41 protein-coding genes and 1 pseudogene (2 of these 42 cut by a window edge) are annotated in these 57,671 nt (G+C 60.5%); 31 read left to right on the plus strand and 11 right to left on the minus strand.

Annotation, left to right across the window (positions count from 1 at the left end):
- The 3 genes in view from I5961_RS13630 to I5961_RS13640 are tightly spaced (at most 44 nt apart) and all read left to right on the plus strand, a layout consistent with a single transcriptional unit that may run on beyond the window.
- Nucleotides 1-453, plus strand: partial view of a chemotaxis protein CheB gene (locus I5961_RS13630; RefSeq protein ID WP_085696229.1) — the 3' portion only. It extends 141 nt beyond the left edge of the window; 453 of the gene's 594 nt are visible here — the last part of the coding sequence; the start codon falls outside the window, past its left edge; the stop codon is at nucleotides 451-453.
- The gene (locus tag I5961_RS13635) at nucleotides 447-1,661 is read left to right on the plus strand and encodes a hybrid sensor histidine kinase/response regulator (protein ID WP_085696228.1); all 1,215 of its coding nucleotides are present in this window, start codon (nucleotides 447-449) and stop codon (nucleotides 1,659-1,661) included. The genes I5961_RS13630 and I5961_RS13635 overlap by 7 nt, the downstream gene beginning before the upstream one ends.
- A gap of 44 nt (nucleotides 1,662-1,705) precedes the next feature.
- Entirely contained in the window at nucleotides 1,706-2,083 is a 378-nt protein-coding gene (locus tag I5961_RS13640; protein WP_085683718.1) for a response regulator, read from the plus strand.
- A gap of 13 nt (nucleotides 2,084-2,096) precedes the next feature.
- Here I5961_RS13640 and I5961_RS13645 read toward each other — a convergent pair whose 3' ends face one another.
- The 3 genes from I5961_RS13645 to I5961_RS13655 all read right to left on the minus strand — a co-directional run bounded on the left by I5961_RS13645 (nucleotide 2,097) and on the right by I5961_RS13655 (nucleotide 6,451).
- Complete coding sequence (locus I5961_RS13645; protein ID WP_227235502.1) at nucleotides 2,097-3,767, minus strand: ATP-binding protein; 1,671 nt, start codon at nucleotides 3,765-3,767, stop codon at nucleotides 2,097-2,099.
- A complete protein-coding gene (locus I5961_RS13650) occupies nucleotides 3,764-5,266 on the minus strand; it encodes an ATPase domain-containing protein (RefSeq protein ID WP_085696226.1) in 1,503 nt (500 codons plus the stop codon). Before I5961_RS13650 ends, I5961_RS13645 begins: the two co-directional genes overlap by 4 nt.
- Nucleotides 5,267-5,395: 129 nt before the next feature.
- Nucleotides 5,396-6,451 (minus strand): tetratricopeptide repeat protein, encoded by a 1,056-nt coding sequence (locus tag I5961_RS13655; protein ID WP_227235503.1) that lies wholly within the window; start codon nucleotides 6,449-6,451, stop codon nucleotides 5,396-5,398.
- Between the two features lie 192 nt (nucleotides 6,452-6,643).
- Between I5961_RS13655 and I5961_RS13660 the strand changes: the two genes are divergently transcribed.
- Genes I5961_RS13660 through I5961_RS13670 form a run of 3 tightly spaced genes read left to right on the plus strand, consistent with a single transcriptional unit; the run spans nucleotide 6,644 to nucleotide 9,954 of the window.
- The gene (locus I5961_RS13660) at nucleotides 6,644-8,779 is read left to right on the plus strand and encodes an FUSC family protein (RefSeq protein ID WP_227235504.1); all 2,136 of its coding nucleotides are present in this window, start codon (nucleotides 6,644-6,646) and stop codon (nucleotides 8,777-8,779) included.
- A complete protein-coding gene (locus tag I5961_RS13665; RefSeq protein ID WP_085696223.1) occupies nucleotides 8,769-8,969 on the plus strand; it encodes a DUF1656 domain-containing protein in 201 nt (66 codons plus the stop codon). Before I5961_RS13660 ends, I5961_RS13665 begins: the two co-directional genes overlap by 11 nt.
- 4 nt (nucleotides 8,970-8,973) lie before the next feature.
- Nucleotides 8,974-9,954 (plus strand): HlyD family secretion protein, encoded by a 981-nt coding sequence (locus I5961_RS13670; RefSeq protein WP_085696222.1) that lies wholly within the window; start codon nucleotides 8,974-8,976, stop codon nucleotides 9,952-9,954.
- A 58-nt stretch (nucleotides 9,955-10,012) separates the two neighbouring features.
- Here I5961_RS13670 and I5961_RS13675 read toward each other — a convergent pair whose 3' ends face one another.
- The 4 genes and pseudogenes from I5961_RS13675 to I5961_RS13690 form a co-directional block, all read right to left on the minus strand.
- Nucleotides 10,013-11,434 (minus strand): efflux transporter outer membrane subunit, encoded by a 1,422-nt coding sequence (locus tag I5961_RS13675; protein ID WP_085696221.1) that lies wholly within the window; start codon nucleotides 11,432-11,434, stop codon nucleotides 10,013-10,015.
- Entirely contained in the window at nucleotides 11,431-14,622 is a 3,192-nt protein-coding gene (locus I5961_RS13680; protein ID WP_085696220.1) for an efflux RND transporter permease subunit, read from the minus strand. Before I5961_RS13680 ends, I5961_RS13675 begins: the two co-directional genes overlap by 4 nt.
- A 15-nt stretch (nucleotides 14,623-14,637) precedes the next feature.
- On the minus strand, nucleotides 14,638-15,891 hold the full coding sequence (gene mexE, locus I5961_RS13685; protein WP_085703014.1) for a multidrug efflux RND transporter periplasmic adaptor subunit MexE: 1,254 nt from the start codon (nucleotides 15,889-15,891) through the stop codon (nucleotides 14,638-14,640).
- 266 nt (nucleotides 15,892-16,157) lie between these two features.
- Nucleotides 16,158-16,328: pseudogene (locus I5961_RS13690) on the minus strand (helix-turn-helix domain-containing protein); the annotation flags it as partial.
- 77 nt (nucleotides 16,329-16,405) lie between these two features.
- Here I5961_RS13690 and I5961_RS13695 point away from each other — a divergent pair.
- The 4 genes from I5961_RS13695 (at nucleotide 16,406) to I5961_RS13710 (ending at nucleotide 21,031) form a co-directional block, all read left to right on the plus strand.
- Nucleotides 16,406-18,388: an FUSC family protein gene (locus tag I5961_RS13695; protein ID WP_227235505.1), complete on the plus strand. Its 1,983-nt coding sequence runs from the start codon at nucleotides 16,406-16,408 to the stop codon at nucleotides 18,386-18,388.
- Nucleotides 18,389-18,430: 42 nt separating this feature from the next.
- Nucleotides 18,431-19,348, plus strand: a complete 918-nt coding sequence (gene gcvA, locus I5961_RS13700) for a transcriptional regulator GcvA (RefSeq protein WP_227235506.1) — start codon at nucleotides 18,431-18,433, stop codon at nucleotides 19,346-19,348.
- 64 nt (nucleotides 19,349-19,412) lie between these two features.
- On the plus strand, nucleotides 19,413-20,240 hold the full coding sequence (locus I5961_RS13705; protein WP_227235507.1) for an EamA family transporter: 828 nt from the start codon (nucleotides 19,413-19,415) through the stop codon (nucleotides 20,238-20,240).
- Between the two features lie 29 nt (nucleotides 20,241-20,269).
- Complete coding sequence (locus I5961_RS13710; RefSeq protein WP_227235508.1) at nucleotides 20,270-21,031, plus strand: SDR family oxidoreductase; 762 nt, start codon at nucleotides 20,270-20,272, stop codon at nucleotides 21,029-21,031.
- Between the two features lie 64 nt (nucleotides 21,032-21,095).
- Here the strand turns inward: I5961_RS13710 and I5961_RS13715 are convergent, their stop codons facing one another.
- Nucleotides 21,096-22,010 (minus strand): LysR family transcriptional regulator, encoded by a 915-nt coding sequence (locus I5961_RS13715; protein WP_074690647.1) that lies wholly within the window; start codon nucleotides 22,008-22,010, stop codon nucleotides 21,096-21,098.
- A gap of 270 nt (nucleotides 22,011-22,280) precedes the next feature.
- Between I5961_RS13715 and I5961_RS13720 the strand changes: the two genes are divergently transcribed.
- The 4 genes from I5961_RS13720 (at nucleotide 22,281) to pgm (ending at nucleotide 28,507) form a co-directional block, all read left to right on the plus strand.
- A complete protein-coding gene (locus tag I5961_RS13720) occupies nucleotides 22,281-23,303 on the plus strand; it encodes a zinc-dependent alcohol dehydrogenase family protein (RefSeq protein WP_227235509.1) in 1,023 nt (340 codons plus the stop codon).
- A gap of 546 nt (nucleotides 23,304-23,849) precedes the next feature.
- The gene (locus tag I5961_RS13725; protein ID WP_227235510.1) at nucleotides 23,850-25,304 is read left to right on the plus strand and encodes a hypothetical protein; all 1,455 of its coding nucleotides are present in this window, start codon (nucleotides 23,850-23,852) and stop codon (nucleotides 25,302-25,304) included.
- A 49-nt stretch (nucleotides 25,305-25,353) separates the two neighbouring features.
- Entirely contained in the window at nucleotides 25,354-26,784 is a 1,431-nt protein-coding gene (locus tag I5961_RS13730) for a PLP-dependent aminotransferase family protein (RefSeq protein ID WP_085703007.1), read from the plus strand.
- A gap of 76 nt (nucleotides 26,785-26,860) precedes the next feature.
- Complete coding sequence (gene pgm / locus I5961_RS13735; RefSeq protein WP_227235511.1) at nucleotides 26,861-28,507, plus strand: phosphoglucomutase (alpha-D-glucose-1,6-bisphosphate-dependent); 1,647 nt, start codon at nucleotides 26,861-26,863, stop codon at nucleotides 28,505-28,507.
- Between the two features lie 61 nt (nucleotides 28,508-28,568).
- Here pgm and I5961_RS13740 read toward each other — a convergent pair whose 3' ends face one another.
- Nucleotides 28,569-29,264 (minus strand): pirin family protein, encoded by a 696-nt coding sequence (locus I5961_RS13740; RefSeq protein WP_085696210.1) that lies wholly within the window; start codon nucleotides 29,262-29,264, stop codon nucleotides 28,569-28,571.
- Between the two features lie 278 nt (nucleotides 29,265-29,542).
- On the opposite strand from I5961_RS13740, the gene I5961_RS13745 reads away from it, so the two are divergent.
- Nucleotides 29,543-32,017 (plus strand): UvrD-helicase domain-containing protein, encoded by a 2,475-nt coding sequence (locus I5961_RS13745; RefSeq protein ID WP_227235512.1) that lies wholly within the window; start codon nucleotides 29,543-29,545, stop codon nucleotides 32,015-32,017.
- Between the two features lie 57 nt (nucleotides 32,018-32,074).
- Here I5961_RS13745 and I5961_RS13750 read toward each other — a convergent pair whose 3' ends face one another.
- On the minus strand, nucleotides 32,075-32,347 hold the full coding sequence (locus tag I5961_RS13750; protein WP_011334086.1) for a DUF1652 domain-containing protein: 273 nt from the start codon (nucleotides 32,345-32,347) through the stop codon (nucleotides 32,075-32,077).
- Nucleotides 32,348-32,610: 263 nt separating this feature from the next.
- Between I5961_RS13750 and I5961_RS13755 the strand changes: the two genes are divergently transcribed.
- The 14 genes from I5961_RS13755 (at nucleotide 32,611) to I5961_RS13820 (ending at nucleotide 54,059) form a co-directional block, all read left to right on the plus strand.
- The gene (locus I5961_RS13755; RefSeq protein ID WP_085696208.1) at nucleotides 32,611-33,426 is read left to right on the plus strand and encodes a helix-turn-helix domain-containing protein; all 816 of its coding nucleotides are present in this window, start codon (nucleotides 32,611-32,613) and stop codon (nucleotides 33,424-33,426) included.
- A gap of 51 nt (nucleotides 33,427-33,477) precedes the next feature.
- Nucleotides 33,478-34,884 carry an NAD(P)/FAD-dependent oxidoreductase gene (locus I5961_RS13760; RefSeq protein ID WP_227235513.1) on the plus strand — a complete coding sequence of 469 codons (1,407 nt, stop codon included), beginning with the start codon at nucleotides 33,478-33,480 and terminating at the stop codon, nucleotides 34,882-34,884.
- A 29-nt stretch (nucleotides 34,885-34,913) separates the two neighbouring features.
- Nucleotides 34,914-35,258 carry a cupin domain-containing protein gene (locus tag I5961_RS13765; protein ID WP_011334089.1) on the plus strand — a complete coding sequence of 115 codons (345 nt, stop codon included), beginning with the start codon at nucleotides 34,914-34,916 and terminating at the stop codon, nucleotides 35,256-35,258.
- A gap of 56 nt (nucleotides 35,259-35,314) precedes the next feature.
- Nucleotides 35,315-36,400, plus strand: a complete 1,086-nt coding sequence (locus I5961_RS13770) for a polyamine ABC transporter substrate-binding protein (RefSeq protein WP_227235514.1) — start codon at nucleotides 35,315-35,317, stop codon at nucleotides 36,398-36,400.
- A gap of 387 nt (nucleotides 36,401-36,787) precedes the next feature.
- Nucleotides 36,788-38,254 carry a serralysin family metalloprotease gene (locus I5961_RS13775; RefSeq protein WP_227235515.1) on the plus strand — a complete coding sequence of 489 codons (1,467 nt, stop codon included), beginning with the start codon at nucleotides 36,788-36,790 and terminating at the stop codon, nucleotides 38,252-38,254.
- 93 nt (nucleotides 38,255-38,347) lie between these two features.
- Nucleotides 38,348-38,770 (plus strand): AprI/Inh family metalloprotease inhibitor, encoded by a 423-nt coding sequence (locus I5961_RS13780; protein WP_170929683.1) that lies wholly within the window; start codon nucleotides 38,348-38,350, stop codon nucleotides 38,768-38,770.
- Nucleotides 38,771-38,943: 173 nt separating this feature from the next.
- The gene (locus I5961_RS13785) at nucleotides 38,944-40,731 is read left to right on the plus strand and encodes a type I secretion system permease/ATPase (protein WP_227235516.1); all 1,788 of its coding nucleotides are present in this window, start codon (nucleotides 38,944-38,946) and stop codon (nucleotides 40,729-40,731) included.
- Complete coding sequence (locus I5961_RS13790) at nucleotides 40,728-42,077, plus strand: HlyD family type I secretion periplasmic adaptor subunit (RefSeq protein ID WP_227235517.1); 1,350 nt, start codon at nucleotides 40,728-40,730, stop codon at nucleotides 42,075-42,077. Before I5961_RS13785 ends, I5961_RS13790 begins: the two co-directional genes overlap by 4 nt.
- Before the next feature lie 2 nt (nucleotides 42,078-42,079).
- Nucleotides 42,080-43,447 carry a TolC family outer membrane protein gene (locus tag I5961_RS13795; RefSeq protein ID WP_085696202.1) on the plus strand — a complete coding sequence of 456 codons (1,368 nt, stop codon included), beginning with the start codon at nucleotides 42,080-42,082 and terminating at the stop codon, nucleotides 43,445-43,447.
- Nucleotides 43,448-43,502: 55 nt separating this feature from the next.
- Nucleotides 43,503-46,454, plus strand: coding sequence for an autotransporter serine protease (locus I5961_RS13800; protein ID WP_227235518.1), 2,952 nt, complete (start codon nucleotides 43,503-43,505; stop codon nucleotides 46,452-46,454).
- Nucleotides 46,455-46,629: 175 nt separating this feature from the next.
- Nucleotides 46,630-49,716 (plus strand): autotransporter serine protease, encoded by a 3,087-nt coding sequence (locus tag I5961_RS13805; protein ID WP_227235519.1) that lies wholly within the window; start codon nucleotides 46,630-46,632, stop codon nucleotides 49,714-49,716.
- 57 nt (nucleotides 49,717-49,773) lie between these two features.
- Entirely contained in the window at nucleotides 49,774-51,462 is a 1,689-nt protein-coding gene (locus tag I5961_RS13810; RefSeq protein WP_227235520.1) for a polyurethanase, read from the plus strand.
- A 196-nt stretch (nucleotides 51,463-51,658) separates the two neighbouring features.
- Nucleotides 51,659-53,512, plus strand: a complete 1,854-nt coding sequence (locus tag I5961_RS13815; RefSeq protein WP_227235521.1) for a polyurethanase — start codon at nucleotides 51,659-51,661, stop codon at nucleotides 53,510-53,512.
- Nucleotides 53,513-53,684: 172 nt separating this feature from the next.
- Complete coding sequence (locus I5961_RS13820; RefSeq protein ID WP_085702996.1) at nucleotides 53,685-54,059, plus strand: hypothetical protein; 375 nt, start codon at nucleotides 53,685-53,687, stop codon at nucleotides 54,057-54,059.
- A 58-nt stretch (nucleotides 54,060-54,117) separates the two neighbouring features.
- On the opposite strand, the gene I5961_RS13825 is transcribed toward I5961_RS13820, so the two are convergent.
- Complete coding sequence (locus I5961_RS13825; protein ID WP_085696196.1) at nucleotides 54,118-54,342, minus strand: YgdI/YgdR family lipoprotein; 225 nt, start codon at nucleotides 54,340-54,342, stop codon at nucleotides 54,118-54,120.
- A gap of 195 nt (nucleotides 54,343-54,537) precedes the next feature.
- On the opposite strand from I5961_RS13825, the gene I5961_RS13830 reads away from it, so the two are divergent.
- Nucleotides 54,538-56,190 (plus strand): VRR-NUC domain-containing protein, encoded by a 1,653-nt coding sequence (locus I5961_RS13830; protein WP_227235522.1) that lies wholly within the window; start codon nucleotides 54,538-54,540, stop codon nucleotides 56,188-56,190.
- Nucleotides 56,187-57,671: the 5' portion of an ATP-dependent DNA helicase gene (locus I5961_RS13835; RefSeq protein ID WP_227235523.1), read on the plus strand. 834 nt of this gene lie beyond the right edge of the window; 1,485 of the gene's 2,319 nt are visible here — the first part of the coding sequence; its start codon is at nucleotides 56,187-56,189; its stop codon lies off the right edge, out of view. The genes I5961_RS13830 and I5961_RS13835 overlap by 4 nt, the downstream gene beginning before the upstream one ends.

Consider the following 57,671-nt stretch of genomic DNA (forward strand, 5'->3'; position numbering starts at 1 on the left):
GAAGAGCGCCGCAGCCAGCTCGCCGATGTGTTCGCCCGACGGCTGACGTTGCCGGTGGCAGAAGCCATCGACAAACAGGACATCACCCCCGGCACCGTGTATTTCGCGACGCCGGGCTATCACTTGTCGATAGAGCAGGATTTCTCCTTGTCGCTGAGTCTTGAAGACCGTCTGCATCACTCGCGGCCTTCGATCGACTTCCTGTTCGAATCCGCCGCCGATGCCTACGGGCCGACGCTGGCTGCAGTGTTGCTGACGGGTGCCAACCACGATGGCGCGCGGGGCCTGGCGCAAGTCAAACGCCAGGGCGGGCTGACCATCGTGCAAGACCCGGACGAGGCGCAGGTCGCGACAATGCCACGCGCGGCGCTGAAGACACATCAACCGGATTACATTCTTCCCATCCACGGCATCGGCCGTCTGCTTGTCGAGCTGGAACGAATCGCATGCTGAGTAATATCCAGGCAAAACTGCTGATCGTCGACGATCTGCCCGAGAACCTGCTGGCCCTCGAAGCGCTGATCAAACGCGAAGACCGCACCGTCTATAAAGCGCTGTCGGCGGACGAAGCGCTGTCGCTGCTGCTGCAACACGAATTCGCCATGGCCATCCTCGACGTGCAGATGCCCGGCATGAACGGCTTCGAGCTGGCCGAACTGATGCGCGGCACCGAGAAAACCAAGAACATCCCGATCATCTTTGTCAGCGCCGCCGGCCGTGAACTCAATTATGCGTTCAAGGGCTATGAAAGCGGGGCGGTGGACTTTCTGCACAAGCCGCTGGATATCCATGCGGTGAAGAGCAAGGTCAACGTCTTCGTCGACCTGTACCGCCAGAGCAAGGCGATGAAGCAACAGGTCGAAGCGCTCGAGCAGAGCCGGCGTGAGCAGGAAGCGCTGTTGCAGCAACTGCAAAGCACTCAGGGCGAACTGGAGCAGGCGGTGCGCATGCGCGACGATTTCATGTCGATCGTCGCCCATGAAGTACGTACGCCGCTCAACGGCCTTATTCTCGAAACCCAACTGCGCAAGATGCACCTGGCCCGGGACAACGCCGCCGCATTCACCCTCGACAAGATGCACGCCATGGTCGACCGCGACGAGCGCCAGATCAAAAGCCTGATCCGACTGATCGAAGACATGCTCGACGTTTCGCGGATTCGCACCGGCAAGTTGTCGATCCGACCGAGTCGCTTTGACCTCGTGCAGTTGGTGGGCACTCTGCTGGAGAATTTCGCCCAGCAGATCGAAGCCGCCGAGACTGAGGTCAGTTTCACCGCGACCGAACCGGTGGAAGGGCAGTGGGACGAATTCCGTATCGAGCAAGTGGTGTCGAACCTGCTGACCAATGCCTTGCGTTATGGCGGTAAAAGTCCGATCCAGGTTCGGGTTTATCGAGAAGACGATGAAGCCCGGATCGAAGTTCAGGATCAGGGCATCGGCATCAGCGAAGAAAATCAGAAGCGCATTTTTCAACAGTTTGAACGTGTCTCCGCCAAGACGGTGGTGGCCGGCCTCGGGCTGGGGTTGTTCATTTCCGAACAGATCGTCGCCGCCCATGGCGGCTCCATCGTCGTCGAAAGCAAGATCAACGAGGGCGCCCTGTTTCGCGTCTGTCTGCCGCTCCAGGAAAACGGCAAAACAAACGCAACCTCTGAGTGACCACACGGTCGTATCAGCAGCTATTGAACGAACAAAGGCTTCCCATGAGCGTAGATGCACAAGATGTAGTACTCGTCGTCGAGGACGAACCGGTGATCCTGATGGTCCTGACAGACTATCTGTCAAGCCAGGGCTATCGCGTATTGCAGGCCGAAAACGGCGAGCAGGCGTTCGAGATTCTGGCGAGCAAGCCGCATCTGGACATGTTGATTACTGATTTTCGCCTGCCTGGCGGGATCTCCGGCGTGCAGATCGCCGAGCCCGCCGTCAAATTGCGCCCTGATCTGAAGGTGATCTTCATCAGCGGCTATCCGCAGGAAATCCGCGAGACCGGCAGCCCGATTACCCGCCGGGCGCCGATCCTGGAAAAACCATTCGATCTGGATGTGTTGCAGGAGAAGATTCAGGAACTGCTGGCCTGAGGCGTCAACCGCCTCAGTTCTTGATCATTTCCCGAACCTTTGCCGTCAGCAGATCGAAGGTGAACGGTTTGGTGATCATCTGCATGCCAGGATCGAGAAACCCGCCGCGCACAGCGGCGTGCTCGGCATAACCTGTGATGAACAGGACCTTCAGGTCTGGCCGGTATTGCCGGCCGATTTCCGCCAGTTGCCGGCCGTTCATGCCCGGCAGGCCGACGTCGCTGATCAGCAGATCGATGCGCTGCTCCGAATCCAGAATCGGCACGGCACCGTCGGCATCGCTGGCCTCGACAAATCCATAACCCAGTTCACTCAATACTGCACTGACCAGCACGCGCACGGCCGGGTCGTCTTCGACGATCAATACGGTTTCGCCTTCCACGGCGTCGGGCGCCTGTTCCATATCCGTTGGTGCGTGAGGCAGTGATTCGCCCTGGAATCGCGGCAGGTAGAGTTTGACCGTGGTGCCTTCATCGATCTTACTGTCGATCGACACATGACCACCGGACTGTTTGCTGAAACCGTAGATCATCGACAGACCCAAACCGGTGCCCTGGCCGATCGGCTTTGTGGTGAAGAACGGATCGAACGCGCGATTGATGACACTTTCCGGCATGCCGCAGCCATTGTCTGTGACGCTCAATACAACGTAATCACCAGGTTCAAGATTGCTGTAGGCCGCGGTGTAGTCTGGATCCAGCACCTGATTACCCGTCTCGACCACCAGATTGCCGCCGTCGGGCATCGCGTCGCGTGCGTTGATCACCAGATTAAGCAGGGCGCTTTCCAGTTGATTGGGGTCGGCCTCGGCCACCCACAATTGTTGGTGCAGGCGCATGTCAAGGTGAATGCTTTCGTTGAGGCTGCGTTGCAGCAACTCACCCATCGATTGCACCAGATCGTTCATATGAACGGCTTTGGAATCCAGCGACTGGCGACGGGAGAACGCCAGCAAGCGGTGAGTCAGGCCAGCGGCGCGGTTGGCCGAGGTCACACCGAGGTCGATCAGGCTGTCAAGATCATCCAGGCGGCCACGGGCCAGCCGCCGGCGCAGCAATTCAAGACTGCCGATGATTCCGGTCAGCATGTTGTTGAAGTCGTGGGCGATACCGCCAGTGAGCTGGCCGACCGCTTCCATCTTCTGCGACTGGCGCAGGGCTTCCTCGTTGTGCCGCAGTTGCGCGGTGCGTTCCTCCACTTGTTGCTCAAGGGTTTCCAGCGTCGATTGCAGGCGACGTTCGCTATTGCTCAGATCGATCAGGCGGTCGCGGGCCTCGTACTGTCGTCGTCGTCCGCGCAGGGCGGTGGAGATCAGGCTGACCAGGGTGGCCGGATGGAAAGGGCGCTCAAGAAAAGTGACGTTGCCCAACAACTTGCTGAGCTGCGACGAAGGGCCTTGTTCGGATCCGCCGTGATGGGTGAGCAGGACGATTGGCAAATCAGACCACGCCGGTTGTTGTTCCAGATACGCCAGCAGGCACTCGAGTTCCGGACCATTAAGGGCCTCGGCAGCGATCAGCAGCAGACCGGCGCCGGGCTCGAGCTCGGTACAAAGGGTGGCCAGGTCGGGCGTGATCAGCCCACCGTATCCGGCCTCGTTGAGAATCATCAGCGCTACTTGGCTGTCGCGTCCCAGCGGCGCAAGGATCAGCGCCCGTTCCGATAGCGGTACGGTGACGGTCACAAGTTGTCATCCTTGAGCAGCGGGTTGCTTGCACCGAGATAGGTGGGCACGCCGCGCAATACACCCTGAAAGGCCTCCAAAGGCTCGCCGATGGTCATGCCTTGAGTGGAAATGCGGTATTCGCGGATGGTCGATTCATGGCTGCCGGTGCGTTTCTTGATGATCGAGATGGCCCGACGGACCTTGCCCGCGGCTTCGAAGTAACGCAGCAGAATTACCGTGTCGGCCAGGTAAGTGATATCGACCGGAGCATGCATGTCGCCGACCAGTCCATGCTGGGCGACGGTCATGAACGTCGCGGCGCCCTTGCGGTTCAGGTACAGCAACAGTTCGTGCATGTGCAGTACCAGCGCGTTTTCTTCGGGCATCGCGGCCTGATAGCCGTTGATGCTGTCGATCACCACGGTCTTGATGTCACCTTCATCGACACAGCGGCGTACGCGGTGGGAAAACTCGCCGGGGGACAGCTCGGCGGCGTCGACCTGTTCGATCAGCAGGTTGCCGGTGGCCTGCAGGGCCTTCAGGTCGATACCGATGTTTTTCATGCGCTCGAACAGCAGGCCCAATTCTTCGTCAAAAATGAACAGGGCAGCCTTTTCACCGCGCGCCACGGCAGCCGCCGCGAAAATCATGCTGATCAAGGATTTGCCTGTCCCTGCCGGGCCCAGAATCAGCGTGCTGGAGCCGGTCTCGATACCGCCGCCCAACAGAGCGTCCATTTCCCTGATGCCGCTGGACAGCTGCAGCCGCGGGTAGTCGCTGCGGTGCTCCGCCGCCACCAGACGCGGGAAAACGTGCACGCCATCGCCCGTGATGGTGAAGTCATGGAAGCCGCCACGGTATTTCTGGCCGCGATACTTGATCACCCGCACGCGACGGCGTTCGGCGCCGTAGTTGGGGGTCAGTTCTTCGAGGCGGATCACACCGTGAGCGACACTGTGAACGGTTTTGTCGAGGGATTCGGTGGTCAAGTCATCCAGCAGCAAAACCGTGGCGTCGTAGCGCACGAAGTAATGCTTGATCGCCAGGATCTGGCGGCGGTAGCGCAGGGAGCTTTGCGCCAGCAGGCGGATTTCCGAGAGGCTGTCGAGTACGACCCGGGTGGGCTTGAAGCGCTCGACTACTTCGAAAATCTGTTTGGTCGCTTCGCCCAGCTCAAGATCCGAGGAGTACAACAGGCTTTGCTGATGTTCGGCGTTGAGCAGGCTTTCCGGAGGCGTCAGCTCGAAAATCTCGATGTTTTCGTCCAGTTCCCAGCCGTGGGACGCCGCACCCTGGCGCAATTCGTGCTCGGTTTCGGACAGCGTGATGTACAGCGAACGTTCACCGGCACGGGCGCCGGCCAGCAGAAAATGCAACGCGACGGTAGTTTTACCGGTTCCAGGCTCGCCCTCCAGCAAGAAAACATGACTGCGAGACAAACCACCGGCCAGGATATCGTCGAGGCCCTCGATGCCGGTGGCGGCTTTGGCACTGATCAACGCGTTCGATGTAGACAAAAAATGCCCTCTCATGACTAGGAGAAACCAGGCAGCGGGCGCCGGACGCCGTTTGGCACTGCCTGATTTACATGACCTTATGCCGAGACGGCGGTTCCAAGTTTCTTGCAGGATGTGTCGAGAAGACCGCTAGAGTCCTTGCTGCAACGAAGGGTCGTCCGGGTTCATCTGCTCAAGCTGGGCCAGCAGAATCTGTACGTTCTGTAACTGGCCGCTCTCTTTCCAGTAACTGATCAGCAGCACCCGCGCCTTGCGATCAGCCGGGTGGCGCTGGACGATTTCCTGCAACTGCTTTTGCGCCGCTTCCAGTTCTTCGGCGCTGTGCAGGGTGGTGGCGAGGTCGTAGCGGTAGTCCTTGTTGTCAGGCTCCAGCTCCACGGCTTTGGACAGACCGAGCAGGGCGTACTCGCGCTGATCGTGGTGCAACAGCCAGAGTCCCAGCGCATGTTGCAGATAAGCCGAGTCGGGTTGGGCCTTCAATTGTCGAGCGAGCAATTGCCGCGCGGCGTCGCTCTGGCCCTGGCGGTCGAGCACTTCAATCTGCATCACCAGCGCCGGCAAGTTCCCGGGGTCCAGGCGCAAGGTCTGCTCCAACGCTTCCTGTGCCTGTTTCAGCTCGGCGTTGTGCAGATACAGGCGCGCCAGTTGCACGTAGTTGGCCGCGCTTTGCGGCTGGGTCTTGAGCGCCTGCTCCCACACGTCGATGCCTTGCTGGAGCGGGGCGAAATACAGGCCCAGTTGATCCGGAGACAAGCCGAGCAGGGCGTTGATCGCCGCGAAGCGGACAGTTTGGTCTTCATCCTCAAGCAATGGCCCCAGCAGAAGGCTGCGCTGTCCGCCCGGCACCAGACCGGTCACGCTTTTGATCGCTGCCAGCCGAACGTCCGGCGATGCGTTTTGCAGATCGGCATCCGCCAGCTTCAAGGCCTGCGGGCTCGGGTAATTGGGTAGTTCGGCATGCAGCCACACACGCCGCTTGACCGACAGATCCGGACGCCCCAGTTGCTGATACAAAACTCGCGCGGCACCCGGCTGCCCGGCACGAGCGGCAGCCAGCGCTTCGCTGTACCCATGCCTGATCGCTTCCGGCACCACGGGCGCGGTACTGCGCAATGACAGCCAGGCCACGATGAAGACCAGCACGAGGCCGAGGCTGACGAGCAAATAGCGGCGAGACTGAGGCATGCGGATTTCCGAAACTTTCGTTTTGTAGCGGAGGTCGCAAGCTTCTGTCAGCTCGCGCCGTGAGTCAAACTCTCTGCCGGATATGGCCTGCTACAGGCGTTGAATCGCCCTACAGCTTTTGTCGACCCTGTTAGTCGTCATGCCCTCCATGCAGTGTCTACGCTTGCAGAAGTTGTTTCGAAGAGGCTACCCATGCAATCCCTGCTTGTTTATTTCAAGGCGGTGATCCACCCCAGCCAGGCAGTGCTGCTGTTTGGTTTGCGCACCATTGCCGCCGGATTGCTGACCTTGTACCTGGCGTTCCTGTTCGATCTGGACCAGCCGAAATGGTCGATCATGGCCGTGGTGATCATCAGCCAGCCCCTGGCCGGGATGGCGCTGGCACGCAGCTTCGGACAAATCATCGGGACGACCCTCGGCGCGGCAGTGGCAGTGCTGCTGATGGCGATTTTTCCCCAGGCGCCGTTGCCGTTCATCACGACCCTGGCGCTGTGGCTGGCCCTGTGCACGGCCGGCGGCACGTTGTTGCGCTACACCAGCTCGCAGGCGTTCGTGCTCAGTGGGTATACCGCCGTGGTGGTGGCGCTGCTGGCGATTCCGGATCAGGACGGCACTTTCCTGCTGGCGGTGACCCGGGTTACCGAAACCTTGCTGGCGGTGGCGTGCGTGTGCGTGGTCAGCCTGCTGACGGCGCGGCCAGAGGCGGTATCACGCAACTATTTCGCGAAGGTCGATCAGGTGATCAGGTTGGTCGCCAGTCATTCGGCTGCCGTCCTCAGGACAGAAGAAAGCGAAGCGGACTTTCAGCGCCGGCAAATGCAGTTGCTGGGGGAGATCAGTGCGCTTGAAGGGCTGCGCCGGCATTTGTACTTCGATGCCCCGCGCCTGCGCAGTGCCAACAATCTGGTGCTGTTGCTGGGCAATCAACTGATGTTGCTGACCTCGCGCCTGACCGCGTTGCGTCACCAGCGGGAATTGCTCACCGAACGCTGGGAGGGCGATCTGCCGCTGGACATCCAGCAATTGCGCGCCGAGGAACTGGCATTGCTTGATCAGCTCGCAGAACAAGGGCGCTCCTTGCCGGCCGAGGTTCGTCATCAGTTCGTCGCGCTGCAACAGCAATTCGAAGCGCTCGCCTACAAGGCCGAACAGCTGACGGAAGACATGAGTGCAACCCTGCGCTCGCTGGCCTGGGCATTGCGCTGGGAACAGGCGCGGCTGTTGCAGCAACTGGAGCAGATTCTCGAATTGAGCGATGCGATACAGGAAGGGCGGGAAGCCAGCTGCATGTTCCGTGGCCAATCCAATCCCTTGCATCTGGATTTCACGCTCGCGACGATGAACGCCATCCGCGCCTTCAGCGCATTGCTGGTGGCCGGGCTGATCTGGATCGAAACCGCCTGGGACGGCGCGCGGGGCGGGATGATCCTGGTGGGAATCCTGTGTTCGTTGATGGCGACATTCCCGCGACCTCTGATCGCCGCGCAGAGCTACGCCCGAGGGCTGGGACTGGCACTGGTGGTGTCGGCGTTCTATCAGTTCATGCTGGTCCCGACGATCAGTGATTTTGAAATGTTGGCCTTGATGCTCGCGCCGTTGCTGTATGTGATCGCGGTCGGACTGTCCAGCCCGGCCACCGCCGGTATCGGCATGGGGCTGGGGTTGTCGAGTTTTTTGATGCTCGGCCCACAGAACGTCGGTACCGGGCAGAACACCGCCATTCAATGGTTCGAATTTGCCGGGGCCTACGTCAGTGCGGCGATGTTGGCATTGATTGTCTATGCCTGGATTTTCCCGTTCCGTCCGGCCCTGCGGATCCGGCGCTTCTACAACGAGGCTAGGGAGCAGGTCTATGAACTGATCAAGAGTCCGGCCACCGACGAACAGCAATTCGCCTTCGAAAGCCGTATGGTCGATCGCCTGACTTCGATGCTGGGCGTGTTGCCGGCCGCCAATGATCGGGACATGCAGCGTCTGTATGAAATCAGTCTCGGCTGTGTGGCGCTGGGCGTGGCCATACACCAGCTCAGGCAACAGGCGCAAAACAACACATTGCTCACCGACGCTTTTGGGCGACAGCTGGCGACGGCATTGCGTCAGACCGGTCGTTTTGTCGCGGGCCGACCCGACGTGCCCCTGACGCCGTTGCTGACTACGCTGCATGCGCTTGGCGATGAGCTGGATGCCTTGCATGTCGCCACCCATGAACACTTGTGGTCGGTGTTTCGCATGCGTGTGGCCCTGTTGATCGTGGTGTCGTTTCTGGAGCGACACGGCGAGCATTTGCAGCCCCATCGTTCTGAAGGAGAGCCCGTCCTTGCCCATTGATTTCGAGATTGGCGGCGTTTACCTGCCTCCCATCGCCCAGGCCCTGTTGCTGGCCATACCGGTTTTTTTATTTCTCGACTGGGGTTTGCGCCGGCTCGGCGTCCTGCGTTTTGTCTGGCACGAGGCGCTGTTCGAAGGCGCTCTGTATGCCTGTGTGTGCGCCACACTGATTCTGCTGATGGGAGCCTGAAACCTTGAAGACCTTGCTCACTCGATTGACGACATTGGCGGTGGTACTGCTGGCGATCGTGCTCGGCTGGTTTGCCTGGGAGCATTACACCCGGGCCCCGTGGACGCGGGATGCGCGGGTGAGGGCGGATGTGGTGACGCTATCGGCCGATGTTTCGGGCCGCATCGTCACGCTGGCGGTGCAGGACAACCAGCATGTCGACAAGGGGCAGTTGTTGCTGGAGATCGACCCGGCTCGCTACAGCCTCGCCGTCGAGCATGCGAAGCGCTCGGTGGAGGTTGCCAGGGCCACGCTCGGGCAGTCGCAAGCGGCCATTGTTGCCAGCGAAGCGTTGCTCAAACAGCGCCAGAGCGAAGAGCGCCGGCGACGTACGCTCAAGCAAGGGTTTGCGATTTCAGGGGAGGAGTGGGAGAAGTCGAGCACTGACGTAGCGGTGGCCCAAGCGGATCTGTTACGCAATCAGGCGAATCTCGGTCTGGCCGAAGCCAACGTGCAACTGGCGATTGCGGCATTGACCCAGGCTGAACTGGATTTGCAACGCACCCGTGTCGAAGCGCCGGTCAGCGGTTATGTCACCAACCTGCTGACCCGTCAGGGGGATTACGCGGTGGCCGGCGGCGCCTTGCTGGCGCTGGTGGACAGCGGCTCGTTTTATGTCAGCGGCTATTTCGAGGAAACCAAGCTGCCACGCATCGAGGAGGGCGACCGGGTGCGGATCGAATTGATGAGCGGGGAAAAATTCGGCGGCACCGTGCAAAGCATTGCCTTCGCCATTGCTGACCGGGAAAACGCGCCGGGCAGTCGATTGCTGGCCAACATCAACCCCAGCTACACCTGGGTGAAACTGGCGCAACGGGTGCCGGTGCGGATCGGCATCGATCCAGATTACGCAGGCAAGAACCGACTGAGAGCCGGCACCACCGCGACGGTCACCGTTCTGGAGAACACTGAAGGACAGGCGCAAAAAAGCCCCGCGACCGAATGATACGCGGGGCAAAAAATTGGTTGGTTGCGGCCAACCAAAGGAGCTCTTTAAAAAACGATTACTTGCTCGCGACCGTCTCTGGCTGCCAGCCGCCACCGAGGGCCTTGTAGATCGCAACGATGCCGCGATACAGGTCCACTTCGGCCTGGGCCTGGCTGTCTTCGGCATTCAGACGTTCACGCTGGGCGTCGAGCAATACCAGGAAATCGGTGGTGCCTTCGCGGTAGCGAATCTCGGCGAGGTCGGCAGCCTTGCGGCTCGATTCGCTCTGACGGATCAGCGAAATAAGACGTTGCTGACGTTTGCCGTAATCGCTGAAGGCGTTTTCCGACTCTTCCAGGGCCAGCAGCACTTGCTGCTCGTAGGTGGCCAGCGCGCCTTCGGCATCGGCATCGGCGCCACGCAGGCGGGCCCGCACGCTGCCAAGATCAAACGCCGCCCAGGTGATGCTCGGACCCAGTGCCCAGGCATTGGCCGCCGAGGAACCGATCTGCGAACCACGCCCGGCCGTCCAGCCGAGGAAACCGCTGAGGCTGACCCGAGGGAACAGGTCGGCCTTGGCCACACCGATACGCGCAGTGGCCGAAGCCAGTTTGCGTTCGGCGCTGAGGATGTCCGGGCGACGTTGCAGCAGTTCGCCCGGATCACCGATCGGCAAGGCCTTGGCAATCGCCGGCAGGTCTTTCGGACTCAGGTCGACGGTCAGTTTGTCCGGACGCTCACCCAACAGGGTGGCGATGCGGTTTTTCTGCCGTACCTGTTCTGCCTGCAGTTGCGGCACGCTGGCCTCGACTGACGCCAGCCGTGCATCGGCCCGTTCCACATCGAGCTGATCGCCAACGCCGGCGTCACGCAGGCTGATGGTGATCTTGCGCGACTCCTGCTGGTTGTTCAGGTTGGCCAGGGCGATCTTTTCCCGCAGCTGGGCACCGCGCAGTTGACCATAAGCATCCACCAGTTCGGCAATCATGGTGACTTGCAGTTGGTACAGATCGGCTTCGGCCGCCTGCTGGTCGGCGTCGCTGGCCTCCAGATTGCGCTGGATGCGTCCGAACAGGTCCAGCTCCCAAGCCATGTCCAGCCCCAGATCATAGCGTTCGCTGTTGACCCGTTTGGTGGTCTGGCCCGGGATCTGACCTTTGGCCAGATCGCTGCTGGCGCGGCTGGTGATGGTCGGCATCGCATCGTTGCTGACGTCGTCGCGGATCGCCCGGGCAGCTTTCCAGCGGGCGAACGCCACGCGCAGTTCACGGTTGCCTTGCAGCGATTGGGTCACCAACTGGTTGAGGGTCGGATCGTCGAACTGCTGCCACCAGATGCCTTCGAATTTCGAACGGTCGAAGTTCTTCTGGCCGGCAGCGCCGTCGGTGGCGGACGTGATGTTCGGCGCCTCCGTCGTCGGGGTCTTGTAGTCAGGGCCGACGGCGCAGGCACTCAGGGCCAGCACCAGCAGGCTCGGCAGGAAGACTTTCAGACTCATTGGTGCGCCTCCAGTGGCTTTTGAAGATTTTGCGCCTTGGCCGCTTTGCGAGCTTCACTGCGCTCCACGAAGTTACGGATCAGCACATAGAACACAGGGGTCAGCAGCAGACCGAAGAAGGTCACACCCAGCATCCCGGAGAACACCGCCACACCCATGGCATGACGCATCTCGGCACCGGCACCGCTGGAGAACACCAGTGGCACCACACCCATGATGAACGCGAACGAGGTCATCAGGATTGGCCGCAGACGCAGACGGCAGGCTTCCAGTACAGCGGCCAGCGGATCAAGACCTTCCTGCTGTTTGTCCTTGGCGAACTCGACGATCAGAATCGCGTTCTTACAGGCCAGACCCACCAGTACGATCAAACCGATCTGGGTGAAGATGTTGTTGTCGCCGCCAGAGATGATCACACCGGTGATGGCCGACAGCAGGGTCATCGGTACGATCAGGATCACCGCCAGTGGCAGGCTCCAGCTTTCGTATTGAGCCGCGAGCACCAGGAACGCCAGCAATACGCAGAGCGGGAACACGAACAGCGCGGTGTTGCCGGACAGAATCTGCTGGTAGGTCAGGTCGGTCCACTCGTAGGTCATGCCGTTCGGAAGTTCATCCTTGAGCAGTTTCTCGATGGCTTTTTCGGCCTGTCCGGAGCTGTAGCCCGGGGCTGCCGCACCGTTGATTTCAGCGGTGATGAAGCCGTTGTAGTGCATCACGCGATCCGGCCCCGAGGTGTCGCTGACCTTGATGAAGGTCGCCAGCGGGATCATTTCGCCTTTGTTGTTGCGTACTTTCAGCTGGCCGATCTGGTCGGACTCGAGGCGGAACTGCTGTTCAGCCTGAACGTTGACCTGATAGGTGCGACCGAAGCGGTTGAAGTCGTTGGCATACAGCGAGCCCAGGTAGATCTGCAGGGTGTCGAAGATGTCGCTGACGGCCACGCCATGGGTCTTGGCTTTTTCCCGGTCGATGGCGGCATCGACTTGCGGCACGTTCACGGTGTAGCTGGTGAACAGGTTGGCCAGTTCCGGAACGTTATGGCTCTTGGCAATAATGTTCATGGTCTCTTTGTACAGCTCTTCGTAGCCCAGGTTGCCCCGGTCTTCGATTTGCAGGCGGAAACCACCAATGGTGCCCAGACCTTGTACCGGCGGCGGTGGGAAAATCGCCATGTAGGCTTCCTGGATCCCGGCATACTGGCCGTTCAAGGCACCAGCAATCGCACCGGCGGACATGCTCGGGTCTTTCCGCTCTTCGAACGGTTTCAGGGTCACGAACACGATGCCGGCGTTCGGGCTGTTGGTGAAGCCGTTGATCGACAGGCCCGGGAACGCTACGGCGCTTTCCACGCCCGGCTGTTTCAATGCCAGGTCGGACATGCGCTTGATCACGTCTTCGGTACGATCCAGGCTTGCGGCGTCCGGCAGTTGCGCGAAGGCCACCAGATATTGCTTGTCCTGGCCAGGTACGAAACCGGTCGGTGTGCTGGAGAAACCGAAGAAGGTCAGCACCATCAGGCCTGCGTACAGGAAGAGGGCGATGCCGCTGCCGCGGATGACCCGGCGCACGGTGCCGACGTAGCCATGACTGGCACGGTCGAAGAACCGGTTGAACGGACGGAACAGCCAGCCACCGAAGATCTTGTCCAGCACTCGCGAGAAACGGTCTTTCGGTGCGTCATGACTTTTCAGCAACACAGCGGCCAGCGCTGGCGACAGGGTCAGCGAGTTGAAAGCCGAGATCACGGTCGAGATCGCAATGGTCAGTGCGAACTGCTTGTAGAACTGACCGGTGAGACCCGAGATGAATGCCGCCGGTACGAACACCGCACACAGCACCAGCGCCGTGGCAATGATCGGGCCCGTAACTTCACCCATGGCCTTTTTGGTCGCATCGAAGGGGTTGAGCCCCAGTTCAATGTTCCGCTCGACGTTCTCCACCACCACGATGGCGTCGTCCACCACAATACCGATCGCCAGTACCAGGCCGAACAGCGACAGGGCGTTGAGCGAGAAGCCGAACAGGTGCATCACCGCAAACGTACCGATCAACGATACCGGCACCGCCACCAACGGAATGATCGACGCGCGCCAGGTCTGCAGGAACAGGATCACCACCAGAACCACGAGAATCAGTGCTTCGAAGAGGGTGTGAACCACCGCCTCGATGGAGCCGCGCACGAAGATCGTCGGGTCATAGACGATGCTGTAGTCCATGCCTTGCGGGAAGCTTTTCTTCAGTTCTTCCATCTTGCCGCGAACTTCATTCGAGATTTCGATGGCGTTGGAACCAGGACGCTGGAAGATCGGGATTGCCACGGCCGGCTGGTTGTTCAGCAACGAACGCAGGGCGTATTGGCTGGAACCCAGTTCAACGCGGGCAATGTCCTTCAGACGAGTGATTTCACCGTTGTCGCCTGCGCGAATGATGATGTTCTCGAATTCTTCCTCGGAGACCAGACGGCCCTGAGTGTTGACCGACAGCTGGAAGCTCTGGGCATTCGGAGCAGGGGGCGCGCCCAGTTGACCAGCGGCCACCTGACGGTTCTGCTCACGAATTGCGGTCACCACATCAGTGGCGGTCAGATTGCGCGAAGCGGTCTTGTTCGGGTCCAGCCATACACGCAGCGAGTAGTCGCCCATACCGAACAGCTGCACGTCACCCACGCCACCGAGGCGAGCGAGCTCGTCCTTGATGTTGAGGATTGCGTAGTTGGACAGGTACAGCATGTCGTAGCGTTTGTCTGGCGAGGTCAAGTGCACAACCATGGTCAGGTCGGGCGAAGCCTTGTCGACGGTGATACCGATGCGCGTCACTTCTTCTGGAAGCTTCGGCTCGGTCCGGGTCACGCGGTTCTGAACTTGCACCTGTGCGTTGTCCAGGTCGGTGCCCAGAGCGAAGGTGATGGTCAGGGTGATCTTGCCGTCAGCGGTGGATTGCGAGGACATGTACAGCATGTTCTCGACGCCGGTGATGGCCTGCTCCAGCGGAGCCGCCACGGTTTCACCGATGACTTTCGGGTTGGCGCCCGGGAAGTTTGCACGCACGACCACGGTCGGTGGCACGACTTCCGGGTATTCACTGATCGGCAACTGGAACAGCGAAATCGCACCGGCGATCAGAATCAACAGCGACAGTACCGCTGCGAAGATCGGCCGTGAAATGAAGAATTGGGAAAAATTCATCGAAGTTGTCGTCCCTTAACCGCGTGGGGTCGCAGCAGCCAGTTTCACAACCGAACCCGGCGCGCCTTTGGCAGGTGCGACTTTAGGCAGGTTGCTGGCTTCCAGCGCTTGTCGTTGTTGAGCGAGAGCGGCAATGGTTTGCTCGCTGGCCATGGGAATCACTTCAGGCGAAACCGGGGAGCCCGGGCGAACCCGTTGCAGACCCTTGACGACGATCGTGTCGTCCTTGTTCAGGCCGCTGCGCACGATACGCAGGCCTTCGATCTTCGGACCGAGTTCGACGGCGCGGTAGGCGGTCTTGTTGTCGCCATCCATCACCAGCACGAACTTCTTGCCGAGGTCGGTACCGACCGCTTCGTCGTTGATCAGCATGGCGTTGTAGGTGCCGCTGCCGACCAGTTTCAAGCGTGCATACAGACCCGGGGTGTAGCTGCCGTCGCTGTTGTCGAACACCGCGCGACCACGGATAGTGCCGGTCTTCGGGTTGACCTGGTTATCGATAAAGTTCATCTGGCCCAGATGCGGGTTGCCGTCTTCATTGGACAGGCCCATGTACACCGGAGTGGTGGCGCCGCGCTGACCTTGACGGGCGAGTTGGGTGTATTTGAGGAACACACGCTCGTCGGCGTCGAAGTAGGCGTAGACCTTGTCGGTGGACACCACACTGGTCAGCGGAGTGGTGTCGGCGGTCACCAGGTTGCCGGCAGTGATCTCGGCACGGCTGACGCGACCGCTGATCGGGGCGGTGACGCGGGTGAAACTCAGGTTCAGTTTGGCCAGATCCAGCTGCGCTTGCAGGGCGCCGACTGCAGCGCGTGCTTCTTGTGCAGCGCTGGTGCGCGAGTCGGCCAGTTCGGCGGAGATCGCGTTGCTGGCACGCAGGCGTTCGCCACGACCAGCTTCGTTTTCACTACGGGTGGCGTTGGCGCGGGCCTGGGCAACCAGCGCTTCGAGGCGGCGGACCTCGGCCTGGAACGGACGCGGGTCGATCTGGAACAGCAGGTCGCCTTTCTTGACCAGCGCACCTTCGGTAAAGGCGACTTCGTCGATCTGGCCGGAGACCCGCGGACGGATTTCAACGGTTTCCGGCGCTTCGAGGCGCCCGGTGAATTCGTCCCACTCGTTGACCGGTTGTTCCAGCACCTTGGCCACGCTGACTTTGGCAGCAGGCATGGTGGCGGCGGTTTCCGGTGTCTTGCCGCAGGCGCTCATCACCAGCACGGCCAACATAGCCAACGGAAAGCGCAAATGTTTGAGTGATTGTTCCATGGATGCATCCGCCAATGTATTGAAGATGGGCGGATGATGCTCGGCGGGTAGGAAGCAAACGAATCGAATGACACGAAGGTAACTATCATTCGGAATGATATAAGCCCGAGCGAAGCCCTCTAGCATGCACCTTTCGTTAGGTGGCTATCAATTTGGCTGATGACAATTCTGTGTTGCGCGCTCTGCAACTGTCGCGATTGAACCTGCGCGGTGAGGATTACGCGACGATTAAATGTCCGGCAGAAGTGACCAGGCCCTGGCGCCCCTCACGCTGAACGCTCAGCCAGCGCTGATGTATGCGTACTGCGCAGATAGCGCGCGGGTGGGCTGCCCAAGGTTTTGCGAAACATGCTGATGAAGGAACTGACGGATTCGTAGCCCAACGCTTCAGCCGTCCTTTGTACGGATTTCCCCTCGGCCAGGCTTTGCAGCGCGACACCGCCAGCGTCGAAGTCACGCACCCCGACGCGGTGCCGCGCTGGCGCCTCATCCATTGGTTGCAGGCATTCATGTGATGACCCGTCTGTTAATACGGCTGTTTGCGGCAATCCCTCGGCCCTGGACGCCTGGCACTTTCGCCTACGTATCGCGCAGCGTCCTGGCGGCAGGATTGGCGCTGTGGCTCGGCTTTCAGCTGCATCTGGACTCGCCGTTCTCGGGCGCCTCCACGGTGTTGTTGCTGGTGCAGCCGGTACAAGGCGCGGTTCGCGGCAAGGGTTTCTACCGGATGCTGGGGACTTTGGCAGGTTTGTTCGCAGCTTGCGTCCTGACCGGGCTGTTCGCCCAACAGATGTTGCTGTTCTTGCTCGGCATCGGCCTGTGGCTGGGCTTGTGTGTGGCGGCGATGACCGTGTTGCGTCATTACCAGGCCACCGCTGCCGTCGTGGCCGGATATACCGTTTGCCTCGCATTGGGTCCCGCCATCGTCGCGCCACAAAAGGCTTTTGAGCACATCGTGACCCGTGGCACAGCGGTGGCAATCGGCGTGCTTTGCCTGAGTCTGGTGGTCACGCTGTTCAGCTCGAGGACCATGGAGTACAAAATCAGACGCACGCTCGCCGAAGTATCTGCCCGCAGTGCCAGGCTGCTTGCGATGCACCTCTCGGGCGAACAGCGCGCCGAGCGGTTTACACAGGCTCATCAGCTCGCCATCGATATCGGCAAAGTGGACGATTTGTTGGGGCTGGGACGCGGTGAGTCAGCGCTGCTTCGCGCGCGGCAATCGGCGATTCAGGCAGGGCTGGCGCATTTACACGCCGTGGTGCTCGATATGCACTACGACCGTTGCGGCATGGAAACCGAGCCGCCGTTGCTCGCCCAAACAAGTGCGGCGCTGCTCGCGCTGAGTAACCGGATAAGCGACGACTATCACGCCTGTGCCCAGACCGTGAGGCAACTGCGTGTTCAGGTGGAGGCTTGCGCGGGGGCAACCCCCGGCGTACGACCATTCTGCGAACAATTGACCGACCTGAGCGAAGCCTTGCAACACTTTTCCAGCCTCGATCACCCTCGCCGGCAACCGGTAAGGGTCGTGCGTTTCCACCGCAACTACGCCGATGCCGCACGCAACGGCTGCAGGGCACTGCTCGCCTTACTGGCCGCCGGCGCCATCTGGTATCTCAGCGGTTGGGGTCAGGGCCCCACGCTGCTGGCTGTCGTTGGGCCCTGCTGCACACTGCTGGCGACCGCTCCCGCGCCGGAACAAGGCATGGCCGGTTTTATCCGGGGTACATTTTATGCCGTGGTCGCCGCTGCGCTGTGCAAGTTTCTGCTGTTGCCGCAGATCAACGATTTCCCCCTGTTGCTGCTGATGCTGGCGGCATTCTGGTCGTTCGGGATTCATGCGACGAGTCAGCCTCGCCACGCGCTGCAAAGGGTTGCTTACCTGATCGGCTTCAACACCTTGGTGAGTACTGGCGGTACGGCGGTCTATGATTTCGCTGATTTTGCCAATCAGTCGCTCGCCTGGTTCGTGGCCATGGCCGTCTGCCTGTTGGCGTTCCAGATGATGCCGAGAGACAGAGCACGGGATGTTCAAGCACTGAAGCGCTCTATTCAAAGGGGCATCCGGTCACTGCTGCGTCGTGCAGACACTATCAATCACCCGCTATGGCAATCGAAACAGCAGCATCGAATCGTTACATTGAAGAATCTGCTTGGCACCGATATCAAGCTTGATGACCGAGCTGGATGGCTGTCGCTGCAATTGAGTAAGCAATTGAACCGAATTCAACTGTGCACGGACGAAATTGACCCTGACTCTGCCGTCGCCCAATGTGCGCGAGCCAGCATTCGGCGAATGGCTCGATGTTCGGATGAGCCGGGGATCACTGCAGTACAGGCACGGCGCACAGCAAAAGCGATGAGCCGGCTCGGTGCGGAACATCTGGCGATTGTTTACAAAGAGCTCGCCTGGCTGCTGGAGCAATACGCAATCATCGCGAGTCCCGTTACACGCAAGAAGCAACCAGCGAACCTTCGCTCTAACATGACTTGATATTCATACTTCGATGTTTGGCCAATCCCGGACCCTGTGTTTATGAGTGATCTGCCCCCGACCGCAACCTTGCGTGCTTTCGAAGTGTCTACCCGGCACCCGACTTTCACCGCCGCCGCGCAGGAATTGCATGTGACTCAAAGCGCGGTCAGCCATCAGCTCCGGCATTTGGAGGAACTTTGGGGCCTGCAGCTGTTTGAACGCGGCAAGTCGTTACGGCTTACGCCTGCGGGCGCTACCTTGGCGCCGATTGTGCGCGAGTTCTTCATGAGCCTTGAGGCGACGCTGGCTGATTTGCGGGAGCAAAAGGGCAGGGTCCGGCTCAGCGTCAGCACAACCTATTCCTTCGCGCTGAAATGGCTGCTGCCACGCTTGCCGAACCTGGCCCGCCAGCACCCGGAACTGTTGGTGTCGCTGGACACCACGGACAAGGTCATCCATTTCGCCAGCAGCGAAGCCGATGTCGCGATTCGCTTGGGCAAGGGCAATTATCCTGGTCTGTATTCGCAGTTTTTGTTCGGCGAGCAGGTTTTCCCGGTGGCCAGTCCCGAACTGCTGCAACGCGTCGGAATGCCGGGCAGTCCTGCCGACTTGTTGCAGTTGCCGCTGCTGGCTCGTGACGGCGCTGAACTGGCGCCGAAGTGGGAAGTGTGGTTCCAGTCCGTCGGGCTGGCGTTTTCGCCACTGCGGGAAAGCGTCAGGTTTGGCGACACCAATATGACGGTGGAGGCGGCTTTGCTCGGCCAGGGTATTGCTCTGGTGCGCAGTGGGCATGTCGAGAACGAAATCGGCGATGGCCGTCTGGTGCGGCTGTTCGATGTGCCGTTTCAGTCGCCGCTCGCTTATTACTTCGTTTGTCCCAAGGGCGTTGAGACGCAGCCGCACATTGAGTGTTTTCGCGAATGGTTACTCGGTGAGGCGCTGAAAGTGCAGGGCGGGCAAGTTTCAAGACATGAATAATCACTCATGGTGCAATGAGGAGTCTTCTCTGTAATCCTGCCGTTCGGGCTGCCTAAAATGGCCAATGCCTACTCATCTCGTCCTCCTTGTCCTGTTCGCCGCGCTGCTGCACGCCGGCTGGAATGCACTGTTGCGCGGCGGTGTCGATCGGCTCTGGTCGATGACGGTGATGTGCGTTGCGATTGCCACGGTTTGCGCAATTGCCGCGATGTTCATGGCAGCGCCTGCACCTCAGAGCTGGGGGTACGCGCTGCTCTCGGCATTGCTGCATGTCGGCTACAACCTGTTTCTGGTGCGCAGTTACCGGGTCGGCGATCTGGGACAGATTTATCCGATTTCGCGCGGCTCATCACCTGCGTTGATTACGCTCGGCGCCGTGTTGTTTGCCGGCGAAACCATCACCCCCGGCCAGTTGCTCGGCATTGCGCTGGTGTCAGGCGGAATCATTTCGCTGGCCTTCCGGGGACGCAGCCTGTCGGTGCCAAGCCTGCCTTATGCACTGGGAACCGGTTGCTTTATCGCGGCTTATAGCGTGATCGACGGCATTGGCGCGCGGCTTTCCGGTGCGCCGCTTGCCTACACGGTGTGGATGAGTGCCTTGTGGGGCGTGCTGATGCCGGCGGTCTACATTGGTCTGCGCGATGCCCGCAGCCTGTTTTCGATCCGGCCCGGAATGTTCGCTGCGGCAATGGGTGGGCTGGTCTCTCTGCTTGCTTATGCAATCGTAATTTACGCGATGAACGAAGCCCCGCTGGGCGCGGTGTCAGCCTTGCGTGAAACCAGCGTGCTGTTCGCGGCGTTGCTTGGGTACCTGTTCCTCGGTGAAACACTTACCGTCCGCCGGATGCTGGCCTGTGTGGTGATCGCCAGCGGCGCGATCATCATCGGCTGACTCGGCTTCATCTGCCAAGGAGTAATTTCATGGTTAACGTCTCGCAGGCTCCGCTGATTCTGATCACAGGTGGCAGTCGGGGAGTGGGCGCCGCCACCGCCCGACTCGCCGCTGAACAAGGCTACGACGTCGCGATAAGTTACGTTGCCAATGACGCCGCCGCGCTGAAGGTTGAGGCAGATGTCGAAGCGATGGGACGCAAGGCGCTGGCGATGCGCGCCGACAGTGCCGACCCCGAGCAGGTCGCGGGGCTTTTCACAGCGATCGACCACACGTTCGGGCGCATCGATGTCCTGGTCAATAACGCTGGCGTGCTGGCTCAACAGTCACGCCTTGAGGACCTTGGCTTCGAGCGCATGCAGCGCATCTTTGCGGTCAATGCTCTCGGGCCGATACTGTGCGCCCAGCAGGCTGTGAAACGCATGTCCCGGCGGCATGGCGGTGCGGGCGGCGTGGTGATCAATGTCTCGTCGGCTTCGGCGCGCTTGGGCAGTCCGAATGAATATGTCGACTACGCGGCCTCGAAAGGCGCGCTGGAAACATTCACCATCGGGTTCGCCAAAGAGGTGGCCCGCGAGGGCATTCGCGTCAACTGTATCCGCCCGGGTCACATCTATACCGACATGCATGCCAGTGGCGGCGAGCCGGGACGGGTTGATCGGGTCAAGGACTCGATCCCGATGGGCCGGGGCGGCCAGCCGGAGGAAGTGGCGCGGGCCATCTTGTGGTTGGCCAGCGCGCAGGCCTCGTTTGTTACCGGTACATTCCTGGACGTAACGGGCGGTAAATGAGTCGGGCGGGCTGTAATAGCGAGATGCACCTGAAGTGATCAGATGAACAAACGCCCGGCGAAACCTAGAGACTGTCAGGATCGCCGAAAAACATCTGAATCCGCGACCGCAACCACCTTTCCCCCGGATCGTTATCCTGCGACCCACGCCACGCCATGTGCAGTTCAAACGTACGAGTAGGCAACGGTGGATCTTCCGCGCGCAGACCACCAGCCGCTGTCAGTGCTTCCGCCGTGTAATCGGGAACGGTCGCTACGATGTCGGTGCCCGCCAGCAGCGTACCCAGTCCATTGAACTGCGGCACCGCCAGTACCACATGCCGTTTACGCTCGAGTTTTTCCAGCTCTTCATCGACGAAACCACTGAGGTCGCCGGCAAACGACACCAGCGCATGCGGACGGGCGCAGTAATCGTCCAGGCTCAATGGTCCCGGCACAGTATCGGCGCGCAGTAATTTGGGTGCGCTGCGGCGCAAGACCTTGCGTTTGGCGTTGGCCGGCAGGTCGGTGGTGTAGCTGACGCCGATGGAGATTTCACCGGAGGCAAGCAGGCCGGGCATCAGGATGTAGTTGACGCGGCGTACCACCAGCACGATGCCGGGCGCCTCGGCGCGCAGGCGCTTGAGCAGCATCGGCAGCAGCGCGAACTCGACGTCATCAGACAGGCCGATGCGAAATACAGAGGTGCTGGTGGCCGGGTCGAACTCTGCCGCTCGGCTGACTGCGGTTGAAATGGAGTCGAGGGCCGGAGAGAGCAGGGCGAAGATTTCCACCGCGCGGGCGGAAGGCTCCATGCTGCGTCCGGTGCGCACGAACAAAGGGTCGTCGAACAGGCCGCGCAGGCGAGAAAGTGCCGCGCTGATCGCCGGCTGGCCGAGAAACAGCTTTTCCGCCGCACGGGTCACGCTGCGCTCATGCATCAGCGTTTCGAACACGATCAACAGGTTGAGGTCGACACGACGCAGGTCATTACGATTCATCTGGAGTCCTGGCAGAGTCATCAAGCTTGACGAGAGCGACCATATGAGAACAATGGCCGGCATGAATCTTACGGGGAAAGGCTGGTAGTCTGCACCGGGTAATTCAGCTTTACTGAGAAGCCGGCAGCAGTTTTTTCATGGATTTTCTCAATGCTGACCATGCTGCGGAATCAATGACAGGCATGTCGACTATTAATAGCCACTGATAGTCTTGGCTGGAAAGCCCAGATAGAGTTCAGGGCATTAGAGGTTACTTTGACGAGGTTTGCGATGTCCCGCACGATCCGTTTTCACAAGTTTGGTCCAGCCGAGGTGCTCAAATGCGAAGAGCATGCGGCTGCTCAGCCAGGTCCTGGCGAAGTGCAGGTGCGTGTCGAGGCGATCGGCATCAGCTGGTATGACACGCTGTGGCGCCAGAATCTGGCGTCGTCCCAGGCGCGTCTGCCTTCGGGCCTCGGTCATGAAATGGCCGGCGTAGTCACAGCCATCGGCGATGGCGTCGAAGATCTGGCCGAGGGCGACAAGGTGGCCAGTTTCCCGGCCGAAAGCCCCAATGATTACCCGGTCTACGGCGAACTGATCGTTCTGCCGCGCACCGCGCTGACCCGTTATCCGGACGTGCTCAGCCCGATTGAGGCCAGCGTGCATTACACGCCGCTGTTGATCGCCTATTTCGGTTACGTTGATCTGGCACGGGTCAAACCCGGGCAGTTCGCCCTGGTGACTGACGCCAGCCACTGCGCCGGGCCGTCCTTCGTACAGTTGGGCAAGGCGCTGGGTGTGCGGGTGATTGCTGCCACCAAAACGGCGGAAGAGCGTGAGTACCTGCTGTCTCTCGGTGCCGAGAAAGTAATCGTCACCGAAGAAGAAGACCTGTTGATGCGAATCAACAAGATCACCGACAACCGTGGCGTCGACGTTGTGTTCGATGGTCTCGGCGGACCGCAGATGTCGCTGCTTGGCGATGTGCTGGCTCCCCGTGGCAGCCTGGTGCTTTACGGCCTGCAGGGCGGCAACCAGACGCCGTTTCCGGCCTGTGCCGCGTTTCAGAAGAACATTCAGTTCTTCGTGCATTGCATCGGCAACTTCACCGGCAAGCCGGAGCTCGGCATCATTCAGGACCATGTCGCCTTGCAGCGCGCCTTGCGTGATATCAACCAGCTCACTGCCGATCGTGTGCTGCTGCCGCTCAAGACTCGTGTGTTCCCGTTCAACGAGTTTGTCGAAGCACATCGCTACATGGACGAGTGCCCATGCCGCGAGCGGGTTGCCCTGCAAATCGAACCTGCCTGATCTTCCCTGTCAGAGTCCGTGGCCCCACGGACTCTTGTGCGTTTTATCCTTCAGACATCGAGAAACCCTGGGCCAGAAGCCTGGGGATGTTCAGCAACTGAACTGGTTTTTACTCTCGATCTGTATCTTCTAATTGCCCTCCAGACGCTGATAATTGAATGACTACTTTCATCTCAAGGAATGAGCTATGTCTGTGCATTCTGTTTGTGTCGTACAGCATCAATCGGCTGTTTATCATTGCGCCTCAAACTTCTGTTTAAAGTTTGTAGGGGTGCAATGTAATCCCTTCTTTTTTTCTTGTGCTAATTATGTGCAGGGAGTTGTAAGAAGTTTCCTAGGAAAACTTTATCCCGGAAGGCGCCCAGTAGTTGCGGGGCTTTCGGCGGTGTCGGCCGTGATTCCTAAATGTCGCTGGCTCAACTGTTTCAAATAACTACAAAAGCTTAAGTGTTAGCATTTCAGCGACTATTAATTAATGAAGAATGATTGTGCGTCCGCCATTCGTGGCCGTGCGATATAAAACCTTTGATACCGGGTGAAGTACTGATGAGCGCGATCCATGATCAGGCAATGAATTATGTCTACCAGCAAGTATTGCAGCGACTGCTGAGTTTCTTTTCCCGTGCCGAGCGCACGGCATTGCAGCTGTTGATCCAGCGCCTGGCAGTTGCTGCCGGGGGCATGGATCGCATCGGTGAATTCAAGATATTGGCCATCCAGTCCGGCACACGCGACTGCTGCTACAGCCTGGCCCTTTTGCGTGCAGCCCAGTTGAGCATCGCCGGGCGCGCGCCTGCCACGTTTCAGTTGCGTGTTGCCACCTTGCGTTGCAATGGCGTACCGGCTTCGGCATTGCACAACATGCACCGCAGCTTCAGTGCGCTGTTCCTGTATGACGATCCACGCGTAGAACTTTTGATGGTGGATCATCGCGAGATCCTGCCATTCAACCATCTGGCGCCTGTCTGCGACGAGGGGCGCGAAGCCGGCAGGCTCAACCTGCTGATGGTAGGACATCGCCGCGACCGGGATGAGCCGTTGACGCTTTGGGATGACCTGTACCTGACCACCGCCGAGTTCTACGGTCAGGTCGCCCGCTGGAGCAACGGTGTCGACGCCTTGATCAACAGCGACAACGCGCGTCGTCAGGAGCAGTTTCTCGATGGCCTCGACCGGGCCGTGCGCAAGGTCGGCATGGGCGGGTTGTCGCGCAAGGGCGGCGGGTTCGATGAACTGTTCAGTTTGCTCGACAGCCTCGGCAGCGATTGTTATCGCGAGCTCTATGCCCAGGAGGATCGGGTACCGTGGCGACCGCTCGGTGAGTTCGAAGCCTGCCGTCGTACCAGCTATATCGGCATCGACGACATGGTGGTCGGCAAAATGGAGGAACGCTGGCCCTTGCTCAGCGATTTCCTCGGCTTTCAGGCCGACGATCTGATGCTTGAGGCGCGAACCGGCGAGTGTGCCGATCCCCTGGTCGGCGCCTACCTGCAAGGTTTGCAGGCCAGCTATACCGAAGGACGCACCTATGGGGCCGGGGTCTCGGAGTATCAGCAGCAATGTCTGGCAACGATGCGCCGCAGGAACACACCTGAGCAGGTTTGCGAACGCTTTAAATCGGCGTTCGGCAATCTGTCCGATCTCGCGGAGCACCAATCGCTGGCCGCGGCTTCCCTGCAAAAGAATTTCGGCCTCACTGAACAGCAACTGGTTTGCCTGCTGTTCGCACCTTTCATCAACGCTGGCGCCGGCCTCGAGCGATTCCTGCGCACCTGTCATCCGGGCATGCTGGTTGCCATGCCGGATCTGCACCGTGCCATGCAAGGCTTGCACGCTCCGGAGCAGGTCTTGCAATGGATGACCGATGTCAGCGGCCTGCCACTGCGACTGATCTGCCGGTTGTACGCAATGGAAGCGATCCAGATGGACGGACATGTTCCCAAAGCGCAGGAGTTACTCGAGCACGAGGCCACTCTGGACGACCGTTCGGCGGAAGGTTGAGTGGGGTTTTGTTGTCCGGCCACGGGGACAAGTCTGCGGACGTACGCTCATGAGTGAGCCAAGAGAATCCGACTTTGCCTATCAGGCGGTCTATCGTTACCTGACACAGCTGATCAGCGAGCCGGGCAATCAGGAAGCCATTCGACTGCCGTCGCTACGGCAACTGGCGGAACGGCTGAATGTGTCGATTTCGACCATTCAATACGCCTACGCGTTGCTGGAAAAAGAAGGCCGGGTCTATTCCGTGGCCAAATCCGGATATTTCGCGCGGCCGACATCGACAGTCATGCCACCCGGGTGCGGCAGTGATTTGCTGGAAACGGTTTACGTGAATGCCAGACGCTTCGGCATGCAAGTATTGAGTGCTGATGAGCCCGCGTCGATCCAACCCCTGGATCGTCCGTTGCTGATGCTTGAACGCGAGTTGTTGCGCCAGTATCCCCGGCACTTGCAGACGCTGGCCCAGCCTTGCGGCGAACTGGAACTGCGCACGTTGCTGGCTGCCCGCTACACCACATCGGCCGCCCATTGCTGGCACGCCGAAGACGTCTACATCGGTGCCGATCTGCGAGGGGTGCTGGAAATCCTGATCGCCGCCCTTGAGCTGCGCCACGCAACCGTGGTGATCGAGTCGCCGTGTGACTGGATGATTCTGCGTCTGTTCCAGTCCGCCGAGGTTCGGGTGATCGAGCTGCCGCTACAGCCAGATGGCGCATTCGACCCGCAGAAACTGCAGAGGCTACTCGCAAACGAGCGGGTGCGACTGATCCTGCTGTCCTCCAGATTGAATATGCCCCATGGCAGCCGCATTCCTCTGTCCAGCCGTCAGGCGATTGCGCGGTTGCTTGTGAAGCATGGCACCTGGCTGCTGGAAAATGATTGTCACGGCGAGTTGCTGGACGACGCCGAAGAAACGCCGCTGCGCGAGCTGGTGGATCCCGACCGCCTGTTGGTGTTTTCCATGTTCGAAAACGTCATCGGGGTCGAAGCGCCCTATGGTTTTGTACTGGCGCGACAATGGCGTACGGACCTTCAGCGTCACTTCCTGCTGCGTTCGTTCCGCCTGTCACCGATCCGCCAGAAGGCCATCGCCCGACTCTACGCGAGTGGGCGAGTAGACCAGCATTTGCCGATGCTCAAGTGCTTGCTCAGAGAGCGTCGAACGCAATGGATCGATTTGATACGTGAACGTCTGGGCGACTTTCTGCAGGTTGTGGAACCCGCTGGCGGCGCAACGATCTGGCTGCGCTCTGCACGCCCGATCGCGATGGATGCAGTGTTTCATCGGTTACTCAAACAGCACGTGCTGATTGCACCGGGGGAGTTGTTCAGCCTACAGGGCCTGCACACGCAACACATGCGTTTGAGCGTGACAGGCAGCGCCGAGCACGAGTTGTTAAGACTTGTCGGACTGCTCGGGGATGCGTTGCGACTGGCTCCGCGGACAGATGCGCGTAAACACCCGGCCTGTGTGCAATAGACCCCATCGCGCTTCGGCCAAACTGCCAGTAAACTCCGGTGTAATTTCCTGAACCACTCTATTTCAGAGGTTTTGCATGACACTCAGTCCTTTTGCGGGCAAACCGGCACCGGCAGAACTGTTGGTCGACATCCCGCGACTGGTTACGGCGTATTACACCGGTCAACCCGACGCCTCGGTTTCCACCCAGCGCGTGGCGTTTGGCACCTCCGGGCACCGGGGTAGTTCCTTTGATTTGAGTTTCAACGAGTGGCACGTTTTGGCCATCAGCCAGGCGATCTGCCTGTATCGCGAAGCCCAGGGCATCACCGGGCCGCTGTTTGTCGGTATCGACACGCATGCGCTGTCGACTCCAGCCGGGGCCAGCGCGCTGGAAGTGCTGGCGGCCAATGGCGTGACCGTGATGATTGCCGAAGGTGATGAGTACACGCCGACCCCGGCAGTCTCCCACGCCATTCTTTGCTACAACCGTGGTCGTACTACCGGCCTGGCCGACGGTATTGTCATCACCCCGTCGCACAACCCGCCACAAAGCGGTGGCTACAAGTACAACCCAACCAACGGCGGCCCGGCCGACACCCACATCACCAAGTGGATCGAAGCCAAGGCCAACGAACTGCTGGCCAACAAACTGGCCGGCGTCAAACGCATCAGCTACGAGCAAGCGCTCAAGGCCCAAACCACCCATCGTCACGACTACGTCAACACATACGTGGCCGACCTGATCAACGTCATCGATTTCGATGCCATTCGCGGTGCCAAGCTGCGTCTTGGCGTCGATCCTCTGGGCGGAGCTGGGGTGCGTTACTGGTCGGCGATTGCCGAGCACTATCGCCTGGACCTGGACGTGGTGAACAAGGAAGTCGATTCGACGTTCCGCTTCATGACCGTCGACTGGGACGGCCAGATCCGCATGGACCCATCGTCCAGCCATGCCATGCAAGGCCTGATCGGTCTGAAGGAGCGTTTTGACGTGGCCTTCGCCTGCGACCCGGATCACGACCGTCACGGCATCGTCACGCCATCCGGCGGTCTGCTGGCACCGAACAACTACCTGGCGGTGTCGATCGACTACCTGTTCCAGAACCGTCCGCAATGGCGTGCCGACGCAGCCGTGGGCAAAACCGTGGTCAGCAGCGGTCTGATCGATCGCGTGGCCAAGCGTCTGGGCCGTCGTCTGTACGAAGTGCCGGTAGGTTTCAAATGGTTCGCCGATGGCCTGTTCGACGGCTCGCTGGGTTTTGGCGGCGAAGAAAGCGCCGGCGCCTCGTTCCTGCGCAAGGATGGCGGTGTCTGGAGCACCGACAAGGACGGTCTGATTCCGGCCCTGTTGGCCGCTGAAATGACAGCCCGTACCGGTCGCGACCCAAGTCAGGCCTACCGTGCACTGACTGATGAACTGGGCGAACCGTTCTCGGTGCGTGTCGACGCCAAGGCCAATCCGGAACAGAAAGCGCTGCTGAGCAAGCTGTCGCCAGAGCAGGTCACCTCGACCGAACTGGCGGGCGAGAAGATCCAGAGTATTCTCAGCAAGGCTCCAGGCAACGATCAGGCCATTGGCGGCCTGAAAGTGATGACCGAAAACGGCTGGTTCGCTGCGCGTCCTTCGGGCACCGAAGACATCTACAAAATCTACGCCGAAAGTTTCATCGGCGACGCCCACCTCAAGCAACTGGTGGCTGAAGCGCAAACCCTGGTAGACGGTGCGATCAGCGCTAAATAACGCCAGACAACGGAAAAGGGCGACCCTGAGGTCGCCCTTTTTTGTGCCCGCGATTCGCCGGTCAGGCCAGGTCCACCAACACGATCTCGCTGTCTTCCAGCGCCGTGACGGTCAGCACCTGTTCATCAGCCACCGCCACACCGTCTCGAGCTTGTGCACGCAAGCCGTTGACTTCAATGACACCCGTCGCCGGAACCAGATACGCCCGACGTCCGGCATCGAGGCGGTATTCAGCCGTTTCTCCGGCCTTGACAGTGGCCGCCACCAAACGCGCGTCGGCGCGGATGCGCAGGCTTTGATCGTCACCGTCCTTGCCGCTGGCGAGGGTCACGAAACCTTCGCGATCGCCTTTCGGGAACGGTTTGGCGCCCCAGGACGGCGGTGCGCCCGTTTCAGTTGGCAGAATCCAGATCTGGAAGATCTTGGTGTCCGTGGCTTCCAGGTTGTATTCGCTGTGGGCGATCCCGGTGCCGGCGCTCATCACTTGTACGTCGCCAGCCTCGGTGCGGCCCTTGTTGCCCAGGTTGTCCTGATGGCTGATCGCACCTTCACGCACGTAGGTGATTATTTCCATGTCGCGGTGCGGGTGAGTCGGGAAGCCCGTGCCGGCGGCAATGATGTCGTCGTTCCACACGCGCAGGTTGCCCCAGTTCATGCGTTGCGGATCGTAGTACTCGGCGAACGAAAAATGGTGATGGGCATCCAACCAGCCGTGATGGGCGCCGCCCAGCGAGCTGAAAGGTCTGAGTTCAAGCATGATCGTCTCCTCAAAAGGTTCGTCATGGGGCGCGATGCCTGAGCCACGAAGCGAGACCGGTGATTGATGACAGGCATCATCTATCAGCCAAACATCGATAAAAAGCGTAAAAAGTGCGGCATTCCAATCGAATCGATAGATATTAATAAGGCTCGAAACCGTCTCATCCGACTTTCAATTCATCGCCTAAACCAATGACCTGTAAGCATTTCGCTAGAACAAAAAAGCAAATGCAGACACCATAGCTCCCAACAGCCTCACATCCGGAGTCCGTCAGCGTGGCGCAACACACCCCCGATCTTCCTCCCGAACTTCGTCCCCTGGCCGAGATGCCTTGGTTCAAGCGCCTGGCTGCGCGTTTCCTTGGGCACGGCCTGACGCAACTGCGCGCCCAGCACCGGGCTTCGTGGTTGCACGGCCAGGCCGACGGCTTTCGCAGCGGACATACTGCCGGCGTGGATTACGGGTACAAGGAAGGCAAGGCTGACGGGCTGGAAGAGGGCCGGCAGGTTTTGTTGATCCGCGACAGCCGCAACACCGAGCATCGCCCGCCGGGTATCGACAATCACCTGTTCGACGACTGGCGCCTGCCGCTCAGCGCAGAACTGAAAAAGCGCATGAAAGCCGACGTCGCGCGCCTGCTGCCAGCCCACGCCCAGCCAAGCGTTGCGCAATGGAAGATGATTTTCAGCGATACCCCGTCAACTTCGGTGATTGCCGGTGCTGGAGCCGGCAAGTCGACTACGCTGGTCCTGCGGATCCTGCTGCTGACCCATTACCTCGGCTTTGAGCTCGATTCAATGACCGTGGTGACTTTCACTCGCGAGTCGCGCAAGGACTTCATCAACAAGATGATCGAACTGTTCGCGTTATGGGGCCGGGCACTCAGTCAAAAAGCTGCGAAAGACCTGGTGCGCACCTTCCACTCGCGAATCCTGCCGATGATCCGCAGCCTGCCGGGATTCGAGCGCTTGCAGGCATTCGAAAACCTCAGCCACCGCGCGCAGCCGGGTGACGAAGACGTCGACAGCAATCCATTTGATCTGCGCATCAACGACGCGCAACGCCAGCAGCTGAACGCTTGCTACCACCGTCTCTACAACGAAGACCCGCGCTTCGCGCAATTGATCCAACCGTTGTCCCGCCACGCCTTGCAACTCAAGGAACTGGAGCGCGATCACCCGGACGTGCAGAAGCGCGTCGCTGTAACGGAACTCGCGGCCCGACGGGATGAAGAGTTGTGCGACATGATCGAGGACATGTGGCTTCGCGCCGGCGCCTGGCCGATCAAGGGCATCGAGCCGAGCCGCCAGACATTCGAAATCAACGGCGCGTCGTTCCATTGCCACGGCTATATTCCGAGTCTGGATGCTTGGGTTGTACTGGGTTTCGATCCTCGGGAAAACCCGCAGGTCTGCCGTCCCAACGCCAAGCTGACGGTTCGTGCAGAGTGGGCAGTCAAGCGCACCCTGTTTCAAGCTTTCTGTCGCAAGCCATTGATTTGGCTGGATAGTTATGAATCCTCAAGGCGCTTGTTGGCCACGCTTGCAGGTGATGTCAGCGCCGGTCCGGGCTTCGACTACAAGGTCAAGGGTGAGCTGGCGTCCGCGCCGTTGCTCGACTGTTTTGTCGCCGCCGCAGGTTTCATCGAGAACCTGGGGCTCGACGTACCTGACGCCGTCGGCCGCATGAGTTTCGCCAAGGACGATCCGGACAGGTTTTTCTTCGAGGCCCTGAGTCTGTTTTGGCGCGCTCTGGAAGATCACCTTCTGGATCAGAAGCCGCCGATCATGACCTATAACCGGATGTTCGCGCTGTTCAGCGAGCACTCACCGGAAAACCTCAAACTGCTCAGCGATGAGCTGCTGCGCCCGATGTCGCACCTGATGATTGATGAGTTCCAGGACGTTTCGCCGCAGATCGTTTCGTGGATTCGTGCCAGCCTCTTGGAAATCCGCAGCCGCGGCCCGGCCATGCACGTCGGGCGAGGCGCGCAGCGATCGTCTCTGCTTTGCGTGGGCGACGACTGGCAATCGATCTACGGCTGGCGCGGCAGTTCGCCGAGTTACTTCATGGAATTCAACAAGGAGTTCCCGTCGCCGAGCACGACCCGTGTAATGCTCAGTGACAACTATCGCAGTCATCAGCACATCATCGACGCGGCAGAACACATCGTTCGTGCCGCGCCCGCGATCCCGGGCAAGAAGGCAAAAGCCAGCGGCGAGGAGAAGCCGTTGCAGCCCGTCAACGTGCTGGAGCGCGACGATCAGGCACTCGGCCAGCGTCTGGCAGAACACTATCGAAACGGCGATTCAATCCTGATGCTCTATCGAAAAAGTAGCGATAAGTCATTGATAGAGCAGCATATTCAATCTGTAGTTAATGTGGATTCGAGCTTGCCTTACGAAGCGCGACGCCTGAAACAATTGACCTATCACAGCGCCAAAGGCCTGCAGGCCGACGCGGTCTTCCTGTTGGGTGATTGCCAGCACATGACCAGTTCCCCCTACAAGAATCAGGTCTATCGCATGGCCGGACTCGGCAAGGCTGGTGACAGCGAGCCGTACGACAGCGCGCAAAAAGACGAAATCCTGCGCCTGGCCTATGTCGGCATCACCCGCGCAGTCAGCCATTGCTACTGGTATGTCGAGCCTCAGGACAGTCAGGCGGTGAATATGCCTCGGGCTTCGGACCGGGTAACCAAGGGCAAACCGTTCTTCATCGATCATCGGCCAGAGAAGAAAACGGCCTGAATTTGGCGCCCATAAAAAAGCCCGCATAAGCGGGCTTTTTTATTTTAAATCAGCAAGTTATGCGTAACTCTTGAGAGATTCAGGAGGAATGAAAGCCTCCAGCTCATCCTCCACAGCTTCGATTATTCGCTCCACATCCGCCGCATTCATCACCGTGGCACAGGGAATGCCGGCGATCGCGATCAGGGTTTCGCCGCTGGCCCGATCGAACAGGCGGGCGACCAGGCTGCCGGGCGCATCCATGGTCGCCTCGAAACCCATTGGATGAAAATGCCAGCGCATCAGCTGGCAAGCATTGGGGAACGTGACCTTGCTTGACCCTTTATTCATGTGTTGCCCGCCTTCTTCATCGAGCGCTTCCGTTTGCTCATGGTAGGTGGGAAGAGCCTTCATTGGCCCAACCGGTGATTGCCTTAAAAGTAGCATCTGAATGTGAATTTCCTGTGAGAATTTTCAGTTCATTTAGCGATTGCGCGGACTTTTTTGATGTAAGTCACGGTTCACTCCAATCGTCGCCAAAATGCCATCACGGTCGGGTTATTGATGCAGCGCCAGAAGTTGGGCAAGCTCGGTTCTTTTTCCAAGAGTCCCTTATGCACGCCGATGATGACGGCCCGGAACAGACCCGGGCCACGGCCGAAACGGTCATGCGCTATCACCTGTGCTGGAAACACCGGGACCTGGATGGCGTGATGGCGCTGTACCACCCGGACATCCAGTACAACGATTTCTTCCAGAACCGCGTGCTTGGCCTCGACGAGTTGCGCGAGTACGTCCGGGTCAGCATGCCGCGTGAATCCGACGAAGCGCTGGAACATTGCGACCGCATCCGCATCGACGGCAATACCGCGTTCATTCAATACGAAGTGACGTTGCGCGGCGGTAACGGGCTAGTGTCGTTTCGGTCCAGCGAAGCGATCACGGTCAAGGACGGTCAGATCTGGCGGGTCAACGAATATGCCTCGCTGGTGCGCGAACAGGCCGACAGCCCGACGGCAAGCAGCCAGCGCCCGGCCGTGAGTCGGCTGGGTTTGTCGCCGCGCCAGTTGAGCTTCATGGCCGATGACTTGCAGCAGTATTTTCAAAGTCAGCAGCCTTATCTCGACCCCGAACTCGACCTGCAACGGGTGGCGAAGGAGTGCGGGTACAGCCGCAACCAGATTTCCTATTTGCTGAATCAGGTGTTGGGGCAAAGCTTCTACCGCTACGTCAATCAGGCGCGGCTGCAACATCTATTGCGGTCGCTGGACAACGCTGCTGCGCCGCTGCGCATCGACGAACTGGCCTTCGCCGCCGGTTTCAATTCGCTGTCGGCGTTCTATAGCTGCTTTCGCCAGCACACCGGCCAGTCGCCCAAGGCCTACGCGAAGCAAATTTCTTTGCGGACACGCGCGCAAGACAATTCCTGAGTTCTGCCTCTAGGATCGACGCCATCGAAACCTGGATTGGCGGAGTCTTGCATGCCGGCGTGGCGCACTATCAGTTTGTGGATGGACCAACTCGACGAGCCGCTGACCGCGCGTGCGTCGCTTGCGCAGGACCTGGACGTCGACGTGGCGATCATCGGCGCCGGTTACACCGGGTTGTGGACTGCGTACTACCTGAAACAACAGGCGCCGAGCCTGAACATCGCCATCATCGAGGCGCAAACCGCAGGCTTCGGTGCGTCCGGCCGCAATGGCGGCTGGTTGATGGGCAATCTGCTGGGGGAAGATCGCCTGCTGGCAGGGCTGTCGCCGCAACAACGCCGCGCTTCTTACGACTTGCTGCACGGCATTCCGGATGAGGTGGCGACTGTCCTCGAACGCGAAGGCATCGACTGCGATTACCGCAAAGGCGGGGTGCTGTACTGCGCCGCGCGCTATCCCGAGCAGGAAGTCAGTCTTCGCGATTACCTGAAAAAACTCCACGCCCAGGGACTGACCGACGACGATTACCGCTGGCTCAGCCCCGAACAGCTGGCGCAGCAGCTGCGCCTCGCCAAACCTTACGGCGGCATCTTCGCGCCACATGTGGCGACCATTCACCCGGCAAAACTGGTGCGGGGCCTGGCGCGAGCCGTCGAAAGCATGGGGGTGAAGATTTACGAAAACAGCCCGGTGACCCATTGGCAGGCCGGCAGCCTGCGCACCGACAAGGCCAGCGTGCGCAGCCGCTGGATCGTTCCGGCGATCGAAGGGTATTCGGTCACGCTGCCACCGCTGGGCCGTTATCAATTACCGGTACAGAGCCTGATCGTCGCCACCGAGCCGTTGTCCGCCGCGACCTGGGACGCGATCGGCCTCAGTCGGGGCCAGGCTTTCAGCGAGTTCAGCCGTCAGGTCACTTACGGCCAGCGCAGCGCTGATAACCGGCTGATCTTCGGCGCCCGTGGCGGCTATCAATTCGCCGGCAAGCTGCGCCACAACTTCGACCTGACCCGCGATGAAGTCGAGCAGCGCCGCTACCTGTTCGGCGAGCTGTTCCCTCAACTGAAAAACGTTCAGATCACCCACGCCTGGGGCGGCAATCTCGGCATGTCCCGGCATTTCAAACCGCACATGCTCTGTGATCGGGCCAACGGCATCGCGCTGTCTGGCGGCTATGGCGGGGAGGGTGTCGGCGCTTCCAACCTGGGCGGGCGGACGCTTGCGGATCTGATTCTCGAGCGCGACACCGAGCTGACACATCAACCGTGGGTGCTGCCCGACGGCGGGATCCACGCACTGCGAGCCTGGGAGCCGGAGCCGTGCCGCTGGCTCGGCTACAACGCGATCATCAAAAGCTTTGTCCACGAAGATCAGACCCTGGCCAACCCGGCGACCGCGCCCTGGCGGCGCAAGCTTGCCAGCCGCGTGGCCGGGTTCATGGAAGGTTTCATGCACTGAACGTTGTTTATCAAGAGACAGGTAACGCCATGAGCATCACCCAATTCAAGAACACCGCCACGTTGCAACTGGATGAGTCCAACCCGGTGGCCGTGCCGCTCGGCACGCCGGTGGCGATTGCCTCGACCACCAGCGTCGAGCGCGATGACGGCGTTGAAACCGGCGTCTGGGAATGCACGCCCGGTCGCTGGCGGCGGCAGATCACCGCTCAGGAGTTCTGCCATTTCATTTCCGGTCGCTGCACGTTCACCCCGGACGACGGCGGCGAAACCCTGCACATACAAGGTGGCGACGCGCTGATGTTGCCGGCCAATACGCTCGGGATCTGGGACATCGAGGAAACCGTACGCAAGACCTATGTCCTGATTTTCTGACGCTTTGATCCTTTTGATTGCCTGCCAACAACAATAGTCAACACAGGAATCGATCCATGATCCGAAAGACCCTCGCACTCGCACCCTTGATGCTCGCCGTCTCCCTCGCTCAGGCGGCGGATACGGTCAAGGTTTACAACTGGTCCGACTACATCGCGCCGGACACCGCCAAGAACTTCGAAAAGGCCAGTGGCATTGGCGTTACCTACGACGTCTACGACAGCAACGAAACCCTTGATGGCAAGCTGATGACCGGCAAATCCGGTTACGACGTGGTGTTTCCGTCCAACCACTTCATGGCGCGGCAGATCGAGGGCGGGGCGCTGAAGAAGCTCGACAAGAGCCAGTTGCCGAACTGGAAGAACCTCAACCCGGTGTTGCTCAAGGCCTTGCAGACCAACGATCCGGGCAACGAACACGGCTTTCCGTACCTGTGGGGCAGCACAGGCATCGGCTACAACATCGCCAAGGTCAAGGCCGTGCTGGGTGATAACGCGCCAGTGGACTCCTGGGACTTGATCTTCAAACCCGAATACATGGAAAAGCTGCAGAAGTGTGGTGTCGCGATCCTCGACAACGGCCCGGAACTGCTGCCGGCAGCGCTCAACTACCTGGGTTTGCCGCATCACAGCAAGAACCCCGAGGACTACAAGAAAGCTGAAGCGCTGCTGATGAAAGTGCGGCCGTATGTCAGCTATTTCCATTCTTCGAAGTACACCAGCGACTTGGCCAATGGCGACATTTGCGTGGCCGTCGGTTTCTCCGGCGACATCCTGCAAGCGGAAAATCGTGCCAAAGAGGCGAAGAACGGCATCGAAATCGGCTACGAGATTCCCAAGGAAGGCGCCGCGATCTGGTTCGACATGGTCGCCATGCCCGCGGATGCGCCGGACGAGAAGGCCGGCTACGCCTTCATGAACTACCTGCTGCAGCCCGACGTGATGGCCGGCATCAGCAACTACGTGCATTACGCCAATGGCAACGAACAGGCTGACAGCCTGATCGATCCGGCGATCAAAAATGACACCAAGATTTATCCGAGCCCGGAAATGATGGGCAAACTGTTCGCACTGGAGGCGATGCCACTGAACATCGACCGGATCCGCACGCGGGTGTGGAACAAGATTCGCACCGGCAGCTGAAGAAAACAGGCGAGGGCGGTACCGCCCTCGCCTGAACAGGTGCTGTTGGGACAACTTGATATCAATACACTGGCGTTGCACTGATAAAGTGCAGCAAAGTGAGACGCTGCTAACAAAAAACAACTTACCGATATTTAATATTTAAATAATAAATCGTCAGACAATTAGGCAGGCTCACTGCACTTGCAAACTTCTTTCTGGCGCACGCGCTTTGTTTACGGGAGTTTCCCGGAACAGTTCAATTTGATCTCAAAAAAACGCTAGACGTTAGATTTCAAATTGTGTCAGGTTTCTTACGCCTTCATTGGGCGAGTGATAGGACAATCTCGCCAGAGGTTGTCGCTATCGGACAAAAACTGTTCCATTGCTATACAAGGAAGTGTGTTTATGTCGAAAGTAAAAGCTAACGCTATTGATACCGCCGAACAGGCTTTCCAGCTGGGCGCGGCGCCGCAACCTCTGGCAGCGACCAGCACGGCGTATAACCAGATCAATAGCTTCAGCCATCAGTACGATCGTGGCGGCAACCTCACGGTCAATGGCAAACCCTCCTTTTCCGTCGACCAGGCCGCAACCCAGTTGCTGCGCGACGGCGCTGCCTACCAGGACAAGGACGGCAGCGGCAAAATCGAACTCACCTACACGTTCCTGACTTCGGCATCGTCCAGCACGATGAACAAGCACGGGATCAGCGGGTTCAGTCAGTTCAGCGCTCAACAAAAAGCCCAGGCCGTGCTCGCCATGCAATCCTGGGCCGATGTGGCCAACGTGACCTTCACCGAGAAAGCCTCGGGCGGCGACGGCCACATGACCTTCGGTAACTACAGCAGCGGCCAGGATGGCGCTGCAGCGTTCGCTTATCTGCCAGGCACCGGCGCCGGTTACGACGGCACGTCGTGGTACCTGATCAACAGTGGCTATACGCAAAACAAAAACCCGGATCTGAACAACTACGGTCGTCAGACCCTGACTCACGAAATCGGCCATACCCTTGGCCTGGCGCACCCGGGCGACTACAACGCCGGCAACGGCAACCCGACCTACAACGACGCGACCTACGGCCAAGACACCCGCGGCTACAGCGTCATGAGTTACTGGAGCGAAAGCAATACCAGCCAGAACTTCAGCAAGGGCGGCGTGGAAGCCTATTCCTCCGGCCCGCTGATGGATGACATTGCCGCGATCCAGAAACTCTACGGCGCCAACATGACCACCCGTACCGGTGACACCACCTACGGCTTCAACTCCAACGCCGGTCGCGATTTCCTCAGCGCTTCGTCGTCGGCCGACAAGCTGGTGTTCTCGGTGTGGGATGCGGGCGGCAAGGACACCTTCGACTTCTCGGGTTTCACCCAGAACCAGAAGATCAACCTTAATGAAGCCTCGTTCTCCGACGTTGGCGGCCTGGTGGGCAACGTGTCCATCGCCAAAGGCGTCACCATCGAGAACGCGATCGGCGGCTCCGGCAACGATCTGCTGATCGGCAACAGTGTGGCCAACGAGCTCAAGGGCGGTGCCGGCAACGACATCCTCTACGGAGCCGGTGGTGCCGACAAGCTGTGGGGCGGCGCGGGTTCGGACACTTTTGTGTTCGCGGCCAGCTCTGACTCCAAGCCGGGTGCGATCGATCAGATCCTCGATTTCGTCAGCGGCCTGGACAAGATCGACCTGACCGGTATCACCAAAGGCGCCGGCCTGCACTTCGTCAGCGCCTTCACCGGTGCGGCGGGTGATGCAGTGCTGACGTCTTCGGGTGGCAACAGCCTGTTGTCGGTGGACTTCTCCGGTCACGGCGTAGCTGATTTCCAGGTCAGCACCGTTGGCCAGGCAGCCGCCAGCGACATCGTGGCGTAATGTGACAAGGGAAAGCGGCGCTTGATGCGCCGCTTTCTTCGCTTGCTTCGTCTCGCTGCGTGCGCAAGGCTACACGCCGGAGTGATATTTCCTATGATTCAAAACCTCTTTTCCCGCATGGCAGTCACCTGTTTCATGCCGATGCTGATGATGATTTCTGGAGAAACAACCATGGCAAGCAGCCTCAGACTCGAAGATCCATCGGTATTTGCCGGACACTGGCAAGCCACGCTGACCGCCGCCCATGACGCTCCAGAAGCGCAGGCGCTGCAAGACAAACCCTCCAATACCTGCGTAATCGACCTTGAGCCGAACCAGACGCTGGGCCATGGGGCTGATTGCCTGAGCGCATGGCTGCAAGAAAACGCCATCGGCTGGTTTCCCGATCCGGACGGTCTGTCCATCACCGGCAAGGAAGGCTCAAGAATCAAGTTCTTCGGCCGACAACATGACGGACTTTATTCCAGCACTTTGAAGTCGGGTCTGATCGTGACGCTCAAGCGTATCGAGCAATAACGCTGCCGTTAATGAACGAAGCGAATATAAAGAAGTACCCGAAAGTTATAAGTATTCGAAAAGTTGTTGTGAAAGTGTAAGCGGATACTTGCAAGTCATCTCTCGCAGGTAAGCGATATAACAATTGAGCGCTCGACATTGTTGGGCGAGCTCAATCATTTCAGGAATGATCAATGAACATGGCGAAGGCCCCAGCCACCGCTCCCTTATTCAAGGCATTGGGTGACTATAAAAGCATTCTGATCAGCGTCGGATGCTTTACCGCACTGATTAACGTGCTGATGCTGGTGCCCTCCATATATATGCTGCAGGTCTATGACCGAGTGTTGTCTTCGCAAAACGAGACCACCCTGGCGATGCTGTCGCTGATGGTCGTGGGTTTCTTTGCCTTCATCGGGCTGCTGGAAGTGGTGCGCAGCTTTATCGTGATCCGCATCGGCAGCCAGTTGGAGCGCCGTTTCAATCTGCGGGTCTATCAGGCGGCGTTCGAGCGCAACCTGTTCAAGGGCGAGGGCAACGCCGGGCAGTCGCTGGGCGACCTGACCCACATTCGCCAATTCGTCACCGGGCCCGCGCTGTTCGCGTTCTTCGATGCGCCGTGGTTTCCGGTCTATCTGTTCGTGATTTACCTGTTCAACGTCTGGCTCGGCGTGCTGGCCACGGCGGGGGCGCTGCTGCTGATCGCGCTGGCGTGCCTGAACGAATACATGACCAAAAAGCCGCTGGGCGAAGCTGCCGGTTACTCGCAGAAATCCAGCCAGTTGGCCACCAGCCATCTGCACAACGCTGAAACCATTCAAGCCATGGGCATGCTCGGCGCCTTGCGCAAGCGTTGGTTCCAGGTGCATTCGCGCTTCCTTGGCCTGCAAAACCAGGCCAGCGACACTGGCGCAGTCATCAGCTCATTGAGCAAGACCTTGCGTCTGTGCCTGCAATCGCTGGTGCTGGGCCTCGGCGCATTGCTGGTGATCAAGGGCGACATGACCGCCGGCATGATGATCGCCGGCTCCATCCTGATGGGCCGGGTACTGAGCCCGATCGACCAGTTGATCGCCGTATGGAAACAGTGGAGCGGGGCGAAGCTGGCTTACCGCCGCCTCGATGCGCTGCTGCAAGCCTTCCCGCCGAGCGATGACGCCATGGCGCTGCCGGCACCGAAAGGCCAGATCACCTTCGAACAAGTCAGCGCCGGTCCTCCGGGACAGCGTGCCGCGACCCTGCACATGGTCAATTTCAACCTGGCGGCCGGTGAAGTGCTGGGCGTGCTCGGTGCCTCCGGCTCAGGCAAATCGACCCTGGCACGGGTGCTGGTCGGCGTATGGCCGGCCCTCGGCGGCACAGTGCGCCTGGACGGCGCCGACATCCATCGCTGGAACCGCGATCAGCTCGGCCCATATATCGGCTATCTGCCGCAAGACATCGAATTGTTCAGCGGCAGCATCGCCGAGAACATCGCCCGCTTCAGTGAAGCTGATCCGCAAAAGGTCGTGGCGGCCGCGCAACAGGCCGGCGTACACGAACTGATCCTGCGCATGCCGCAAGGCTACGACACGCAACTGGGCGAGGACGGCAGCGGTTTGTCCGGCGGCCAGAAACAGCGCGTGGCACTGGCCCGTGCGCTATACGGCAACCCGAGCCTGGTGGTGCTGGACGAGCCGAACTCCAACCTCGACACCGTCGGCGAAGCCGCATTGTCCAGCGCGATCGTGCAACTCAAGGCCCAAGGCACCACCGTGGTGCTGGTGACTCACCGTTCTTCGGTACTGGCCCAGGCCGACAAGCTGTTGGTGCTCAACGACGGTCGCCTGCAAGCCTTCGGCCCGAGCCACGATGTGCTCAAAGCGTTGTCCGGCAATCCGCCCGGCAACTCGCCACAACAAAGCGAAAAACCTGCACAGGCACCGGCCGGGCTCAGCATGAGCCGACAGTATCAGCCGACGACAAGGAATTCGGGTGTATGAGCAGCGCGAACATGAACACGCAAAACGAAGTGACGATGGAGCACGCGTACATCACCGAGCGGCCGGAGCGCGATGCGAAGTTCTTCGCCCGCATGGGCTGGATTCTGGCACTGGTCGGCGCCGGCAGTTTCTTTACCTGGGCGGCGTTGGCGCCACTGGATCAAGGCATTCCGGTGCAAGGCACCGTGGTGGTGTCGGGCAAGCGCAAAGCAGTGCAGTCGATGAGCAGCGGCGTGGTCAGCCGGATTCTGGTACGCGAAGGCGAGATCGTGAAGCAGGGCCAGCCGCTGTTTCGCCTCGACCAGACCCAGGTCGCCGCCGACGTGCAGTCGTTGCAGGCGCAATACCGCATGGCCTGGGCCAGCCTGGCGCGCTGGCAGGCCGAGCGTGACAACCTCAAGCAAGTGACCTTTCCGGCAGAACTGAGCGACAACGCCGATCCGCGCCTGGCACTGGTGCTCGAAGGTCAACGGCAACTGTTCAGCAGCCGTCGCGAAGCGTTCGCCCGTGAGCAGGCCGCTCTACGCGCCAGTATTGAAGGCGCCACTGCACAACTGGCGGGCATGCGTCGCGCCCGTACTGATCTCAACGCCCAGGCCGACTCGCTGCAACAACAGTTGAGCAACCTGCAACCGCTGGCAGACAACGGCTACATCCCGCGTAACCGCTTGATGGAATACCAGCGCCAACTGTCGCAGGTGCAGCAGCAACTGGCCGAGAACACTGGCGAAAGTGGCCGGGTGGAGCAGGGCATCCTTGAATCGCGATTGAAACTGCAACAGCACGGCGAGGAATACCAGAAGGAAGTCCGCACCCAACTGGCCGACGCGCAACTGAAAAGCGTCACGCTGTCCGAGCAACTGACCTCCGCCGGTTTCGACCTGCAACACAGCGAAATCCTCGCCACCGCTGACGGCGTGGCGGTCAACCTCGGCGTGCACACCGAAGGCGCCGTGGTGCGTCAGGGCGAGACCCTGCTGGAAATTGTCCCGCAAGGCACGCGCCTGGAAGTCGAGGGGCACCTGCCGATCAACCTGATCGACAAGGTCGGCACCCACCTGCCGGTCGACATCCTGTTCACCGCGTTCAACCAGAGCAAGACGCCACGAGTGCCCGGCGAAGTCAGCCTGATTTCCGCCGACCAGATGGTCGACGAGAAAACCGGTGTGCCGTACTACGTGTTGCGCAGCAGCGTCAGCGATCAGGCCATGGAGAAACTCAACGGTCTGGTGATCAAGCCCGGCATGCCGGCGGAAATGTTCGTGCGCACTGGCGAACGTTCACTCCTCAACTACCTGTTCAAGCCGCTGCTCGACCGCGCCGGTTCCGCGTTGACCGAAGAATAAGGATGTTCGGCTGTATGAATAAGCTTTCCATGCTGGCGGCAGCGTTCGCGCTGCTCGCGGGCAACAGCGCAGTGGCGGCCATGGGGCCGTTCGAAATCTACGAACAGGCGTTGCGCAATGACCCGGTGTTCCTCGGGGCGATCAAGGAACGCGACGCAGGCCTCGAAAACCGTGCCATCGGCCGCGCCGGCCTGTTGCCGAAACTGGGTTACAACTACAACAAGGGTCGCAACTCGTCCAAGGCCACGTCCCTCGACGAACGCGCGCGCAACCGCACCGATGACCGCAACTACAGCAGTTACGGCTCGAGCCTGACCCTGCAGCAGCCGTTGCTCGACTACGAAGCCTACGCGGCGTATCGCAAGGGCGTGGCCCAGTCGCTGTTTGCCGATGAGAACTTTCGCGGCAAGAGCCAGGAACTGCTGGTTCGCGTACTGGATAACTACACCAAGGCCTTGTTTGCCCAGGATCAGATCGACATCGCGCAGGCCAAGAAGAAGGCGTACGAGCAGCAGTTCCAGCAAAACGAGCACATGTTCAAGCAGGGCGAGGGCACCCGCACCGACATCCTCGAAGCCGAGTCGCGTTACGAACTGGCGACCGCCGAGGAAATCGAGGCGCGCAACGAGCAGGACGCCGCGTTGCGGGAACTGGGCGCACTCGTCGGGGTGCCGGCGGTGGACATCAGTGATCTGGCGCCGCTGGATCAGAACTTCCAGACCTTCGCCCTGATGCCAGCCAACTACGACACCTGGCACGAACTGGCGATCAGCAACAACCCGAACCTTGCGTCCCAGCGTCAGGCCGTGGAAGTGGCGCGTTACGAAGTCGAGCGCAATCGCGCCGGGCATCTGCCGAAAGTCAGTGCCTACGCCACGATGCGCCAGAACGAGTCGGAAAGCGGCAACACCTATAACCAGCGTTACGAAACCAACACCATCGGTTTCGAAGTCAGCGTGCCGTTGTATGCCGGCGGCGGGGTATCAGCCTCGACCCGTCAGGCCAGCCGCACCATGGAGCAGGCCGAGTACGAACTGGACGGCAAGACCCGCGAGACGCTGATCGAATTGCGCCGCCAGTTCAGTGCCTGCCTTTCCGGAGTCAGCAAATTGCGCGCCTATCAAAAGGCCCTGACCTCGGCCGAAGCGCTGGTGGTGTCGACCAGGCAAAGCATTCTCGGCGGCGAGCGGACCAACCTCGACGCGCTGAACGCCGAGCAACAACTGTTTACCACCCGCCGCGACCTGGCCCAGGCACGCTATGACTACCTCATGGCCTGGACCAAATTGCATTACTACGCGGGCACCTTGAGCGAACAGGATCTGGCGCGGGTGGATGAGGCCTTCGGACAAGGCCCACGAACACAATGACGCTGTAGCGTTTACGCAAAAGCTTCAACCCAAAACAACAAAAAGAGTGGTGAACATGGACGTACGCATCAAGCCGATTTCGGTCGGCACCCTGCTGCTTGTGATTTCTGCAAACCCGGCCCAGGCTCAATACCTCGACGCCGGCAAACCCGGCGATCCCGCCAGTTGGCGCAGCGCCGAATTTCTGCGTGACTGGGGCCTGGGCCGGATGCAGGCCGATCAGGCCTACGCCGTCGGCATTACCGGCAAGGGCGTGAAGATCGGCGCGCTGGACTCCGGTTTCGACGCCGCCCATCCCGAATTCGCCAGCGACCGTTATCACCCGGTGCTGGCCAGCGGCAGCTACCTTGACGGCTCGCTGTTCAACGTCAACGGCACCCTCAACCCGAACAACGACTCCCACGGCACCCACGTGGTCGGCACCATGGGCGCGTCCCGCGATGGCACCGGCATGCATGGCGTGGCGTACAACGCGCAAATCTACGTCGGCAACACCAACAAGAACGACAGTTTTCTGTTCGGCCCCAATCCTGATCCGCGCTACTTCAAAGCGGTGTACGACGCCCTGGCCGATGCCGGCGTGCGGGCGATCAACAACAGTTGGGGCAGCCAGCCGCCGGATGTCAGCTACCGAACCCTCGCGGACCTGCACGCCGCGTACGCCCAGCACTGGAACAAAGGCACCTGGCTCGATGCGGCGGCGGACGTTTCCCGTCGCGGCGTGATCAACGTGTTCAGCGCCGGCAACAGTGGCTATCCGAACGCCAGCGTCCGCTCGGCGCTGCCGTACTTTCAGCCGGATCTGGAAGGCCACTGGCTGGCAGTCTCGGGACTCGATCAAAGCAATCAGCAGAAGTACAACCAGTGCGGGATCGCCAAGTATTGGTGCATCACCACGCCGGGGGCGAAAATCGACAGCACCATTCCCGACGGCGGTTATGCGATCAAGTCCGGCACGTCGATGGCCGCGCCGCATGCCACCGGGGCGCTGGCGCTGGTGATGGAACGTTATCCGTACATGAATAATCAGCAGGCGCTCGAAGTGCTGCTGACTACCGCCACCCAACTCGACGGTTCGGTGACCGACGCGCCCACCGAGCGAGTCGGCTGGGGCGTGGCCAACCTGTACCGGGCGATGCGCGGGCCAGGGCAGTTGCTTGGGGCGTTCGACGCTAATCTGGCGGCCGGGCAGAGCGATGTCTGGAGCAACGACATCAGCGACAAAGCACTGATCCAGCGCCAGAGCGAAGACCTCGCCGAGCACAGTGCCTGGCAGCAGACACTGCAAAGCAAAGGCTGGCAGAACGGCCTGCCGGCAGGGGCCACTCAGCAGGATCAGACCGATTACGCCGTGGGCATGGCCCATGATGCAGCGGCTTCCACTCGGGTTTATCAAGGCAGTTTGATCAAGTCCGGCGACGGGCGACTGATTCTGACCGGTAACAACAGCTATCGCGGGCCGACCACGGTCAATGGCGGCCTGCTGACGGTGAACGGTTCGCTGACCTCGGCCGTGACCGTCAATGACGGCGGCGCCCTCGGTGGTTCCGGGCGAATCGGCGCGTTGACCGCCAACAGTGGCGGCCGCGTGGCGCCGGGCAATTCCATCGGCACGTTGAACGTGGCCGGTGACGTGAGCTTTGCGCCGGGTTCGACTTACGCCGTGGAGTTGTCTCCCACCGGCAGCGACCGCATCGTCGCCGGCGGCACCGCGTCCATCAACGGCGCCACCGTGAGCCTATCGCTGGAAAACAGCCCGACCTTGCTCAGCACCACCGAGGCCAGAAGCCTGCTCGGCCAGCAGTACGACATTCTGCAAGCAGCCGGCGGCATTCAGGGTCGGTTCGGTGCGGTGCTGCCGGATTACCTGTTTATCGGTGGCCGCCTGGCCTACAGCGACAACGGTATTGGCTTGAATGTCGAGCGCAACGGGACATCCTTTGCCAGTGTCGGCCAGACCCCGAATCAGCGCGCCGTGGGCGCCGCCGTGGAAGGCATGGGGGCGGGCAATTCCGTGTACGAAAGCCTTCTTTTGTCGGCCACCGCCAGTGACGCCCAACAAGCCTTTCAACAGTTGAGCGGTGAAATCTACCCGGCCCTTGGCTCGGTGCTGATCAACGACAGTCGGCAATTGCGCGACGCCATCGGCGAACGCCTGCACGATGCCCAAGCCACGCAAAACAACGGCTGGATCAAGGCGTTGGGCGCGTGGGGCAGCACCGATTCGCGCCAGGACACCGCCAGTTACAGCACCTCCATTGGTGGCTTGCTGGCCGGTGTCGACGGCGCGCTGGACCAGCAAACCCGCATCGGTCTGGTCACCGGTTACAGCGACAGTTCGCTGAGCATGGGCTCGGGCACGCATTCCTCGGCCAAGGTCGACAGCTATCACCTCGGCGCCTACGCCGGACACGACATCGGTGCCTGGCGTCTGAGCACCGGCGCCGCTTACAGCTGGCATCGCGCCGATGTGAAACGTGATTTGCAGTACGGCGACTTCAGCGCCAGGCAGAAAGCCAAGGTCGATGCCGCCACCACTCAGGTATTCGGCGAGGCAGCTTATCGGCTGAACCTGCAACCGCTGGCCCTGGAGCCGTTCGCCAACCTGGCCTACGTACACCTCGACACCGACGGCTTCACCGAGAAGGGCGACGCCGCCGCGCTGGACAGCGGCGACGATCAGCGCGACGCAGTGTTGAGCACCCTCGGCGTGCGGGCGATCAAGACCTTTGACCTGCCGTCTGCGCAGAAGCTGGAAGTGAGCGGCCATCTGGGCTGGCAGCACAGCCTGACCGACATCAACTCCGAACAGCATTTGCGCTTCGCCAGCGGCAGTACGCCGTACACGGTCGAAAGCTCGCCACTGGTGCGCGACGCTGCGCAGCTCGGCGTGCAGGCCAGCCTGGCGCTGACCCGCGACATGCGGATCAACCTCGATTACACCGGGCAACTGGCCAGCCGCGAGAAGCAGCACGGTGTGGGCCTGAGCCTGAACTGGCAGTTCTGACTCACCGAGAGATGATCGTTCCCACGCTCCCGCGTGGGAATGCAGACCGTGACGCTCCGCGTCACTGGACGCGGAGCGTCCCTAGAGGCATTCCCACGCAGAGCGTGGGAACGATCACGTCAACGATCACTTCAATAGACGGATTTTTCGCAACATCACTAAGGAAGGTCGCCGGATGAAAAACAACAACACACCCGCGCAATCGGGTGGATGCTTTCGCCTGAAAACTCTCAATTTCGCTTTGCTCTGCGCGCTGGCCACCTGGGGCAGCGCACACGCCGCGCCCTACGTGGAAAGCGGCCGGTCAGGGGATCCGGGCAGTTGGCGCAGCGCCGAATTCCAGGCCGACTGGGGCCTGGGCGCCATCGGTGCGGATTACGCCTACGCCGCCGGCTACACCGGCAAAGGCGTGAAACTGGGAATTTTCGACCAGCCGGTCTACGCCGCGCATCCGGAGTTTTCCGGTAGCAACAAGGTCGTCACCCTGGTTACCTCGGGGATCCGCGAATACACCGACCCGTACATCCCGGTCAAAGCCGGGGACGCGTTCCGCTATGACGGTTCGCCCTCGGTCGGTTCCGACGGCAAGCTCGGCGCCCACGGCACCCACGTCGGCGGTATTGCCGCCGGCAGCCGTGACGGCGGGCCGATGCATGGTGTGGCGTTCGGCGCGCAGATCATCAGCGCCGACAACGGCGACCCGGGCCCGGAAGACGGCATCGTGCTCGGCAATGACGGCGCGGTGTACAAGGCCGGCTGGGATGCGCTGATCGCCAGCGGCGCACGGATCATCAACAACAGCTGGGGCATCGGCATCACCGACCGCTTCGACCTCGGCGGCCGTGACCCGGCGTATCCGCATTTCACCGTCAACGACGCGCAAGTGCAGTTCAACGAAATCCGCACACTGCTGGGCACCAGACCCGGCGGCGCCTACGACGGCGCAATCGCTGCCGCACGCAGCGGAATCGTGACGATTTTCGCAGCGGGCAACGACTACAACCTGAACAACCCGGACGCCATTGCCGGCCTCGGTTATTTCGTGCCGGATATCGCGCCGAACTGGATCACCGTCGCCGCCCTGCAAAAGAACCCGGATCTGGCCAGTGCCAATCCGTACATCATGAGTACGTTCTCTTCGCGTTGCGGCTACACCGCGAGTTTCTGCGTCTCGGCACCGGGTACGAAAATCTTCAGCTCGATCATCGAAGGCACCAACGCCGATAACCTGACCACCGGCTACAAGAACTACAACGGCACCTCGATGGCCGCGCCGCACGTGGCCGGCTCCATCGCCGTGCTGATGGAGCGCTTCCCGTACATGTCCGGCGATCAGGTCGCCAGCGTATTGCGCACCACTGCGACCGACCTCGGCGCACCGGGCATCGACGCCCTGTATGGCTGGGGCATGATCAACTTGCGCAAGGGCATCGACGGCCCGGCGATGTTCGTCACCGAGCAGGACATTCCCGAAGAGTTCCGCATCCAGGGCGCTTACGGTTCCGGCCAGTTCGTGGCCGATCTGCCGGGCATCGGCGCGATCATCGATGCGGGCAAGCCCACCGAGCGCGTGTGCAACGACATCACCTGCGGGCTCGACACCTGGCGCAACGACATCTCCGGCCATGGCGGTCTGACCAAGCAAGGCATCGGCACTCTGGTGCTGACCGGCAACAACACCTACAGCGGCCCGACTCTGGTCAATCAGGGTCGACTGGCAATCAATGGCTCGCTGCAATCGGCGGTGACGGTCAATGACGGCGGTATTCTCGGCGGTAACGGCCGGATCGCCGCGCTGACCGCCAACCGCGGCGGCACCGTGGCGCCGGGCAATTCCATCGGCACCCTGAACGTGGCCGGTGATGTGACCTTCGCGCCGGGTTCGACCTATGCGGTGGAAGTGTCGCCGACCAGCAGCGACCGCATCGTCGCCGGCGGCAAAGCGGTGATCGAAGGCGCAACCGTGACCATGTCGCTGGAAAACAGCCCGACGCTGTTGACCACGGGCGAAGTGAAAAGCCTGCTCGGCACCCGGTTCAACATCTTGCAGGCAGCGGGCGGGATTGAAGGTCAGTTCGGACAAGTGTTGCCCGACTACGCGTTCCTCGGCGGTACCCTGGCTTACTCGGCGAGCGGTGTGCAACTGGACGTCGGACGTAACGGCGCCTCGTTCGCCAGCGTTGGCCTGACCCCGAACCAGCGCGCGGTCGGTGCTGCCGCCGAGCGCCTCGGCGCCGGCAATGCGTTGTTCGAAACCCTGTTGCTGTTGCCGTCGGCGGCCGCTGCGCAGGATGCCTTCCAGCAACTGTCCGGCGAGATTCACCCGGCCATCGGCACGCTGCTGATCAACGACAGCCGCTACCTGCGCGATGCCGTGGGCGAACGTCTGCGTGAACGGGATGTGTTTGATGCCAATGCACCAACCGACGATCGCAGCAATGCCTGGGTCAAAGTGCTGGGTTCATGGGGCAAGAGCGATGGCGGATCGAAATACGCCGATTCCACCAGCTCCATCGGCGGCCTGCTGGCCGGCGTCGACGGCTTGATCGCTGAAGATACCCGTCTGGGTTTCGTTACCGGTTATAGCGACAGCTCGTTGAGCATGGGCGAGGGGACGCATTCGTCCGCGTCGGTCGATAGCTATCACTTGGGTGCATACCTGGGACATCAGATCGATGCGCTGCGTCTGACCGTCGGTGCGGCCTACAGCTGGCATCGCATCGACGTCAAACGTGACCTGCAGTTCGGCGGCGTCAGCGGCAAACAGAAAACCAAGCGCGATGCGACCACCGCGCAAGTGTTCACCGAAGCGGCCTACGACCTGGGCCTGCAACCGATGAACCTGGAGCCGTTCGCCAATCTGGCCTACGTGCACCTCGACAGCGACAGCTTCACCGAGAAGGGTGATGCCGCCGCACTGAAAGGCGGTGAAGACAACCGCGACGTGGTGTTGTCGACCCTCGGTGTGCGGGCCAAACGTACCTTTGCCCTGTCGGAGAAACACCAGCTGGAACTGGGCGCAAGCCTGGGCTGGCAGCACAACTTGAGCAGCGTGGACTCCGACAGTCACTTGGCTTTCGTCAATGGCAACAGTGCGTTCACCGTGCAAAGTGTGTCGATGGATCGGGATGCAGCGGTGGTCGGCGTGCGCGCCGGGCTGGCGCTCAATCGCGATGTCCGGGTCAACCTGGACTACAACGGGCTGATCGGCTCCAACGAAAAGGATCACGGTGTGGGCCTGACGCTGGACTGGCAGTTCTAGGGTGTAACGGCAGTTCTTCAGAGAACTGCCGTTTTTGAAAGGAAGAGAGAGCACAACATGGGACTGTTCGATTACAAAAATGCCGACGGCAAAGCGCTGTACAGCGATGCCATCGCCCTGACGCTGTATGCCTACACGCCGACCGGGCAGGCTTTGCCCGGCACCGGCTGGAAGCCGATCGGCGCCACGGCGCTGGGCTATCAGGGCAAGGTCGGGGAGCAGGGCACGTTCTTCGGCGAGAAGGACGGCTTCACCAGTGCCGAAGCCGAAGTGCTCGGCAAGCACGACGCCGCGGGCAAGCTGATCGGCATCGGTGTGGCCTTCCGGGGCACCGGCGGGCTGGGTTACAGCGACACTTTTGGCGACATGAAAAACAATCTGCTGGCCGCCATCGGCCCGACGGATTACGCCACCCAGTACGCGAAAAACGCCTTCGACAATCTGCTCGAATCGGTGGCTGCTTTCGCCGTCGCCCATGGCATCGCGGCCAGGGACGTGTTGATCAGCGGCCACAGCCTCGGCGGCCTCGGGGTCAACAGCGTAGCGGAGTTGAGCGCGAGTCACTGGGGCGGGTTCTTCAAGGACGCCAACTACATTTCGTTCGCCTCGCCGACCCAGAGCAGCACCGGCACCAACGTGCTGAACATCGGTTATGAGAATGATCCGGTGTTCCGCGTGCTCGACGGCACCACGTTCAGTACCGCGTCGATGGGCAAGCACGACAAACCGCACGATTCGACCACCGACAACATCGTCAACTTCAATGACAACTACGCGTCCACCGCGCAGAACCTGGTGCCTTTCAGCATCGCCAATCCGCTGAACTGGTCGGCCCACAGCTCGCTGGGGTATGCCGACGGCCTGAATCGGGTGATCGCGTCGAAGTTCTACGGCCTGACGCACAAGGATTCGACGATCATCGTCTCCAACCTTGAGGAAGCGTCGCGGGGCAAGACCTGGGTCGAGGATCTGGGCCGCAGCGGCGAGCCGCACACCGGCAGTACCTTCATCATCGGCACCGACAGCGGCGACTGGCTAAAGGGCGGGGCGGGCAACGACTTTCTGGAAGGCCTGGGTGGCGATGACCGTTTCCGTGACGATGGCGGTTTCAACATCCTTCTCGGTGGTCAGGGTCACAACACCTTCGAACTGCAAAAGCCGTTGCAGAACTTCAGCTTCGCCAACGACGGCGACGGCACGCTGTACGTGCGTGACGCCTACGGCGGCATCAGCATGACCCGCGACATCGGCGCGCTGGTGAGCAAGGAGTCGGGGTCGTGGTGGGGCAGCAAGGACATCACCTGGACCGTCACTGCCAAAGGCCTGGCCAACGGTTCCGAACTGACTCAGTACAACCACTCGCTCAGCGGCGGCGCGATGGGCGACACCCTCAAAGCCACCGCTGACGGCGACTGGCTGTTCGGCTTGGGCGGCAACGATCACCTGCAAAGCGACAAGGCCCACGTGACCTTCGTCGGCGGCGCCGGCAATGACGTGATGAGCGCGGTGGGTGGCAACAATACCTTCCTGTTCAGCGGCGCGTTTGGCTTCGACGCGATCAATGGCTACCAGGGCAGCGACAAACTGGTGTTCATGGGCGTCGAAGGCGCAGGGCAGGGCTACGACTACAAGCAACACGCGTCGCAGTCCGGAAGCGATACCGTGCTGAAGATTGGCGATTTTGCCGTGACGCTGGTCGGGGTCGGTGTGGCTAATCTGTCGGATTCGAGTTTCGTCTTCGCCTGACAAACCTTGTGGGAGCGAAGAGGGCGTGTCAGTCACCCAACCGGTAACTGACAGACTGCGATCGCGAGCAAGTCGAATCGTCGCACCGTCGCTCCCACATTGTGACTGTGTAGTAAATGCTCCGGGGCGCCTCGGGAGGGGCGTTCTGGTTGTGAGCTATCTCTGAACAATTCCAACAAAAAGAGAGGCAACAGCAATGGGTGTGTATGACTACAAGAATTTCGGTACGGCGGACTCCAAGGCGCTGTTCAGCGACGCCATGGCCATCACGCTGTATTCCTACCACAACCTCGATAACGGCTTTGCCGTCGGTTATCAGCACAACGGCTTCGGCCTCGGTTTGCCGGCCACGCTGGTGACCGCGCTGATCGGCGGTACGGATTCCCAGGGGGTGATCCCTGGCATTCCGTGGAACCCCGACTCGGAAAAAGCCGCGCTTGATGCGGTGAAAAAAGCCGGTTGGACCCCGATCACCGCCTCGCAACTGGGTTACGAGGGCAAGACCGATGCCCGCGGCACCTTCTTCGGCGAAAAGGCCGGCTACACCAGCGCCCAAGTGGAAATCCTCGGCAAATACGACGCTCAGGGCCATCTCACCGAGATCGGCATCGCCTTTCGCGGCACCAGCGGCCCACGGGAAATCCTGATCGGTGACTCGATCGGTGACGTGATCAACGACTTGCTCGCCGCATTCGGGCCCAAGGATTACGCCAGAAACTACGTCGGCGAAGCTTTCGGCAACCTGATGAACGATGTGGTGGCGTTCGCCAAGGCCCATGGCCTGACCGGCAAGGACGTGCTGGTCAGCGGTCACAGCCTGGGCGGGCTGGCGGTCAACAGCATGGCGGATTTGAGCACCAGCAAATGGGGCGGGTTCTTCCAGGATTCCAACTACATCGCCTACGCCTCGCCGACCCAAAGCAGCACCGACAAGGTGCTCAACGTCGGCTACGAAAACGACCCGGTGTTCCGCGCCCTCGACGGCTCGACCTTCACCGGTGCATCCCTCGGCGTGCACGACGCGCCCAAGGAGTCGGCGACCGATAACATCGTCAGCTTCAACGACCACTACGCCTCGGCGGCGTGGAACGTGCTGCCGTTCTCGATCATCAACATTCCGACCTGGATCTCGCACCTGCCGACCGCTTATGGGGATGGCATGAACCGGGTGATCGAGTCGAAGTTCTACGACCTGACCAGCAAGGACTCGACGATCATCGTCGCCAACCTGTCGGACCCGGCGCGGGCCAGCACTTGGGTACAGGACCTGAACCGCAACGCCGAAACCCACAAGGGCAGCACGTTCATCATCGGCAGCGACGGCAACGACCTGATCCAGGGCGGCAGCGGCAACGATTATCTGGAAGGCCGCGCCGGCAACGACACGTTCCGCGATGGCGGGGGCTACAACATTCTGCTCGGCGGCTCGGGCAACAACACTCTGGAGTTGCAGAAGTCGGTCAATACCTACGACTTCGCCAACGACGGCGTCGGCAACCTGTACATCCGCGATGCCAACGGCGGCATCAGCATCACCCGCGATATCGGCAGCATCGTCACCAAGGAGCCGGGTTTTCTCTGGGGCCTGTTCAAGGATGACGTGACCCACAGCGTCACCGCGACCGGTTTGAAGGTCGGCAACAATGTCACTCAGTACGAGTCGAGCGTGAAAGGCACCGGCGGCGCCGACACCCTCAAGGCCAAGGCCAGCGGTGACTGGCTGTTCGGCCTTGACGGCAACGATCACTTGATTGGCGGAGCGGGCAACGACGTGTTCGTCGGCGGCGCCGGCAATGACCTGATGGAGTCGGGCGGCGGGGCGGATACCTTCCTGTTCAGCGGCGCGTTCGGTCAGGATCGCGTGTTGGGTTACACCGCCAATGACAAACTGGTGTTCCTCGGCGTGCAGGGGGTGCTGCCGGGCGACGACTTCCGCGCCCATGCCACGGCGGTGGGACAGGATACGGTGCTGAAATTCGGCGCTGATTCGGTGACGCTGGTCGGGGTTGCATTGAACAGCTTGAGTGCCGACGGGATTGTGATCGCCTGACGGCAAGCGTGGGGAGGGAGCAAGCTCTCTCCCCATCAAACCTTCCTATATCGAAAGTGACTCACCCGCCATTCCCTGACTCCAATCCCTGCACCAACAGGAAATGCGGCCTAAAGTCATGACGGCAACGTTCGTCATCCAAAGGCCGCCAACGAGTACAGGAGATTCACACGTGAAAGGTTTCAAGAGGTTTATCGGTATGACGGGACTGGCGCTGCTGTCGGCCAATGCCTGGGCCGATCTGCCTCACAGCTCGATTCTGAGCCGCTATGGCGTCACCACCGATCAACTGCCAAAACCGGCCGACAGTGACGACGTCAAACCCGTTGAAGAGAAAAGCCGCTTTTACATCCAGCCCGAACAACCGTTCGTGACGATTCGCATCGGCGAAGACCATGAACCGGAAATGACCGGTAACCTGAGCATCGACCGCATGGCGCAGCAGGAACGCCAACGTTGCCAGCGCTTGCAGGAAGAAATGGTCCGGCGCGGCGAGCGAGCGTTGAACTGCGATGGCTCCATCCCGGGCATGGCGTTACCCCGCTGACAAATGCAAAAAAGGCTGCGCTCCAACAGGAACGCAGCCTTTTTTGATGGGGTCGCGGTCAGTCTTCCTTGCGCACCGTGGCTACTTCGTCTGCACGTACACGCACCTTGGCGCCGGAAATATCCTTGAACTCATAGAAGCCATCCTCGGTTTTGGTGTCGGGCATGTCTTCGGTCAGGTATTGGGTGCCGTTCTGCAAGGTGACCACCGTCTGGGTAGAGCAGCCGGCCAGTGCCAACAGCGCCGCAACAGCCAACGGGATCCCGAGAGTCTTGATTTTCATAAGCAGCATTCCTGTTCATTTCGACCAATGTCGGCCTCTAACGCGGTTGGTGCCATTGCGCCCGGAAAAGTTCGATGGCCACCTGAAAAAAACCACACCGGAGGTGCCACTGATCTTTTTCCGTTTGCACCTGCGGGGGCAGGCTGGTATCTGTACGCATAACCAGTACTCGCTTGCCATGGCCCCGAATTCACCGTGACTGCCAATCCCCTCGACGACCCGTTCTATTACCTCAACAACTTCCGCCAGGTGCTTGATTGGCTTGAGCTTCGCTACGCCGACGTCATGAGCGAAGCGGAGCACGCCTTCATCCACGACTTCAAGGCACTGCCGCGCGGATCCCAGGGGTTGCTGGTGCGGATGGTCATGCGCAAGGGCGTGCATTTTCGCGCCGGCAAGCTGAATTATCCGGAAATAGGCGACATCGCCGAGGCGGCGCAACCGCTGCTGGAGCATGGCTGGCTCGATGAGCAGGCGCCGTTGGCGATGGCGGATCTGTTCGAGGTGTTGCTCAAGGCCGAGATCCTGCAAGCCTTCGGCCCGGCCATCGACCAGCCACGAGGCAAGAAAGTCGACTGGCTGCCGCTGCTGCACGAACAATTTCCCGAACCCCGCAGTTTCAGGCAGTGGTGCCCGACGCTGGCGGATCGGCTGTTCAGCCTGACGCTGATGCAGCTGTGCGACCGTTTTCGCCTGATGTTCTTCGGCAACCTGTATCAGGACTGGTCGGAGTTCGTGCTCGCCGACCTTGGCATCTTCACCTACGAAAAAGTCGAATTCAGCGCCGACTCCCGGGGCCTGCGTAGTCGTGCCGACGTCGATGCCTGTCTGTTTCTGCATGACTGCCAGTTGTATTTCGAGGCCGGCGAGCCGCTGGAGCCGATCGTCGAACAGGTCGCGGCGCTGCATTTCGACAACCCGTGGCTGCAACGCCGACGCGGCAAGCTGTTGTTCCAGATCGGCCAATACTGCGAGCGCATCGGCGAATTCGCCCTGGCCCTTAGGATCTATCGCGATTGCGCCTATCCCGGCGCCCGATTGCGGATGATCCGCGTGCTGGAGCGCAGCGCCGAATATGCGTTGGCGCTGGAACTGGCGGTGATTGCCGAGCAAGCGCCGGAAACCGCTACCGAACAGCAGGGCCTGCAACGGCTGTTGCCGCGCTTGCGGCGCAAGCTCGGCGGGCCACCGATCAAACGCACAGCGCCCGGTCTGGTGGAACGGCTGGATCTGCACCTGCCGCGTCTGGATCCGGCGTTGTCGGTGGAATATCACGTTCAGGCGCACCTGCACGAAGAAACGGGCCCGGTGCATTACGTGGAAAACAGCCTGATCAATTCATTGTTCGGCCTACTGTGCTGGCCGGCGATCTTCGCGCCATTGCCGGGCGCGTTCTTTCACCCGTTTCAGCGCGGGCCGGTGGATCTGCTCAACGAGGACTTCCAGCTGCGTCGTGCGCAGCTGTTTCAGGCCTGTCTGGCCGAACTCGACGATGGCCGCTATGCCGACACCATCCGCGCGCGGTTCGCCGCCAAATGGGGCGTGCAGTCGCCGTTCGTATTCTGGGGCGCGCTCAATGAAGAGCTGCTGGAGCAGGCGCTGGCCTGTCTGCCGGCCGAACACCTCAAGCACTGGTTCAGCCGTCTGCTGCTGGACATCAAGGCCAATCGCGCCGGCATGCCCGACCTGATCCAGTTCTGGCCGCAGCACAATACCTACCGGATGATCGAAGTCAAAGGCCCGGGCGATCGCTTGCAGGACAACCAATTGCGCTGGCTGGAGTTCTGCCATACGCACCGGATGCCGGTCGCCGTGTGTTACGTGCAATGGGCGGAGCAGGGCGCTTGAGCTACAGCATCGCGGTGCGGGCGTTGTGCGAATTCACCGCCAAAACCGGTGACCTCGACTTGCGCTTCACCCCGTCACCGACCGCGCTGGAGGGGATTGCCGGGCATCGTACGGTGGCGTCCCGGCGCAACGACGCTTACCAGAGCGAAGTGGCGCTGGAGGGCGCATTCGGGCCATTGAAGGTCAAGGGCAGGGCGGACGGCTACGACCCGACGCAGAACTGCCTGGAAGAAGTCAAAACCTACCGCGGCGACTTGAGCAAACAACCGGCCAATCATCGTTCACTGCATTGGGCCCAGGCGAAAATCTATGGCTGGTTGATGTGCTGTCGATTGCAGCTTGAGCAGATCAATCTGGCGCTGGTGTATTTCGACATCGTCACGGAAAAGGAAACCTGTCTGGTCGAGGCGTTCAGCGCCGAAGCGCTGCGGCAGTTCTTCGAACGACAGTGCGGTTTGTTTCTGGCGTGGGCCGAACAGGAAATGGCCCACCGCGAAGCGCGCAACCATGCGGCGCAGCAGTTGGGTTTTCCCCATGCCGCCTTTCGCCCCGGCCAGCGTCACCTCGCCGAATCGGTGTTCAAGGCTGTCAGCACCGGCCGCTGTCTGATGGCTCAGGCGCCGACCGGGATCGGCAAGACACTCGGTACCCTGTTTCCGATGCTCAAGGCGTTGGCGCCGCGGCAACTGGACAAGGTTTACTTCCTCACCGCCAAGACACCCGGACGCAAACTGGCGCTGGATGCGGCGCAAGTGCTGTTCGATCACAGCGCAACCCTGCCCCTGCGGGTGCTGGAAATGGTCGCCCGGGACAAGGCCTGCGAACACCCGGACAAGGCTTGCCACGGCGAATCCTGCCCGTTGGCCCAGGGTTTTTACGACCGTTTGCCCGCTGCCCGCGAAGCCGCCAGCCAATTGCGCCTGCTGGATCAGGCTGCACTGCGGGACGTCGCCGCGCAGCACGCGGTGTGTCCTTACTACCTGAGCCAGGAAATGGCCCGCTGGGCCGACGTGGTGGTGGCCGACTACAACTACTACTTTGACTTCAGCGCGCTGCTGTTTGGCCTGGCCCAGTTCAATCAATGGAACGTCGCCGTGCTGGTGGACGAGTCGCACAACCTGGTCGAACGCGGTCGGCAGATGTACAGCGCCACTCTCGATCAGGCGACACTGGGCAGCGTGCGCAAAACCGCGCCCGAGGCCTTGAAGAAGTCGCTGCAGCGGGTCAACCGTGAATGGAACGCCCTGCACAATGACCAGTTGGCGCCGTATCAGGCCTACGACAAGGCGCCGGAAAAACTGCTGCAGGCGCTTTCTTCCTGCACGGCGAGTATCGGCGACTACCTCAACGATCACCCGCAAGGGCTCGACAGCGCGTTGCAGAACTTCTATTTCGAGATGCTGCAGTTCGGCCGGGTAGCAGAGCTGTTCGACGCGCATTACCTGTTCGACATCAGCAAACGCGACCTCGAGCGCAAGCGA

The organism is Pseudomonas sp. IAC-BECa141 (assembly GCF_020544405.1).
GTDB lineage: Bacteria > Pseudomonadota > Gammaproteobacteria > Pseudomonadales > Pseudomonadaceae > Aquipseudomonas.

Bases quoted from the DNA above. Each gene is read 5' to 3' on its own strand.
- I5961_RS13785 (WP_227235516.1), top strand. From the start codon at position 38,944: ATGAACATGGCGAAGGCCCCAGCCACCGCTCCCTTATTCAAGGCATTG.
- I5961_RS13765 (WP_011334089.1), top strand. From the start codon at position 34,914: ATGAGCATCACCCAATTCAAGAACACCGCCACGTTGCAACTGGATGAG.
- I5961_RS13710 (WP_227235508.1), top strand. From the start codon at position 20,270: ATGGTTAACGTCTCGCAGGCTCCGCTGATTCTGATCACAGGTGGCAGT.
- I5961_RS13680 (WP_085696220.1), bottom strand. From the start codon at position 14,622: ATGAATTTTTCCCAATTCTTCATTTCACGGCCGATCTTCGCAGCGGTA.
- I5961_RS13675 (WP_085696221.1), bottom strand. From the start codon at position 11,434: ATGAGTCTGAAAGTCTTCCTGCCGAGCCTGCTGGTGCTGGCCCTGAGT.
- I5961_RS13815 (WP_227235521.1), top strand. From the start codon at position 51,659: ATGGGTGTGTATGACTACAAGAATTTCGGTACGGCGGACTCCAAGGCG.
- I5961_RS13775 (WP_227235515.1), top strand. From the start codon at position 36,788: ATGTCGAAAGTAAAAGCTAACGCTATTGATACCGCCGAACAGGCTTTC.
- I5961_RS13755 (WP_085696208.1), top strand. From the start codon at position 32,611: ATGCACGCCGATGATGACGGCCCGGAACAGACCCGGGCCACGGCCGAA.
- I5961_RS13635 (WP_085696228.1), top strand. From the start codon at position 447: ATGCTGAGTAATATCCAGGCAAAACTGCTGATCGTCGACGATCTGCCC.
- I5961_RS13715 (WP_074690647.1), bottom strand. From the start codon at position 22,010: ATGAATCGTAATGACCTGCGTCGTGTCGACCTCAACCTGTTGATCGTG.
- I5961_RS13705 (WP_227235507.1), top strand. From the start codon at position 19,413: ATGCCTACTCATCTCGTCCTCCTTGTCCTGTTCGCCGCGCTGCTGCAC.
- gcvA (WP_227235506.1), top strand. From the start codon at position 18,431: ATGAGTGATCTGCCCCCGACCGCAACCTTGCGTGCTTTCGAAGTGTCT.
- I5961_RS13800 (WP_227235518.1), top strand. From the start codon at position 43,503: ATGGACGTACGCATCAAGCCGATTTCGGTCGGCACCCTGCTGCTTGTG.
- pgm (WP_227235511.1), top strand. From the start codon at position 26,861: ATGACACTCAGTCCTTTTGCGGGCAAACCGGCACCGGCAGAACTGTTG.
- I5961_RS13810 (WP_227235520.1), top strand. From the start codon at position 49,774: ATGGGACTGTTCGATTACAAAAATGCCGACGGCAAAGCGCTGTACAGC.
- I5961_RS13730 (WP_085703007.1), top strand. From the start codon at position 25,354: ATGAGTGAGCCAAGAGAATCCGACTTTGCCTATCAGGCGGTCTATCGT.
- I5961_RS13660 (WP_227235504.1), top strand. From the start codon at position 6,644: ATGCAATCCCTGCTTGTTTATTTCAAGGCGGTGATCCACCCCAGCCAG.
- I5961_RS13795 (WP_085696202.1), top strand. From the start codon at position 42,080: ATGTTCGGCTGTATGAATAAGCTTTCCATGCTGGCGGCAGCGTTCGCG.
- I5961_RS13725 (WP_227235510.1), top strand. From the start codon at position 23,850: ATGAGCGCGATCCATGATCAGGCAATGAATTATGTCTACCAGCAAGTA.
- I5961_RS13825 (WP_085696196.1), bottom strand. From the start codon at position 54,342: ATGAAAATCAAGACTCTCGGGATCCCGTTGGCTGTTGCGGCGCTGTTG.
- I5961_RS13770 (WP_227235514.1), top strand. From the start codon at position 35,315: ATGATCCGAAAGACCCTCGCACTCGCACCCTTGATGCTCGCCGTCTCC.
- I5961_RS13740 (WP_085696210.1), bottom strand. From the start codon at position 29,264: ATGCTTGAACTCAGACCTTTCAGCTCGCTGGGCGGCGCCCATCACGGC.
- I5961_RS13655 (WP_227235503.1), bottom strand. From the start codon at position 6,451: ATGCCTCAGTCTCGCCGCTATTTGCTCGTCAGCCTCGGCCTCGTGCTG.
- I5961_RS13695 (WP_227235505.1), top strand. From the start codon at position 16,406: ATGACCCGTCTGTTAATACGGCTGTTTGCGGCAATCCCTCGGCCCTGG.
- I5961_RS13760 (WP_227235513.1), top strand. From the start codon at position 33,478: ATGCCGGCGTGGCGCACTATCAGTTTGTGGATGGACCAACTCGACGAG.
- mexE (WP_085703014.1), bottom strand. From the start codon at position 15,891: ATGGAACAATCACTCAAACATTTGCGCTTTCCGTTGGCTATGTTGGCC.
- I5961_RS13780 (WP_170929683.1), top strand. From the start codon at position 38,348: ATGATTCAAAACCTCTTTTCCCGCATGGCAGTCACCTGTTTCATGCCG.
- I5961_RS13720 (WP_227235509.1), top strand. From the start codon at position 22,281: ATGTCCCGCACGATCCGTTTTCACAAGTTTGGTCCAGCCGAGGTGCTC.
- I5961_RS13640 (WP_085683718.1), top strand. From the start codon at position 1,706: ATGAGCGTAGATGCACAAGATGTAGTACTCGTCGTCGAGGACGAACCG.
- I5961_RS13805 (WP_227235519.1), top strand. From the start codon at position 46,630: ATGAAAAACAACAACACACCCGCGCAATCGGGTGGATGCTTTCGCCTG.
- I5961_RS13750 (WP_011334086.1), bottom strand. From the start codon at position 32,347: ATGAATAAAGGGTCAAGCAAGGTCACGTTCCCCAATGCTTGCCAGCTG.
- I5961_RS13790 (WP_227235517.1), top strand. From the start codon at position 40,728: ATGAGCAGCGCGAACATGAACACGCAAAACGAAGTGACGATGGAGCAC.